The sequence below is a fragment of the Paraclostridium sp. AKS73 genome, from assembly GCF_025671395.1.
Lineage (GTDB): Bacteria > Bacillota > Clostridia > Peptostreptococcales > Peptostreptococcaceae > Paraclostridium > Paraclostridium benzoelyticum.
Genome location: NZ_JAIXHU010000011.1, coordinates 1 through 57,671 on the forward strand (window position 1 = coordinate 1; position 57,671 = coordinate 57,671).

General features: G+C 29.8%; 48 protein-coding genes, 7 pseudogenes and 2 other annotated features (1 of these 57 running past the window's edge). Of the genes and pseudogenes, 52 read left to right on the top strand and 3 right to left on the bottom strand.

Annotation, left to right across the window (positions count from 1 at the left end; translation table 11 throughout):
* Positions 1-137: 137 nt before the first annotated feature.
* The 7 genes and pseudogenes from LEQ07_RS08080 to thrS all read left to right on the top strand — a co-directional run bounded on the left by LEQ07_RS08080 (position 138) and on the right by thrS (position 8,417).
* Complete coding sequence (locus LEQ07_RS08080; protein WP_263330215.1) at positions 138-1,706, top strand: ABC transporter ATP-binding protein; 1,569 nt, start codon at positions 138-140, stop codon at positions 1,704-1,706.
* The gene (locus LEQ07_RS08085; protein ID WP_263330216.1) at positions 1,699-2,793 is read left to right on the top strand and encodes an ABC transporter permease; all 1,095 of its coding nucleotides are present in this window, start codon (positions 1,699-1,701) and stop codon (positions 2,791-2,793) included. Before LEQ07_RS08080 ends, LEQ07_RS08085 begins: the two co-directional genes overlap by 8 nt.
* Entirely contained in the window at positions 2,793-3,728 is a 936-nt protein-coding gene (locus LEQ07_RS08090) for an ABC transporter permease (protein ID WP_046822444.1), read from the top strand. The genes LEQ07_RS08085 and LEQ07_RS08090 overlap by 1 nt, the downstream gene beginning before the upstream one ends.
* A gap of 141 nt (positions 3,729-3,869) precedes the next feature.
* Positions 3,870-4,633: pseudogene (locus LEQ07_RS08095) on the top strand (DUF6873 family GME fold protein).
* Positions 4,634-4,638: 5 nt separating this feature from the next.
* A complete protein-coding gene (locus LEQ07_RS08100; RefSeq protein WP_263330218.1) occupies positions 4,639-5,457 on the top strand; it encodes a putative sporulation protein YtxC in 819 nt (272 codons plus the stop codon).
* 61 nt (positions 5,458-5,518) lie between these two features.
* Complete coding sequence (locus LEQ07_RS08105) at positions 5,519-6,121, top strand: DUF445 domain-containing protein (RefSeq protein ID WP_263330219.1); 603 nt, start codon at positions 5,519-5,521, stop codon at positions 6,119-6,121.
* 90 nt (positions 6,122-6,211) lie between these two features.
* Positions 6,212-6,442 (top strand) — a binding site (T-box leader).
* A 55-nt stretch (positions 6,443-6,497) separates the two neighbouring features.
* Positions 6,498-8,417, top strand: a complete 1,920-nt coding sequence (thrS, locus tag LEQ07_RS08110) for a threonine--tRNA ligase (protein ID WP_046824090.1) — start codon at positions 6,498-6,500, stop codon at positions 8,415-8,417.
* A 38-nt stretch (positions 8,418-8,455) separates the two neighbouring features.
* On the opposite strand, the pseudogene LEQ07_RS22455 reads toward thrS, so the two are convergent.
* Positions 8,456-9,851, bottom strand: a pseudogene (locus LEQ07_RS22455) (ATP-dependent metallopeptidase FtsH/Yme1/Tma family protein).
* 401 nt (positions 9,852-10,252) lie between these two features.
* Here LEQ07_RS22455 and infC point away from each other — a divergent pair.
* From infC to mprF, 13 genes and pseudogenes are all read left to right on the top strand, one after another.
* Complete coding sequence (gene infC, locus LEQ07_RS08130) at positions 10,253-10,717, top strand: translation initiation factor IF-3 (protein ID WP_442952408.1); 465 nt, start codon at positions 10,253-10,255, stop codon at positions 10,715-10,717.
* Between the two features lie 27 nt (positions 10,718-10,744).
* Entirely contained in the window at positions 10,745-10,942 is a 198-nt protein-coding gene (rpmI, locus tag LEQ07_RS08135; protein WP_021428430.1) for a 50S ribosomal protein L35, read from the top strand.
* Between the two features lie 58 nt (positions 10,943-11,000).
* Positions 11,001-11,357 carry a 50S ribosomal protein L20 gene (gene rplT, locus LEQ07_RS08140; protein ID WP_021428465.1) on the top strand — a complete coding sequence of 119 codons (357 nt, stop codon included), beginning with the start codon at positions 11,001-11,003 and terminating at the stop codon, positions 11,355-11,357.
* 309 nt (positions 11,358-11,666) lie between these two features.
* Entirely contained in the window at positions 11,667-13,043 is a 1,377-nt protein-coding gene (locus tag LEQ07_RS08145; protein ID WP_046823031.1) for a TrkH family potassium uptake protein, read from the top strand.
* Between the two features lie 20 nt (positions 13,044-13,063).
* A complete protein-coding gene (locus tag LEQ07_RS08150) occupies positions 13,064-13,735 on the top strand; it encodes a potassium channel family protein (RefSeq protein WP_046823032.1) in 672 nt (223 codons plus the stop codon).
* Between the two features lie 3 nt (positions 13,736-13,738).
* Positions 13,739-14,536: a TrmH family RNA methyltransferase gene (locus tag LEQ07_RS08155; RefSeq protein ID WP_046823033.1), complete on the top strand. Its 798-nt coding sequence runs from the start codon at positions 13,739-13,741 to the stop codon at positions 14,534-14,536.
* Positions 14,537-14,596: 60 nt separating this feature from the next.
* Positions 14,597-14,828, top strand: a binding site (T-box leader).
* A 55-nt stretch (positions 14,829-14,883) separates the two neighbouring features.
* Positions 14,884-15,902 (top strand): annotated as a pseudogene (gene pheS / locus LEQ07_RS08160) (phenylalanine--tRNA ligase subunit alpha).
* A gap of 15 nt (positions 15,903-15,917) precedes the next feature.
* A pseudogene (gene pheT, locus LEQ07_RS08165) lies at positions 15,918-18,307 on the top strand (phenylalanine--tRNA ligase subunit beta).
* 28 nt (positions 18,308-18,335) lie between these two features.
* The gene (locus LEQ07_RS08170; RefSeq protein ID WP_263330221.1) at positions 18,336-18,626 is read left to right on the top strand and encodes a cell division protein ZapA; all 291 of its coding nucleotides are present in this window, start codon (positions 18,336-18,338) and stop codon (positions 18,624-18,626) included.
* Positions 18,627-18,727: 101 nt separating this feature from the next.
* Positions 18,728-18,913 (top strand): hypothetical protein, encoded by a 186-nt coding sequence (locus LEQ07_RS08175; RefSeq protein ID WP_263330222.1) that lies wholly within the window; start codon positions 18,728-18,730, stop codon positions 18,911-18,913.
* Between the two features lie 73 nt (positions 18,914-18,986).
* Positions 18,987-21,385: pseudogene (locus LEQ07_RS08180) on the top strand (DUF3656 domain-containing U32 family peptidase).
* 301 nt (positions 21,386-21,686) lie between these two features.
* On the top strand, positions 21,687-22,256 hold the full coding sequence (locus LEQ07_RS08185; RefSeq protein ID WP_263330223.1) for a hypothetical protein: 570 nt from the start codon (positions 21,687-21,689) through the stop codon (positions 22,254-22,256).
* Positions 22,257-22,258: 2 nt separating this feature from the next.
* Positions 22,259-24,219, top strand: a pseudogene (gene mprF / locus LEQ07_RS08190) (bifunctional lysylphosphatidylglycerol flippase/synthetase MprF).
* Between the two features lie 35 nt (positions 24,220-24,254).
* On the opposite strand, the gene LEQ07_RS08195 reads toward mprF, so the two are convergent.
* A complete protein-coding gene (locus LEQ07_RS08195; protein ID WP_046821576.1) occupies positions 24,255-25,703 on the bottom strand; it encodes an aminoacyl-histidine dipeptidase in 1,449 nt (482 codons plus the stop codon).
* Positions 25,704-25,845: 142 nt separating this feature from the next.
* Between LEQ07_RS08195 and LEQ07_RS08200 the strand changes: the two genes are divergently transcribed.
* The 4 genes and pseudogenes from LEQ07_RS08200 to LEQ07_RS08215 all read left to right on the top strand — a co-directional run bounded on the left by LEQ07_RS08200 (position 25,846) and on the right by LEQ07_RS08215 (position 31,652).
* A complete protein-coding gene (locus LEQ07_RS08200; RefSeq protein WP_046821575.1) occupies positions 25,846-28,224 on the top strand; it encodes an endonuclease MutS2 in 2,379 nt (792 codons plus the stop codon).
* Between the two features lie 11 nt (positions 28,225-28,235).
* A pseudogene (locus LEQ07_RS08205) lies at positions 28,236-28,682 on the top strand (DUF523 domain-containing protein).
* A 70-nt stretch (positions 28,683-28,752) separates the two neighbouring features.
* Entirely contained in the window at positions 28,753-30,453 is a 1,701-nt protein-coding gene (gene argS, locus LEQ07_RS08210; RefSeq protein WP_046821573.1) for an arginine--tRNA ligase, read from the top strand.
* Positions 30,454-30,728: 275 nt separating this feature from the next.
* On the top strand, positions 30,729-31,652 hold the full coding sequence (locus LEQ07_RS08215; protein ID WP_263330224.1) for a hypothetical protein: 924 nt from the start codon (positions 30,729-30,731) through the stop codon (positions 31,650-31,652).
* Here LEQ07_RS08215 and LEQ07_RS08220 read toward each other — a convergent pair.
* Positions 31,649-31,849 (bottom strand): hypothetical protein, encoded by a 201-nt coding sequence (locus LEQ07_RS08220; protein ID WP_046824264.1) that lies wholly within the window; start codon positions 31,847-31,849, stop codon positions 31,649-31,651. The two genes, LEQ07_RS08215 and LEQ07_RS08220, sit on opposite strands and share 4 nt — an antisense overlap.
* A gap of 176 nt (positions 31,850-32,025) precedes the next feature.
* On the opposite strand from LEQ07_RS08220, the gene LEQ07_RS08225 reads away from it, so the two are divergent.
* The 28 genes from LEQ07_RS08225 to LEQ07_RS08350 all read left to right on the top strand — a co-directional run.
* Positions 32,026-32,487 carry a B12-binding domain-containing radical SAM protein gene (locus tag LEQ07_RS08225; protein ID WP_263330225.1) on the top strand — a complete coding sequence of 154 codons (462 nt, stop codon included), beginning with the start codon at positions 32,026-32,028 and terminating at the stop codon, positions 32,485-32,487.
* Positions 32,484-33,785: a B12-binding domain-containing radical SAM protein gene (locus LEQ07_RS08230; RefSeq protein ID WP_263330226.1), complete on the top strand. Its 1,302-nt coding sequence runs from the start codon at positions 32,484-32,486 to the stop codon at positions 33,783-33,785. Before LEQ07_RS08225 ends, LEQ07_RS08230 begins: the two co-directional genes overlap by 4 nt.
* Before the next feature lie 9 nt (positions 33,786-33,794).
* The gene (locus LEQ07_RS08235) at positions 33,795-34,940 is read left to right on the top strand and encodes a tetratricopeptide repeat protein (RefSeq protein ID WP_046824266.1); all 1,146 of its coding nucleotides are present in this window, start codon (positions 33,795-33,797) and stop codon (positions 34,938-34,940) included.
* Positions 34,941-35,108: 168 nt separating this feature from the next.
* Positions 35,109-35,681 (top strand): phosphate acyltransferase, encoded by a 573-nt coding sequence (locus LEQ07_RS22960; RefSeq protein WP_332843021.1) that lies wholly within the window; start codon positions 35,109-35,111, stop codon positions 35,679-35,681.
* Positions 35,666-36,019, top strand: a complete 354-nt coding sequence (locus LEQ07_RS22965; protein WP_332843022.1) for a phosphate acyltransferase — start codon at positions 35,666-35,668, stop codon at positions 36,017-36,019. Before LEQ07_RS22960 ends, LEQ07_RS22965 begins: the two co-directional genes overlap by 16 nt.
* 159 nt (positions 36,020-36,178) lie before the next feature.
* Positions 36,179-38,101 carry an anaerobic carbon-monoxide dehydrogenase catalytic subunit gene (cooS, locus tag LEQ07_RS08245; RefSeq protein ID WP_046824268.1) on the top strand — a complete coding sequence of 641 codons (1,923 nt, stop codon included), beginning with the start codon at positions 36,179-36,181 and terminating at the stop codon, positions 38,099-38,101.
* Between the two features lie 37 nt (positions 38,102-38,138).
* Positions 38,139-38,912, top strand: coding sequence for an ATP-binding protein (locus LEQ07_RS08250; RefSeq protein WP_021428422.1), 774 nt, complete (start codon positions 38,139-38,141; stop codon positions 38,910-38,912).
* A gap of 49 nt (positions 38,913-38,961) precedes the next feature.
* Positions 38,962-40,641, top strand: coding sequence for a formate--tetrahydrofolate ligase (locus tag LEQ07_RS08255; RefSeq protein WP_263330227.1), 1,680 nt, complete (start codon positions 38,962-38,964; stop codon positions 40,639-40,641).
* Positions 40,642-40,883: 242 nt separating this feature from the next.
* Positions 40,884-41,516 carry a cyclodeaminase/cyclohydrolase family protein gene (locus LEQ07_RS08260; protein WP_046824270.1) on the top strand — a complete coding sequence of 211 codons (633 nt, stop codon included), beginning with the start codon at positions 40,884-40,886 and terminating at the stop codon, positions 41,514-41,516.
* A 58-nt stretch (positions 41,517-41,574) separates the two neighbouring features.
* Complete coding sequence (locus tag LEQ07_RS08265; RefSeq protein WP_263330228.1) at positions 41,575-42,486, top strand: bifunctional 5,10-methylenetetrahydrofolate dehydrogenase/5,10-methenyltetrahydrofolate cyclohydrolase; 912 nt, start codon at positions 41,575-41,577, stop codon at positions 42,484-42,486.
* Positions 42,473-43,144 (top strand): methylenetetrahydrofolate reductase C-terminal domain-containing protein, encoded by a 672-nt coding sequence (locus tag LEQ07_RS08270; RefSeq protein ID WP_021428516.1) that lies wholly within the window; start codon positions 42,473-42,475, stop codon positions 43,142-43,144. Before LEQ07_RS08265 ends, LEQ07_RS08270 begins: the two co-directional genes overlap by 14 nt.
* Before the next feature lie 31 nt (positions 43,145-43,175).
* The gene (locus LEQ07_RS08275; protein ID WP_046824272.1) at positions 43,176-44,057 is read left to right on the top strand and encodes a methylenetetrahydrofolate reductase; all 882 of its coding nucleotides are present in this window, start codon (positions 43,176-43,178) and stop codon (positions 44,055-44,057) included.
* Positions 44,058-44,078: 21 nt separating this feature from the next.
* Positions 44,079-45,473: a dihydrolipoyl dehydrogenase gene (gene lpdA / locus LEQ07_RS08280; protein ID WP_263330229.1), complete on the top strand. Its 1,395-nt coding sequence runs from the start codon at positions 44,079-44,081 to the stop codon at positions 45,471-45,473.
* Positions 45,474-45,518: 45 nt separating this feature from the next.
* On the top strand, positions 45,519-46,289 hold the full coding sequence (locus LEQ07_RS08285) for an ATP-binding protein (protein ID WP_021431739.1): 771 nt from the start codon (positions 45,519-45,521) through the stop codon (positions 46,287-46,289).
* Positions 46,290-46,307: 18 nt separating this feature from the next.
* Complete coding sequence (gene acsD, locus LEQ07_RS08290) at positions 46,308-47,252, top strand: acetyl-CoA decarbonylase/synthase complex subunit delta (RefSeq protein WP_046824274.1); 945 nt, start codon at positions 46,308-46,310, stop codon at positions 47,250-47,252.
* Positions 47,253-47,280: 28 nt separating this feature from the next.
* Positions 47,281-48,651: an acetyl-CoA decarbonylase/synthase complex subunit gamma gene (gene acsC / locus LEQ07_RS08295; RefSeq protein WP_046824275.1), complete on the top strand. Its 1,371-nt coding sequence runs from the start codon at positions 47,281-47,283 to the stop codon at positions 48,649-48,651.
* A 37-nt stretch (positions 48,652-48,688) separates the two neighbouring features.
* A complete protein-coding gene (gene acsE / locus LEQ07_RS08300; RefSeq protein ID WP_021431742.1) occupies positions 48,689-49,501 on the top strand; it encodes a carbon monoxide dehydrogenase/acetyl-CoA synthase methytransferase subunit in 813 nt (270 codons plus the stop codon).
* A gap of 47 nt (positions 49,502-49,548) precedes the next feature.
* Positions 49,549-51,684 (top strand): acetyl-CoA decarbonylase/synthase complex subunit alpha/beta, encoded by a 2,136-nt coding sequence (gene acsB, locus LEQ07_RS08305; protein ID WP_046824276.1) that lies wholly within the window; start codon positions 49,549-49,551, stop codon positions 51,682-51,684.
* A 31-nt stretch (positions 51,685-51,715) separates the two neighbouring features.
* Positions 51,716-52,093, top strand: a complete 378-nt coding sequence (gene gcvH, locus LEQ07_RS08310) for a glycine cleavage system protein GcvH (protein ID WP_046824277.1) — start codon at positions 51,716-51,718, stop codon at positions 52,091-52,093.
* Positions 52,094-52,264: 171 nt separating this feature from the next.
* Complete coding sequence (locus LEQ07_RS20090) at positions 52,265-52,426, top strand: 2Fe-2S iron-sulfur cluster binding domain-containing protein (RefSeq protein ID WP_317852047.1); 162 nt, start codon at positions 52,265-52,267, stop codon at positions 52,424-52,426.
* An 88-nt stretch (positions 52,427-52,514) separates the two neighbouring features.
* Positions 52,515-54,191 carry a corrinoid activation/regeneration protein AcsV gene (gene acsV / locus LEQ07_RS08315; protein WP_317852048.1) on the top strand — a complete coding sequence of 559 codons (1,677 nt, stop codon included), beginning with the start codon at positions 52,515-52,517 and terminating at the stop codon, positions 54,189-54,191.
* A gap of 4 nt (positions 54,192-54,195) precedes the next feature.
* On the top strand, positions 54,196-54,777 hold the full coding sequence (locus tag LEQ07_RS08320) for a hypothetical protein (RefSeq protein ID WP_263330230.1): 582 nt from the start codon (positions 54,196-54,198) through the stop codon (positions 54,775-54,777).
* Between the two features lie 131 nt (positions 54,778-54,908).
* Positions 54,909-55,061, top strand: a complete 153-nt coding sequence (locus LEQ07_RS08325; RefSeq protein ID WP_263330231.1) for a hypothetical protein — start codon at positions 54,909-54,911, stop codon at positions 55,059-55,061.
* The gene (locus tag LEQ07_RS08330; RefSeq protein ID WP_046824280.1) at positions 55,058-56,035 is read left to right on the top strand and encodes a radical SAM protein; all 978 of its coding nucleotides are present in this window, start codon (positions 55,058-55,060) and stop codon (positions 56,033-56,035) included. The genes LEQ07_RS08325 and LEQ07_RS08330 overlap by 4 nt, the downstream gene beginning before the upstream one ends.
* Complete coding sequence (locus LEQ07_RS08335) at positions 56,017-56,832, top strand: lipoate--protein ligase family protein (RefSeq protein ID WP_263330232.1); 816 nt, start codon at positions 56,017-56,019, stop codon at positions 56,830-56,832. The genes LEQ07_RS08330 and LEQ07_RS08335 overlap by 19 nt, the downstream gene beginning before the upstream one ends.
* Positions 56,833-56,994: 162 nt before the next feature.
* The gene (locus LEQ07_RS08340; RefSeq protein WP_021428376.1) at positions 56,995-57,186 is read left to right on the top strand and encodes a CooT family nickel-binding protein; all 192 of its coding nucleotides are present in this window, start codon (positions 56,995-56,997) and stop codon (positions 57,184-57,186) included.
* 45 nt (positions 57,187-57,231) lie between these two features.
* Complete coding sequence (locus tag LEQ07_RS08345; RefSeq protein ID WP_021428408.1) at positions 57,232-57,648, top strand: DUF3842 family protein; 417 nt, start codon at positions 57,232-57,234, stop codon at positions 57,646-57,648.
* Between the two features lie 12 nt (positions 57,649-57,660).
* Positions 57,661-57,671, top strand: the 5' end (the start) of a protein-coding gene (locus LEQ07_RS08350) for a hypothetical protein (RefSeq protein WP_021431748.1). The gene runs 277 nt beyond the window's last position; the window shows 11 of its 288 coding nt (coding positions 1-11); its start codon is at positions 57,661-57,663; the stop codon falls past the right edge of the window.

Here is a 57,671-nt window from a genome sequence, read left to right on the forward strand (position 1 = left end):
TATAAAATTACAAATAACAAAAGTATGTATAATAAATAAAATATTACCTACTATTTGTTGAAATTAAATTGTTATAATACTTATTTTTTAGTATAATAAAATTGGCGATAAGTAAATAAGGAGGGTTATTATAAACTATGATTAATAGCAATGTAGACCACAGTCTAAAAGTTGTAGAAATGAAAAGTATAACTAAAAAGTTTGGGAATTTCACAGCTAATGATAACATAAATTTGACTGTACATAAAGGTGAGGTACATGCTTTATTAGGTGAAAATGGAGCAGGAAAGTCAACATTAATGAACATTCTTTATGGGCTATACCATCCGACTTCAGGGGAGATATTTATAAAAGGGGAAAACGTTAGAATGGAAAACCCTAATGTAGCGATATCTCATGGGATAGGTATGGTTCACCAACATTTCATGTTAGTACAGCCATTTACAGTTGCTCAGAATATAATACTAGGTACAGAACCTACAAAAGGTATGGGAGCAATAGATATGAAAAAAGCGATAGAAGATGTTAGTGATCTATCAAAAAAATATGGATTACATGTAGATCCTAATTCAAAAGTAGAAGATATAAGTGTTGGGATGCAACAAAGAGTTGAAATATTGAAAGCTTTATACAGAGGTGCAGATATACTAATATTAGATGAACCCACTGCAGTTTTAACTCCGCAAGAAATAAATGAGCTTATGAATATTATAAAGAACTTAACTAAGCAAGGAAAATCAGTAATAATAATAACTCATAAATTAAAAGAAATAAAGGCAGCAGCAGATTATTGTACTATCATAAGAAGAGGTAAAGATATAGGAACGGTAAAGGTATGTGATACAACAGAAGATGAATTGGCAGCTATGATGGTAGGTAGAGAAGTAAGCTTTAAAGTGGATAAAGAAGATTCTAAAGTAGGAGATATAATACTTGAAGTTAAAAATATAAGTGCTAAAGATAATAGAAAAGTACAAGTATTAAATGATTTATCTTTAGAGGTAAGAGCTGGAGAAATTTTAGGAATAGCAGGTGTAGATGGAAATGGTCAATCTGAACTTGTTGAAATATTAACTGGGTTGAAAAAAGCAGATTCAGGAAGTGTAAAGGTTAATGGATCTGAACTTATAAATGAAAAGCCAATTAATATATTTAAAAAAGGTATAAAAAATATACCCGAGGATAGACATAAAAGAGGACTTATATTAGATTTTACAGTTGCTGAAAATACAGTTTTACAAAGATATAAAGAAAAAAGATTCTCTAAAAATGGAGTTCTAAATAATAAAGAAATTGAAAAACATGCAAACGATATAATAAAAGAGTTTGATGTCAGACCTACTGATTTTACATTAAAGGCTAGATCTTTATCTGGAGGAAATCAACAAAAGGTCATAATTGGTAGAGAGGTTGACAACATAAGAGTAGACAGAGCTACTACAGGGCAACCTCAGGTATTAATAGCAACACAACCTACTAGAGGGCTAGATGTTGGAGCAATTGAATTTGTTCATAAAGCGATAGTTGAACAAAGAGATGCAGGCAATGCAGTTTTATTAGTATCTTTAGAACTTGATGAAGTTATGAATCTATCAGATAGAATAGCTGTAATTTATGAAGGAAAAATAGTTGGCATTGTGGATGCTAAGAATGCAGATGAAAATACTTTAGGATTTATGATGGCAGGAGGTGTAGATAATGAGTAATGATGTTAAGGCAAAAAAGAAAATTTCTTTTGCTAATAATATGATAGTATTTTCTATTATATCTATATTTTTAGGATTATTAGTAGGAGCGATAGCTTTAACTATAGCAGGATTTAATCCAATAGAAGCTTATTCAGTAATGATTGAAGGGATCATCGGTAAACCTAAGTATATAGCATGGACTATTATAAAGGCTACTCCATTAATTTTAACAGGTTTATCAATAGCCTTTGCGTTTAAAACAGGTTTATTCAATATAGGAGCAGAAGGCCAGTTTATTATAGGTGCATTAGCAGCAACTATAGTAGGATATACAGTTCATTTACCAGCAATAATACATATACCTCTTACTTTAGCTGTAGCTGCACTAGCAGGAGCCTGTTGGGGAGGATTTGCAGGATTTTTAAAATCTAAATTTGGAGTTAATGAAGTTATATCTACTATAATGTTAAACTGGATTGCGTTTTATCTAAATAATTATATGATAATGCAACCATGGCTAAGAGAAGGTAATAGTGAAGCATCTCATATGATAAATGAGAGTGCGAGTATAAGTATAGATTGGCTAACGGGACTAGTAGGTCCAGCGACAAAAGCTAACTGGGGTATAATAATAGCAATTATATTAGTCTTAATAATAGCTTTTATATTAGCTAAAACAACTTTAGGATACGAACTTAGAGGAGTTGGATACAATAAGTTCGGAGCTGAATATGGAGGAATAAACATAAATTCATCTATATTCAAATCTATGGCTATAGCAGGTATGCTTGCTGCATTAGCGGGAGCAGTTCAAGTTATGGGTGTAGCGCAAAATATAACGGTACTTGCAGCGCCAGAAGGGAATGGATTTGACGGGATAGCTGTTGCACTTATTGCTAACAGTAATCCTATAGGTGTAATTTTCTCAGGATTATTATTTGGAGCACTTAAATATGGTGGAACAAAAATGCAAACTATACAAGCTCCATCAGAAGTAATAAACATTGTTATAGGATCTATTGTTTATTTTATAGCATTAAGCAGTGTAATAAGAATGTTATTTATAAAATATAAGAATAAAAAGAAAAAAGGGGGACTTGAATAATGGAAGATTTAGCTTTAATTTTAAGTACTACTTTAATGTACTCTACGCCCCTTATATTTACAGCGTTAGGTGGAGTATTATCAGAAAATTCAGGTATAGTTAATATAGGATTAGAGGGTATGATGACTATAGGTGCTTTTGCGGGTGCAGCAGCAGGATATTTAGTAGGTAATCCGTGGATAGCGTTTTTGATAGGTGGATTAGCAGGTGGTTTATTTGCATTAATACATGCTATTGCAACTGTAAGTTTTAATGCAGATCATACTATATCAGGTGTTGCTATTAACCTACTTGCACCTGGAGTAGCACTATTCTCTTCTAAAATATTATTTGATGGAGCTACGATGACTCCGACTATAGCTATGGAAAATAAAATACCAAGACCTTTAAATGGTTTATTTGCAGAAGGTAGTATATTAAACACAGTTTTTAATACTTATGCAACAGTATTTATAGCATTTATACTTGTAGCTATAGTATGGTACGTTTTATATAAAACAAAGTTAGGGCTTAGAATAAGATCTGTTGGAGAACATCCAGGAGCTGCAGATACTTTAGGTATTAATGTAAATCGAGTTAGATATATTGCAGTAATTGCATCTGGTATATTAGCTGGTTTAGGAGGAGCATCTATGAGTTTAGCAATTGTTTCTTCATTTAGACCAACGTTAATTTCTGGGCAGGGATATATAGCTATGGCAGCTGTTATATTTGGTAAGTGGAAGCCACAAGGAGCTATGGCAGCTTGTTTATTATTTGGATTCTCAACTGCTTTATCAGTATTCTTTGGAAACCCAGAACTTCCATTTAGAATAAATGAAAATTTATTATCAATGATACCGTATGTAATAACGTTAGTCGTTTTAGTATTATTTATAAAATCTTCTAAAGCTCCGGCAGCATTAGGAAACCCATATAAAAAAGGTGAAAGATAAAAAAGATGATAGCATTGCTATCATCTTTTTTATGTCTAAAATAAATATAAAAAATTATTATTAGTCTATTAAAAATGAAAATAAGTATATAAAATATTAGTTGTATTATAAAAGTAAAATTGATATAGAAGGAACGGTGAAATGAAATTAGTACATAGTAAGCAATCTTTTGTAATTGATGGTGATTTATGTCTAGCATTGGTAGATAAAAGAATTACTTGCGATATAGAATTAGAATTAAAAAGAAGAAATATACAAATAATAAAAACTATAGAATGTAAAGAGTGTTACGATGCTATAAAATATCATCCAGATATATGCGTATGTAATTTAGGGGAAGGAAATATAGTTGTAGCACCAAATGTATATGATTTTTACTTAGAAACATTAACTCCATTAGGTTTTAATGTAATCAAAGGTAGTAGCTACATAGAAAACAAATATCCTAATAATATTCAATATAATGTAACCATAATGGGCAAATTTGCAATACATAATTTTGATTATACAGATAAAGAAATTTTAGAATATATAAATAAAAGAAATCTTGTGAAGATAAATGTAAAACAAGGATACTCTAAATGTTCAATTTGTATAGTTGATGAAAATTCAATTATAACTTCTGATAAGGGTATTTATAAATCTGTAAAGCAATATGGTATAGATTGTCTTCTTATAAGTCATGGAAATATAAAATTATTTCAATTGGATTATGGATTTATAGGTGGATGTACAGGATTTATAAGTAAAAATGACATAGCTTTTTTAGGAAATATAAAAAACATCCAGATTATGAGATTATAAAAAAATTTATAAAATCAAAAAATAAGGAAATAGTAAGTTTAAGTAAAGAACAATTATTAGATTTAGGTTCTATAATTCCTCTTATGACTAGAAAGGAGTGATGACTATGAACAACAAAGAGATTTATCTGAGCTTATTACCTAAATATAAATTAGCTGTAAATCAATTTGTAAAACAAACTAAGTTTAGAAATATTATAAATTACAATGAAGATGTTATAGAAATAAAAATAAGCGCGAAGGATAGAACTGATGAAACAGTATTAGAAATATCAAGAGAAATAACCGATATTTTAATGAAAGTAATAAAAGATGTTATATTAAAGGAATATATACAAAAATCATATGGAGATAAATATAAGCAGGAAATAGAAAAAATATATTTAAAATCATTAGAAGGATTTGAAAAAAAAGATTTGTTATTAAGAGAAATAATATTTTGTAGAATTAATGATTACATATTAAATAATGACCATATAGATGTGGATGGTTTTGTTAAATTTAGAATGAAAGAACTAATGGGATATATATCTAATATCTGTGAAGATGCACTTGAAGAACATTTAATAGAGAAAGATTATGATGAATTTATAAGTGTGTTAAGATATTTTATAAATGTACAAGAAAATAAAATTGATACACTAAAAGTATACATAAGAAAAGATAATTCGTTTATATTATATGATAAAAATGACAACATAATAGAAAATGAAAATGATGAAGAATTAATAAATATGTTTATAAAAGAAAATTTAAATTATGAAGATTTCTTGATTAGTACATTACTTTCTTTGTGTCCTAATCATATAATTATATACGATTCTTTACAAACTAACTCATCTAGAGAAATTATAGATACTATAAAAGCAATATTTGAAGAAAAGGTGGAAGAAAAAATAAATCTTAAAATTGAAAAAATGTATTGAAAAAAATCATTAAAGTATAAAATATATATTGTTTCTAATTAAAATGAGAAGGAGATTTGAGATGAACAATATATATATAATTTTGATGATGGCAATTATTGGAGGTATTATTGGATACGTAACTAACAAATTGGCTATAAAGCTTATATTTAGACCTATTAACCCTATAAAAATACCTATGACGAATTTTGAAGTAATAGGTCTTATACCGAAGAGAAGAAAAGAAATAGCTATAAAAATAGGAGAAGTTATACAAGATGAGTTTGTATCTTTAGATGATATATTAGAAAATTTAATAACAGAAGAAGATAAAGTAAAAGCTACTGAATATATAAAACTTAAAGTTAACTCTATAGTAGAGGAAAAAGCGACTCTTATACCGAGCTATATAAAATCTGTTATAAAAAATTATATAGAGGATATAATAGAAAAAGAAGTAAGTGCTTCTATTGACGAACTAGGAAGTGGAATTGTATCAAAAGCACATGAAAGAGTAAATATACAACAAATAGTAGAAGAGAAGGTTGATAGTTTAGATTTACTTGAATTAGAAAATATAATACTTAGCATAGCAAGTAATGAGTTAAAGCATATAGAATTATTGGGATTAATACTAGGTTTTGTTATAGGAATAATACAAGGTATAATAACAATATTTATATAAATTTTATGTAACAAAAAAATATTTTAAATTATATAATATTTAGAGTTGATATATATCAATTGATTTGATATAATTTGTATTAATATTAATATAGTTGCTATGAAAAGGAAGAGTAAAATAGAAACAATTTTCAGAGAGGATATATCATAGGCTGAAAGTATATCTAAAAATGACTATTTGAAAACTACCTTGGAGCAGAGTTTAGTAGCTTATAAGCGCTTATAAGTAAAAGTACTCGGTTGACAACCTTATAGTCATCAAGAGGGCAATGTTTATAACATGCCAACTTGGGTGGAACCGCGAATGTTACTCGTCCCATGATTTTCATGGGCCGAGTTTTTTTTATTTTATACAAAAAAAATAAGGAGGTAAGGTCATGATAAAAGTTACTTTAAAAGACGGATCTGTAAAGGAGTATGCTAAAGGTACTACAGTTATGGATATTGCTAAATCGATAAGTGAAGGATTAGCTAGAAGTATAGTAGCTGCATCTGTTAATGAAGAGGTTGTTGGGTTAGATTTCGAAGTTAATGAAGATTGCGAATTAAATTTATTTAAATTTGATGATGAAGAAGGAAAAGATGTGTTCAGACATACATCTGCTCACATGTTAGCTCAAGCTATAAAAAGATTATACCCTGAAGCTAAATTAGCTATAGGGCCAAGTATTGAGAATGGATTCTACTATGATATAGACTTAGAGTACAGATTAACTCCAGAGGATTTAGAAAAAATAGAAGCTGAAATGAAAAAAATAGCTAAAGAAGATTTAGCTATAGAGAGATTTGAATTAAGTAGAGAAGATGCTATAAAGTTAATGGAAGAACAAGGGGAAAGCTACAAGGTAGAACTTATATCAGAACTACCTGAGGGAGAAGTTATATCTTTATATAAGCAAGGAGATTTTACAGATTTATGTAGAGGACCACATTTACCTTCTACTAAAAAGGTTAAAGCTATAAAAATTCAAAACGTGACAGGGGCTTACTGGCGTGGAGATGAAAAAAATAAGATGCTACAAAGAATATATGGAACATCTTTTGAGAAGAACAAAGATTTAGAAGCGTATTTACATTTAGTAGAAGAAGCTAAGAAAAGAGACCATAGAAAATTAGGTAGAGAATTAGAATTATTCTTCATACCAGAAGAAGGACCAGGATTCCCATTATTCTTACCAAAAGGTATGGAACTTAAAAATGAATTATTAAAATTCTGGAGAGAATTACACAGAAAAGACGGATATGTAGAAATAGAAACTCCAATAATATTAAATCAAAAACTATGGGAAACTTCGGGACATTGGTATCACTATAAAGAAAACATGTATACTGTAGATATAGATGACATGCAATTTGCTATAAAACCAATGAACTGCCCAGGTGGTATGTTATACTACAACTTTAAGCAGCATTCATACAAAGATTTCCCTATGAGAGTGGCTGAGTTAGGAAGAGTTCATAGACATGAATTATCTGGAGCTTTAAATGGTCTTAAGAGAGTTAGAGCATTTACTCAAGATGATGCACATATATTCATGTTACCGGAACAAATAAAGGATGAAATAAAAGGTGTTGTTTCATTAATAGATAAGGTGTATTCTGCATTTGGATTTGAATATCACTTAGAATTATCAACTAGACCAGAAGATTCAATGGGAACAGACGAAGAGTGGGAAGCGGCTGAAAATGGATTAAGAGAAGCTCTAGAAGAATTAAATCTACCTTATGTAATAAATGAAGGAGATGGAGCATTCTATGGTCCTAAGATAGACTTCCACTTAAAAGACTGTTTAGGAAGAACTTGGCAATGTGGAACTATACAATTAGATATGCAATTACCACAAAGATTTGATATCAGCTATATAGGTGAAGATGGGGAAAAACATAGACCTGTTATGATCCATAGAGTTGCATTAGGGAGTATAGAAAGATTTATAGGTATATTAATAGAACACTATGCTGGTAAATTCCCAACTTGGATATCTCCAGTTCAAGCTAAAATATTACTAGTATCTGATAGATTTAAAGAGTATGCAGAAGAAGTTAGAAATGCATTATTTGATAAAGGTATAAGAGTAGAGCTTGATGATAGAGCTGAAAAAATAGGATATAAAATAAGAGAAGCTCAACTTCAAAAGGTTCCTTATATGTTAGTAGTTGGGGAAAAAGAAGTTAATGAAAAGAAAGTTTCTGTAAGATCAAGAGACAATGGAGAAATGGGTGCAATGGATGTAGAAGCATTTATTGCAAATGTATTAAAAGAAGTAGAAGAAAGAACTAACGTAATTCAAGCATAATAAATAATAAAAAAGTTAGCCTTAAAGGCTAACTTTTTTTATACACATTCTTTTCTTATTATATTTTTTAACTCTTCGTGAGTCATAGTTTCTTTGTCAAATAGATGCTGAGAAACTAAATGAAGGTCATTTAAACTTGAGTTTAGAAGATTAAGAGTTTCTTCATAACAAGAATCTATTATACTAGTAGTTTCTTCTTGGATTTGTTTTGATAAAAAGCTTTTTTGATTTTGATCTATAGTCATAGCACCAAGATTACTCATACCATAATCACAAACCATTTGAGTTGCTATATCAGTTACTTTTTTCAAGTCATCCTTAGCTCCTGTAGATTTATGACCGAATATTATTTCTTCAGCAGCTTTACCTGCAAGTAAGATTTTAATTTTTCCTAAAAGTTCATCTTTAGTATAAATATATCTATCTTCATCTGGAAGTTGAAGTACATATCCTAGTGCTTGGCCTCTAGGTATTATAGATATTTTTGTATAGGGTTTATACCTAATGTATTACTAACTAAAGCATGACCAGCTTCGTGGTAAGACACTATACGTTTTTCTTTTTCAATAAGTTTTGAATTTTTTGATTCAAGTCCAGCGATAACTCTTTCAATAGCTTTGTCAAAATGAATACTATTGATATTTTCGCTGCTTTCTCTTACTGCAAATATAGCAGCTTCATTTGCTATATTTGCTAAGTGAGCACCATTGAATCCGTGAGTTTTTTTAGCTAATAAGTTTAAGTCTACAGAGTTATCAATTGGTTTGTTTTTAGTATGAACTTTTAGTATTTCTAGTCTAGTGTGATAATTAGGTTCTCCTATATGGACATGTCTGTCAAATCTACCTGGTCTAAGTAGTGCATCGTCTAATAGATCTAATCTGTTAGTTGAACCTACAATAAGTATATTAGAATCTTTATTAAATCCATCCATCTCAACAAGAAGTTGGTTTAATGTTTGATCCTTTTCATTATTGCTTTCTAGATGTCTTTTAGCTCCTATTGCGTCAATTTCATCTATAAATATTATACTAGGGGCTTCTTTTCTAGCCTTTTCAAACAATGTTCTAACTCTTTTTGCCCCTACGCCAACATATTTTTCAACGAATTCAGATCCTGTTACATTGAAAATGATGCGTTTGTTTCACCAGCCATAGCTGATGCAAGTAATGTCTTACCTGTACCAGGAGGTCCATAGAATAAAACCCCCTTAGGAATCTTAGCACCCATTTTTTGATACTTTGTTGGGTTTTTCATGAAATCAACTATTTCAAATAGTTCTTCTTTAACCTCTTCTAATCCAGCTACATCGTTGAATGTTGTTTTAGGCTTAGTTGAATCAGAGTTATCATTAGAAGTTTCTTTTTCCATTTTTGTCTGATTAAACGCAGGCGCAGGGTTGTTGATTTTTAAAAAATTATTTAACATTTTCATAGTCAAACACCTCAGTTATAAAAATTGTTGTTGTTACATATATTTGCCGATTTTCAAATTAATATTATTAAATTTTTATATTTTTGAAATTAAAAATATTTAATTCATTAAAAGTATGTCCATAAATCAAATAAATTAATTATAAAAAATAAAAAAATAATTGACACTTATTTAAACTGATGGTATAGTATATAGAGTAATAAAAAACAAGAAGAAGTCCGCTTCTCACCTTACAACAATAAAGTTAGTAAGGTAAATATAAGTTAAGATTTAAGTGTTTTATTAATTGTAGTAACTTATATGGCGGATGATGATATCATTCGCCTTTTTTAATATAAAATTGGAGGTGTCCTACTATTAGTAAGGAATTAGCAATCAATGATCAGATAAGAGATAAGGAAATAAGAGTTCTTTCAGAAACTGGTGAACAACTTGGAATAATGTCTTCTAGAGATGCACAATTAATGGCAAACGAGAAGAATTTAGATTTAGTAAAAATATCACCTAATGCGAACCCACCAGTATGCAAGTTAATGGATTATGGTAAATATAAATATGAGCAATCTAGAAAAGAAAAAGAATCTAAGAAAAAGCAAAAGGTTGTAATTGTAAAAGAAGTTAGATTAAGACCAGGTATAGAGGAAAATGACCTAAATACAAAAGCTAACCAAGCTATGAAATTCCTTAAAAAAGGAGACAAAGTTAAGGTTGAACTTAGATTTAGAGGTAGAGAACTAGGGCATAAGGATTTAGGAAAAAAAGTAATGCTTAAGTTTATAGACCTAGTAAAAGAGTTTGGAGAACCAACAAAAGCCCCTGCATTTGAGGGTAATAATATGGTTGTAATGATAGATCCAAAAAAATAGATATACATTTGAGAGGAGGATATTAATATGCCTAAAATGAAAACTCATAGAGGAGCAGCTAAGAGATTCAAAAAGACTGCTAGTGGAAAATTAAAGAGAGGTAAAGCTTTCAGAAGACATATACTAACTAAGAAAGATGCTAAGACTAAAATGCAATTAAGAAAGTCTGGAGTAGTTAGTGAAGGTGATGCTAGAAGAATAGCACAATTATTACCATACTTATAAGATCGAATACAAATAGATAAAAATTATTTAGAACAGAGAAACGAAGGAGGTTACGACGATGGCAAGAGTTAAAAAAGCTATGAACGCTCGTAAGAAGCATAAGAAAGTATTAAAACTTGCAAAAGGTTACAGAGGATCAAGAAGTAAATTATACAGACCAGCTAACGAGTTTGTAATGAAAGCATTAAAGCATGCTTATGTTGGTAGAAAATTAAAGAAGAGAGATTTCAGAAAACTTTGGATACAAAGAATAAATGCAGCTACTAGAGCTAACGGAATGTCTTATTCAAGATTTATGAACGGATTAAAATTAGCAGGTGTTGAAGTTAACAGAAAAATGTTATCTGAAATGGCTATAAATGATCCTCAAGGATTTGCTAAATTAGTAGAAGTTGCTAAATCAAAATTAGCTTAATTATACAAAACTCTGGGTTAAGACTCAGAGTTTTTTTATGTATTTAAATATAATATTGAATGTGAAACTGCTGACGATTAATAAAATTTGCGCATAAAAAAGGTGAAATTTTTATCAAATGAAAAAATTACATATGTTAAATTTGTGTAAATATATAATAAATATTTTTAAAATTACAAATTTCCATTTAGGTATAGATATATTTAAAAACTAAGTATATAATGTATTTTATTATTGTTATAAGCGCAATAATATAATTAAACACAAGAAAGGTTTAATTTATAATACATACAGGAGGAGATAAAGTAGGTGAAAGAGTTTATTTTAAAGATTAAAAAGCCGATTAATAAATTAAATCCACCTCAAATAATGGTAATTGGTTTTGCTACTGTTATATTAATAGGAGCGATACTACTTACACTTCCTATTGCTACAAACACAGGAGAATCTACTCCGTTTGTAGACGCTTTATTTACGTCTACATCTGCGGTATGTGTAACTGGTTTAGTAGTAGTAGATACAGCTACACATTGGAACTTATTTGGACAAATTGTAATAATTGTATTGATTCAAGTCGGTGGTTTAGGATTTATGACAATAACAACTTTATTTGCATTGATAACGAAAAAAAGGATAAATTTAAAGGAAAGACTTCTTATACAAGAGGCACTGAATCAAATTGACTTATCTGGATTAGTTAAACTAACTAGATATGTATTATTGATGACGTTTGTAATAGAGGGATTTGGAGCGTTAATATTATCAACTGTATTTATACCTGAATTTGGATTAATTAAAGGAATATGGTTTAGTATTTTTCATGCTATTTCAGCATTCTGTAATGCGGGATTCGACCTTATGGGTAATATAAGTGGGCCATTTACTTCAATTACAAAATATGTAAATAATATAACTATAACTCTTACAATTTCAGCACTTATAGTTCTTGGAGGTATAGGATTCCCTGTAATTTTAGATGTAGTAAAGAAGAAAAAACTATCTAGGCTAAATATACATTCAAAAGTAGTATTAATAACTACGGGAACATTAATAATTACTGGGATGGTATTTATATTATTTATAGAATATTCAAACCCCAAAACACTAGGAGATCTTTCATTAAAGGGTAAATTATTAGGATCATTATTTCAATCAATTACACCTAGAACTGCTGGATTTAATACTATAGACTTGGCATCTATGCACCAAGGAAGTTTATTTATAATGATAATTTTAATGTTCATAGGAGCATCACCTTGTTCTACCGGTGGAGGTATTAAAACCGCAACTATTGCAACTATTATACTTTCTGTAAAAAGTTTTATATTTGAAAGAGAAGATATAGAAGTATTTGAAAGAAGAGTAGGTGTTAATGCAGTAAGGAAGGCATTAGGGATATTTTTTATCGGATTATCAGTAGTTGTAATAGGTATTTTAATAATAAATTTAACTCAAGATTCATTTGATTTAATTGAATCTGGATTCGAGGTTGTATCTGCATTTGCAACAGTAGGCTCAAGTATAGGTGGAACACCTAATTTAAATATATTTGGTAAAATAATAATAATGATTTATATGTTTATGGGAAGAGTAGGATTTTTAACTATATTTATAGCTTTAGTATCTAAAAATTCTGCTAAGAAACAAGTTATAAGATTTCCAGAAGGTAAAATTATAGTAGGATAGAAAGTTAGGAGAGAGCAGGTATGAAACAATATATAGTTATAGGTTGTGGAAGATTTGGATCATCAGTGGCAACTACAATGCATTTACTAGGACATCAAGTAATGGCAATAGATAAAAATGATGATTCAGTACAGGCTATATCTGAGAAGGTTACACATGCAGCTATTGTAGATGTTACTGATGAACAAGCGCTTAGAGCTTTAGGCATGGGAAATTTTGATGTAGCAATAATTGCTATAGGTTCTGACATAAGAGCGTCTATAATGGCTACATTAATAGCTAAAGAAATGGGTGTAGAGCAAATTGTATGCAAGGCGAAAGATGAGCTCCAAGCTAAAGTTTTATATAAAATAGGTGCTGACAGAGTTGTATTCCCCGAAAGAGATATGGGAGTTAGAGTGGCACATAATTTAGTTTCAAATAATATATTAGACCATATAGAGTTAGATCCAGACTATTCTATAGTTGAAATTGTTACGCCTAAAGAATGGGAAGGTAAGACATTAATAGAATTAGATTTAAGAGCTAAATATGAAATAACAGTATTAGCTATAAAGTGTGATAAAACTATAAATGTTACACCATCTCCAGAAGAAAAAATAAATGCAGGAAGTATATTAGTTGTTATAGGTCAAAATAGCAAAATAAGTACAATAACAGCAGATAATGACTTTTCATTTAGGAGAAAATAAAAAATGATAGTATCGATAAGTAGTAAGGATAATGAAAAAGTTAAATTAACTAAATCTCTTTTAAAAAGTAAAAATAGGTTAAAAGAGTCTAAATTTTTAATAGAAGGATTTAGAATTTTAACTCAAGCTATAGATTGTAATGCGGATTTACAATATGTATTTATAAATGAAAATTTTGAAACAAAAGAGGAACATGTTGAATTCTTAAAAGTTTTAGAAAGTAAAAATATAAAAGTATATAAAACTACAAATAAGATATTTAATGAGTTTATAGATACAGAAAGCACTCAAGGTATAGTTGGAGTTGTTGGTATACAAAAAAATAATATTCAAGATATTTTAGATGACAATTGCAGATTTGTATTGATTTTAGATAGAATACAAGACCCAGGTAATATGGGTACTATAATAAGAACAGCAGATGCAGCAGGTGTAGATGCTATAATAAACTTAAAAGGTTGTGTAGATATATATAATAGCAAAGTTACGAGATCTACAATGGGATCAATATTTGATATGAAAATAATAAATATGACTCAAGATGAAGTATTAAAAGAATTAAAAGATAGGAAATTTGATATTGTATCAAGTTATTTAAATACAAATAACTTTTATGATGGAGTAGAATATAACTATAAAACAGCTCTTGTTATTGGGAATGAAGCTAATGGTGTTAATGATGAACTTATAGAAAAATCAGACACACTAGTTAAAATACCTATATACGGCAAAGCTGAATCTTTAAATGCAGCGATAAGCTCAGCTATACTTATGTATGAAATCAAAAAATATATGATATAATAGAGTTGTATTGAAAATTCACACTATATATGATATAATTTACAATCAAAGTTTAATATTTAAAATACTATGAAAGAGAAAAGTATTTTAATAGTCATTAGTGCAGAGATAAGTACCTAGGCTGAAAGTACTTTCTAAGTTATTAAAAGAAGTTCCCTCTGGAGTATCATAGCTGAAGTTTAAGTAGGTTATGACGTTTAAAACACGTTACGTTTTTCGAGTGGTTTGAATTATTTTTAATAAATCAAGCTACTAGGGTGGTACCGCGAAACAAAAGCCTTTCGTCCCTAGATAGGGATGAAGGGCTTTTTTTGATGTATAAAAATTAAAGTGAAAGGGTGAATATAGTGCAAGAAAAACTACTTAATTTACAACAAGAAGCATTAAGTGAAATAAAAGACATGCAAGATATAGAGCAAGTAGAGTCTTTAAGAGTTAAGTACTTAGGAAAAAAGGTGAAATAACATCTATATTAAAAGAAATGGGTAAATTATCAGCTGAAGAAAGACCTGTAATAGGAAAGGTTGCTAACGAAGTTAGAGAAGCTATAGATACCTCTATAAGTACTAAAAAAGATGAGTTAAAAAATATTGAAAAGCAAAGAAAATTAGCTGAAGAAGTTTTAGATGTAACTATGCCAGCTAAAGAATTTAAAGTAGGGAAAAAACATCCTATATCTCAAATTATAGATGAAGTAAGTGAAATATTTATAGGTATGGGATTCTCTATAGCAGAAGGACCAGAAGTTGAAACAGTTGGAAATAACTTTGATGCATTAAATGCACCAAAAGATCACCCATCTAGAGATATGAGTGATACATTTTATATAAATGATGAGTTATTACTTAGAACTCAAACATCTCCAGTTCAAGTTAGAACAATGAAAAATGAAGAGTTACCAATAAAAATAATATCTCCAGGTAGATGTTTTAGATTTGATGCTCCAGATGCAACACACTCACCGATGTTCCATCAAATAGAAGGTCTTGTAGTTGGAAAAGACGTTACTATGGCTCAATTAAAAGGAACATTAGATATGTTTGTTAAGAAGTTATTTGGAGAACACACTAAAACTAAATTCAGACCACATAACTTCCCATTCACAGAGCCAAGTGCAGAAGTAGATGTTACTTGCTTTAAGTGTCAAGGTGCAGGATGCCAGATGTGTAAAGGTGAAGGTTGGATAGAAATATTAGGAGCTGGTATGGTACATCCAAATGTATTAAGAAACTGTGGAATAGACCCTGAAGTTTATAGTGGATTTGCTTTTGGTATGGGACTTGATAGAATAACAATGCTTAAGTATGAAATAGATGACATAAGATTATTATTTGAAAATGATATGAGATTTTTAAATCAATTTTAATTAGGAGGATTTGATATGTTAGTACCTTTAAAATGGCTTAGAGACTACGTTGATATAGATAGAGAAACTCAAGAATTCGCTGATATGATGACTATGACTGGTTCAAAGGTTGAAAAAGTAGAGTTCTTCGGAAAAGAAACTAATGGAGTTGAAGTATGTAAAATACTTGAAATAGAACAACATCCAGATGCAGATAGATTAAAGGTTACAAAAGTTGAAGTGGCTGATGGTCAAATACTTCAAATAGTAACTAATGCTACAAATATAAATGTTGGAGATTATGTTCCAGTTGCAAGAATAGGAGCTGTTCTACCAGGTGATTTTAAAATAAAAAAGGTAAATTAAGAGGGGTTCTTTCAGAGGGAATGTTCTGTGGAGCAGAAGAATTAACTATACCTTCTCAATATGTAGAAGAACATAAAAAAGATGGAATATATATACTAGATCATCAAGATTCATTTGAACTAGGTATGGATGTAAGAGAAGCATTAGGAATAAACGATGCTTTAATAGAATTTGAAATAACATCAAATAGACCTGACTGTAGATCAATAATAGGAATAGCTAGAGAAGCTGCAGTAACTTTAGGGAAAGAATTAAAATACCCACAAATAACTGTAAATGGATCTAACGAAGAGATGAAGTTTGAAATAGATGTTCAGACAGAACTATGTAAAAGATACTGTGGTAAGGTTATTAAAGATGTTAAAGTAGGGCCTTCTCCATATTGGATGCAAAGAAGACTTATAGAGGCAGGTATGAGACCTATAAACAATATAGTAGATATAACTAATTATGTTATGTTAGAACTTGGTCAACCACTTCATGCATTTGACTTAGAAGATATAAAATATAATAAGATGATAGTAAAACTTGCACAAGAAGGTGAGAAATTTACTACATTAGATGGTGTCCAAAGAACATTAACATCAGATATGTTAGTTATAGGAAACCAAGATAAGACTTTAGATTTAGCTGGTATCATGGGAGGAGAAAACTCTGAAGTAAAAGATAACACTACATCTATATTCCTTGAAGGAGCAAGTTTTGCAAAGGAAAATATAAGAGCAACATCTAAAAAATTAGGATTAAGAACAGAAGCTTCATCAAGATTTGAAAAAGGAATAGATGTAAATCTAACAGAAGCTGCTGTAAATAGAGCTTGTCAATTAATAGAAGAATTAGGTTGCGGTACAGTTCTTAATGGTATGCTTGATTATTACCCTAAAAAGGAAGAAGTACAAAAAATAACTGCTAACCCAGAAAGAATAAATAAACTATTAGGTGTTAATGTACCTATGGATCAATTTATAAATATACTTGAAAGATTAGAGTTTAAGTGTAATTTAATTTCATCTGATAAGTTAGAATTAGAAGTACCAAGTTTTAGATTAGATATATGTGAAGATGCTGATATATTAGAAGAGGTTGCAAGAATTTATGGATATGAAAATATACCATCTGCAACTTTAGAAGGTAATGCTACAGCAGGAGTAAAAACAAATAAACAAAAATTTATGGATAATGTAAAATCTAATTCTATAGCTGTTGGATTAAATGAAATTTTAACATATTCATTTGTAAGTCCAAGAGGAGTAGATAAGCTAAACTTAGCTGAAGATGATGAGAGAAGAGAATTTGTTAAAATTATAAATCCTTTAGGTGAAGAAACTTCTGTTATGAGAACTACTTTAATACCTAATATGTTAGATGTAATATCAACAAACTTATCTCATAAAGTTGAAGAAGTTTATGCTTTTGAATGTGGAAATACATTTAGACCACAAGAAGGATTACCTGTAGAAACTAAGAAATTATCTATAGGAATGTACGGAAAAGAAGTAGATTTCTTCTCTATAAAAGGTGCAGTAGAAACTATATTAAACAATGTTGGATTTGATGGATACGAAGTTGAACCAGAAACTAAAAATTTAACATTCCACCCTGGAAGATGTGCTAAATTAGTGTATAATAATATATGTATAGGGACATTCGGAGAGCTACATCCAGATGTACTAGAAAACTATGATTTAAATCAAAGAGTATATGTTGCAGAGATAGATATTGACTTAGTATTTGAGAACTTAAATAATTCTAAAGTTTATAATCCATTACCTAAATATCCAGCAACTACTAGAGATATAGCTTTATTAGTTAAGGATGAAGTGTTTGTAAAACAAATAGAAGATATAATAAAAGCTAATGGATCAGATATATTAGAAAGCTATCAATTATTTGATGTTTACAAGGGAGCTCAAATAGAAGAAGGGCACAAATCTATAGCATACTCAATAACTTACAGAAGTAAAGATAAAACTTTAACTGATGAAGACGTAGCAAAAGTTCATGATAAGATAGTAAGTGAGCTAAGTGAAAAACTAAATGCGAATTTAAGATCAAATTAATTAAGAAACAAATGTAGGGGGGGTTAGGATGAACAAAGTTACAGTAAAGATACATGGATCGGAATATCCTATGGTATCTGAAAAATCTAAAGATTATATGATAAAAATAGCTCATTATGTGGATGAGGAAATGAGCAGAATAGCAGAAGCTAATTCAATGCTTAGTACATCTCAAGTGGCTATATTATCAGCATTAACTATTACTGATTTGCTATTTGAATGTTCAGAAGAAAATGATAAGCTAACTAAAGAGAATAAAGAATTAGTTAAAAAAGCAGAAAAACCTAACCAAGAAGTTCAACTAGAGATGAAAAAATAAAGTTAGAACTTGATAATAAAGTTGAAGAGCTTGGTAAAAAACAAGATGAAATAGATTCTCTAAAGACAGAACTAAAAAATAAAGCCAATGACTTAGAGGAAATGAATCCTCTTAAAGAAGAGATCGAGGAACTTAAAAAGAATTTAGATGAAGCTAATGAGAAAACTGAGATAGCTGAAAAGCTAGCTTCAGATTTTCAAAACAAATTATATGATTTACAGTTGAAGAACATAGAGTTAGAACAAGAGCTAAATTATATAAAAGCATCTGGAAAACTTTTAAAATAATAGAATACTTTTAGAAACCTTCAGGAAAAATAACCTGAAGGTTTTAGTTTTTAATGACAATAAGGAGGTAGTTATGAATACAGAATTACTAGCACCTGTAGGTAGTTTTGATGCGTTAAAAGCAGCTGTGCAAAATGGAGCAAATGCAGTTTATTTAGGTGGAAAAGAATTTAGTGCTAGAGCCTCAGCGAATAACTTTGATAGAGAAGAATTAAAAGAAGCTGTAAAGTATGCGCATATAAGAAATGTAAAAGTATTTGTAACGGCAAATACACTTATAAAACAATATGAAATAGATGATTTTCTTAATTATATAAAATATTTATATGATATAGATGTTGATGCAGTTATACTTCAAGATATAGGAATGGCTAAACTAATAAAAAGTTTATTACCAGACTTTGAATTGCATGCAAGTACACAAATGGTTGCTCATTCACTAGAAGATACATTATACTTACAAAACATTGGATTTGATAGAGTTGTATTAGCTAGAGAACTTAATATAGATGAAATTGAACATATATGTAAAAATACTGATGTTGATATTGAGATATTTGTACACGGAGCATTATGTGTATGCTATTCAGGGCAGTGTTTAATGAGCAGTATGATAGGAAATAGATCTGGAAACAGAGGTAGATGCGCGCAACCATGTAGACAAAAGTATGAATTAATAGATATAAATTCAGGTAAAGTGATAGATACAGAAGGCGATTATTTATTAAGCCCTAGGGATTTAAATACAATAGAGGAAATAGATAGAGTCATAGAAGCTGGAGTACACTCTTTAAAGATTGAAGGAAGAATGAAACGTCCAGAATACGTAGCAACTGTAATAAGTAGTTATAGAAAACTATAGATACATATATAGAAAAAAATAAAGTAAATGTATCAAATGAAACTATGAATAATTTATATACTATATTTAATAGAAAGTTCACAAAAGGATATTTATTAGGAGAAGTTGGAGAAGATGTTATGAACTCAAATCGACCTAATAATGTAGGGCTTTATATTGGAAAAGTAATTGATTACAACAGAAAAGCTAAGCGCTTAAAAATTAAGCTAGAGAATACACTTAAAAAAGGTGATGGAATTAACTTAGGTGGAGGAACTATAGGAAGAATTATTAAGCAAAACAATATAATAAGCGATATAGGAGAAACTGGAGAACTTATAGAATTAGATTTTATAGGAGAAGCTAAAAAAGGACAAATAGTATATAAAACATCAGATAGTGATTTATTAAACACTATTAAGAAGTCATTTGAAGAAGATGTTGAAACTATAAAAATTCCTATAGATGCTACTATTGAATTGAAACTTGGACAGCCTCCAAAGCTTAGCTTAAAAGATGGATATAAAAATGAAATAACTGTTACAAATGAAAAGCTTGTAGAGAAAGCCATGAAGGTTGCATTGAGTGAGGAAAAGATAGTTTCTCAAATAAAAAAACTAGGAAATACAACATATGTGCTGAGAAATATAGATGTTGATATAGATGAAGACATAAGTTTACCGATAAGTGTATTAAATCAACTGAGAAGAGATGCTATAGATAAATTAAGTAATGAAAGAGTAATTATAAAAAGTAGAAACTTCAAAGATAAGTGCATTAAATTTTCACCAAAAGTTATAAAAGAGGATAAAGATATAAAATTAAGAGTTAAAGTTAAAAATATAGAACAATTAAAAACTGTAGTATTACATGATATAGATGCCGTATACTATGAAGATATAAATACATTAGAAGAAGCTAAAACTATTTGCAATAGAAATATAAAGCTTATATATTCTCCTCCTAGAATACTTAGAAATAAAGATTATAGTATTTTAAATAAATTTGATAAAAACTCTATACAAGCTGGTAATTTAGGTTGCATAAACTTATATAAGGGAAAAGAGATATATATAGATAGCTACTTAAATTCTTTTAATAGTGAAACTATAAATCACTATAAATCAGAAGGAGCAAATACGATTTGTTTATCTCAAGAATTAAATTTAACTGAAATAAAAGATATGTTAAAATATACTAATAGCGAGATAGAAAGTATAGTTTATGGATATACACCTCTTATGATTAGTGAATACTGTCCAATGGGAGTTTTAGTTCGAAATTGTAAAAAGGATAAAAGAAGTTCTGTTTGCAACAAAAGTTTATATGCTCTAAAAGATGATAAAGATAATATGTATAGATTATCTCAGGATATTTTCTGTAGAACTAGCATATACAATTCTAAGCCACTGTGTGTACTAGAAGATTTAAGTGAATTAAATAAATCAGGTATAAATGTATTTAGAATAGATTTAACATTTGAATCAAATGAAGAAATAAATTCTATAATTAAAGCTTTTGTAGAGTGCATAGAAAATGATTTTAAGATGGGTATGAAATGTAAAAAGTTATATAAAGAGCTTGAAGATACTGGATTAACCTCCGGTCATTACTATAAAGGTGTTGAATAATAAAAAAGGATAATATGTATACTAATATTACATATTATCCTTTTTTATGCAACTAATCACGTAAGAGAGTTTTTATGTGAAAATGCATAAAATGAAGTCACAAAATGTACACAAATATTGAAATTTGGAGAGTTTTTTGTTAAATTATGTAGATTAGGGTATAATTTACAATTGTGTAAGTATATTTTCTAAATTTAATTTATACAATTATTTAAATAAAATATAATATAATTTATTGGATTTATATAAATATGTACAAGTTTATTACTAGTTATGTACAACTAAGGGAGGGATTTGATAAATGAATAAGCACAAATTATTTAAATGGATAAAAATAGTTTTTGCATTGGCAATTTTCATTGTAGTAATTAAAGAATTTAAAAATGTATTTGAATCCTTTAATATGGATGTATTTAAAAGATATGCAGATAAGTTAACAGTATCAAACATGTTAATAATAGCTTTATTAGGAATAATATCGTATTTACCATTAAGTTTATATGATTTTATACTTAAAAAAAGAGTTGGAATAAAATTAAACAACTTTAAATTATATAAATATTCATGGATAGCAAGTTCTATTGCCAGTATAGCTGGATTTGGAGGAAGTACAGCAATAGCTCTAAAAACTAATTTTTATAAAGATCATGTTAAAGATACAAAGTTATTAGTAAAAGAAATATCCAAGATAGTTGCTTTAAACCTTACTGGGTTTTCTATGGTTTGTTTTGTTTATGTAATAACAAACTTTGGACAAATAAAACTAAATCAATTTGTAAGTATAATGACAGTATTAATAAGTACTTATTTCCCTATATTATCAATATATTTAATATTTAAATTTTTAAAATCAACGGCAGATCAAAAATAGATATAAAGGATGCAGCTATAATAATGATTATATCTGCTTTAGAATGGATTACTACAATATTTTTAATATATAGTACTATAAGAATTTTAGGAGAACCAGTTTCTGCTGCAAAATTCCTACCAATATTTGTTGTTGCAATTGTTGCGGCAATTGTGAGTATGGCTCCAGGAGGAATAGGATCATTTGATATAACAATGATACTTGGATTAGAAATGCTAAATGTGCCCTCAGAAAAAGTATTATTGGCCATGTTTTTATATCGTGTTTCATATTATATAATTCCTTTAATTATAGGACTTTTATTATATGCTCAAGATTATTTTAAAAATTTAAATGATGACATAAAAGATATAATAATGACAACTTTATCAAAAATCGCACATATAGGACTAGTATTGCTTGTATTATTATCAGGTGTCAGTTTACTAATAACTGAAGCAACTCCTGATTTGGCTCGGAAAATCTTTATAGTAAATAAAGTATCTAGTTTTTCGATAGTTCATATACCACAAAGAATATCTATAGTTATAGGATTCTTATTAATTGCAATGTCTAGAGTGATGATCTATAAATCTAAAGGAATTTATAAGCTAACACTGACATTAATAATTGGTGCAGTTGTAATTACTCTGATAAGGGATCCTTGGTATTATAGAAGTGCTTACCTAGCAATAGTTGCAATCTTATTATGGGTTGGTAAAAAACAATTTTATAGAGAAAGCTTCGTAATGAGATGGGGAGTATTTATACAAGATATAATCTTGCTATTATCATTCCAAGGTTTATACATTTACACAGTTTATGCAAATTTAAATGGGAAAATAGGAAAATTGCCTATTGCAAACTACAAGATACAATCTATAAAACATTATGGATTATCTTTACTAGGATTAAGTATAAGCGGACTTATAATTGCTATATTTTTATTATGGATGATTTACAAAATAAATAAAGACAATGACTTTCCTCGCAAACATATAGATGAATGTGAAGAAGATGTTAAAAATATAATTGGAAAATTTGGAGGATCTCCATTAATACACTATATTTATTTAAAAGATAAATTTGTGTATATAAATGAAAGTAAAGATGTTTTACTTCAATATCAAATATCAGCTGATAAGATAGTAATACTTGGAAATCCTGTAGGAAATAAAGAAAAAGTGCTTGAAACTATTGAGAACTTTTATAATCTAGCTGATTTATATGGATATTCACCAGTATTCTGTGCTATAGATAAAACTATGATGCCTGACTTACATGAAACTGGTTATGAGTTTATGAAATTAGGAGAAGATGGACTAGTGGACTTAAAAAACTTTACACTAGAAGGTAGAAAAATGAAAAGTGTAAGAAATGCACTTTCTAGAGTAGAAAAAGAAGCTTATACATTTGAAATTATACATCCACCATTTTCAGATGAGATGTTTAATCAATTAAAAGAAGTTTCAGATGAATGGTTAGGTGGAAGACAAGAGAAAGGATTCTATATAGGGTTCTTTGATAAAGACTATTTAAATAAGCAACCTATAGCTATAGTTAGAAATAGTGAATATGAGATAAAAGGCTTTAGCAATATAATGCCTATGTATGATAACAATAAAACATTATCTATAGACTTAATGCGTTTTTCACATGAAACATGTAATGGAATAATGGATTTCATATTTGTAAATTTATTTAAATGGGGAAAAGAGCAAGGTTATGAAAGGTTTAACATGGGGATGGCTCCTTTATCTAATGTAGGTAGATCAAAATATTCATTTTTATCAGAAAAATAGCAGCACAAATATATTCTCATGGTCAAAACTTTTATTCATTTAAAGGATTAAAAAGATTTAAAGAAAAATATTGTGATATATGGGAAAGCAAGTATATGGCATATAGAAAGAAAACTTCGTTGCTTACAACTGCATTACAAATAATAATTGTGGCTGAAAAACCAATAGATAAATTAAAATAAAAAACTCCTCTAATTTAGAGGAGTTTTTTATTTTACTACTTCATAGATTTTAATATTGCTACTAAGTAGTTCCATGTATTTTCAGTTGAAGATATGCTTAAGTGTTCATTTGGAGTATGTACATCGTACATATTAGGTCCAAATGATATAGCTTCAGCATGAGGTATCTTATCAAGTAATAAACCACACTCAAGACCAGCATGTAAAGCCATTATTATAGGGTCTTTACCTGTAAGATTTTTAAATGCTTCAACACATATTTTTTCTAATTGTGAACCTTTAGTATATTCCCAAGCTGGATAGTCACTAATTAATTGAAGACTTCCACCAAACTCAGATATTAAAAGATCCATTCTATTTGTTATATCTTCTTTAAGTGATTTAACAGAACTTCTAACAGCACACTCAAATGTAACTGAAGAATCTGTAGTTCTAACAACACCTAAGTTAGTAGAACTTTCAACTAGATTTTCTATATCCATACTCATAGTTTGAATAGCATTTGGTATTAAGTTAAGCATTTTTATAACTCTATTTTTAGAAGTAGAGTCAAGTATTGATTCAGGTGTATTAGTTTCAGAACATACTATTTCAAGCCCTGGATCAGAAGTGCTTAATTCATGTTTAAATGTATTAGTTATATCTTTTACGTGAGTTAAAAACTCATCTATTTGATCGTTATTAACCATTATTACACAATCAGCTTCACGAGGGATAGCGTTATTTTTAGAACCGCCTTCAACCTTTGCAATATCAAAATCAACATGTAAAGAATTTAAAAGTCTTCCTAATAACTTATTAGCATTTCCTCTTTGTTTTATTATATCCATACCTGAATGTCCACCAAGTAATCCTTTTATTTCTAATAAATAAGCTTTTCTAGGAGTTTCTGGTTTTACAAATTTAACTGGTAAAGTTGATAAAGCAGTTACTCCACCTGCACAACTTACTAATAGATAACCCTCTTCTTCTGAGTCTAAGTTTAATATGTATTTTCCTTTTACTAAACTACCATCTAATGCCATTGCACCAGTCATACCAGCTTCTTCATCAACAGTTACAAGAACCTCTAAAGCTGGGTGAGCTATATCATTAGAAGCAAGTATAGCAAGTCCCATAGCAACGGCTATACCGTTATCAGCACCTAAAGTTGTATCAGTTGCATATATATAATCTCCATCTATTCTTAATTTGATTGGGTCTTTCATAAAATCGTGATTAGTACTTTTGTTCTTCTCACAAACCATATCCATATGACCTTGAAGTACTACGCCAGGCGCATTTTCATATCCAGGAGTTGCTGGCTTTCTTATTATTATATTTAGACTCTCATCTTGAATAGTTTCTAACCCTAAGCTTTCACCAAAATTACGTAAGTAGTCACTTATAGCTTTCTCATTTTTTGATCCTCTTGGTATTTGAGATATCTCTTCAAAATACTTAAAAACTAAACTAGGTTGTAAATCTTTTAAAACACTGTTCATAAAAAACATCTCCTTGCTAAAAATTAAATTAAATTATATATATCACAAAATAGATTTGATTATGTATAATATATAAATAGTATAGTACAAAATTACATAAAATACACTTAAAATTTACATAAAAATTTCTTAAGGAGGAAGCATGAATAAAAAATCGTTGAAAATTTTAGAGTTTGATAAAATAACATCATTATTAAAAGAAAAAGCTTCGTCTTCTTTAGGGTTAAAATACATCAATGAATTAGTACCTAGTTCAGACTATGAAGAAGTCAAATATATGCTAGAAGAAACTAGCGAAGCTCAGTCTATACTTATAAAAAGAGGTGGAATAAACTTACAAGGCCTACATGATGTAGAAGACAAAGTCAAAAGGGCAAAAGTTGGAGCGTCTATAGATCCAGGAAGTTTATTAATGGTAGCAGATACTCTAAGAGTAGCTAGACTGTTAAACAATAACTTGTCTTCAAGTGAAGAAGAGGATTTTAATTATCCAATAATACAAGCATTATCAAGTGGACTATATACTTATAGAGAAGTAGAAGATAAGATATACAATGCTATAGTTAGTGAAGTTGAAATTTCAGATAGCGCTTCAAGTGAATTAAGATCTTTAAGAAGAAAAATAATACAAAAAAATCAATCTATACGTTCTAAATTAAATGGAATAATCAGTTCATCGACTTATCAAAAATACTTACAAGATGCAATTATATCAATAAGAGGAGATAGATTTGTAGTACCTGTTAAGGCTGAATATAGAAGTCAAGTATCAGGTATAGTTCACGATCAATCGTCATCAGGAGCAACTTTATTTATAGAGCCTATGAGCATAGTTGAGATGAATAATGAACTTAGACAATTTAGATTAAAAGAAAAAGAAGAGATAGAAAGAATACTAAGTGAATTATCAGCTATGGTTGGAGAGATAAGTGATGATATATTAAGTAATCAAGAAATTCTAGGAAAGATAGATTTCGCATTTGCAAAAGGTAAATTATCATTAGCATTAAAAGGTATAGAACCAAAGCTAAATAAAGAAAATTATATAAATATAAAAAATGGAAGACATCCTTTATTAGATAGAAAAAGCGTGGTAGGAAACGACATAAGACTAGGTGAGGAGTTCCATACATTAGTTATAACAGGGCCTAATACAGGAGGTAAAACTGTTACTATTAAAACTGTAGGTCTATTTGCACTTATGGTACAAAGTGGGTTACATATACCTGCAGATTATGGAACAAGTATGTGCGTTTATGACAATGTATTTGCAGATATAGGAGATGAGCAAAGTATAGAACAAAGTTTATCTACATTTTCATCGCACATGACTAATATAGTATCTATACTAAATGAAGTAACTGAAAATTCATTAGTAATATTTGATGAGTTAGGAGCGGGAACAGACCCTGTAGAAGGTGCAGGACTTGCAATAGCAATACTTGAAGATGTAAATATGGCAGGAGCTAAATGTATAGCGACTACTCACTACAGTGAAATAAAACACTATGCACTTACTAAAGAGGGTGTAGAAAATGCAGCAGTAGAATTTGACCTAGAAAACTTAAGACCAACATATAGATTGTTTATTGGAGTTCCAGGAAAATCTAATGCATTTGCAATATCTAAAAGATTAGGGTTAAGTGATTATGTAATAGATAGAGCTAAAGAGTTTATAGATACAGATACTATAGCTGTTGAAGATGTAATTCATAGCTTAGAAAAATCAAGAGTAGAAGCTGTTGAAGAAAGAGAAGAAGCTTCTAGATTAAGAAAAGAAATTCAAGAGTTAAAAGAAGAATATGAATCTAAGTTAGATAAAATAGCAGCTCAAAGAGAGCGATTATTAGAAGAAGCTAGGCAAGAAGCCTTTAGAATTACGAGACAAGCGAAAGAAGAGACAGAGGCTGTTATAAAAGAGCTTAGAAGATTAGAACAAGAAAGCATGTCTAAAGATAAAAATAGAAAAATAGAAGAATTAAGAAAAGAAATTTCAAACTCTATGGGTGCATTACAACCAAGTGTAAAAAATATGATAGTTCCAAAAACATCATCAAAAGAAATAAAAGAATTAAAGCCTGGAGATGAAGTAAAGGTAATAACTTTAAATCAACAAGGATCTGTAGTTACAGCAGATAATAATAAAAAAGAAGCTGTAGTTCAAATAGGAATAATGAAAATGAACTTGCCATTTAAATCTTTAGAAAAAGCTAAAAAAGATCCAAAGTCTACAGTTACAAAGGCTACTAGAAATGTTATAAAATCTAAATCTGGAAGAGTTAAAAATGATGTGGATTTAAGAGGTATGACTTTAGAAGAAGCTAGAGAAGAGGTAGATAAATACCTTGATGATGCATGTTTAGCAGGGCTTGAAAAAGTAACAGTTATACATGGGATAGGAACAGGAGTATTAAAAAGTGGAATAACTGAAATGTTAAAAAAACATAAACATGTAAAATCTCAAAGACCAGGTCAATATGGCGAAGGTGGTATGGGAGTTACAATAGTAACTTTAAAATAAGGAGATAAAAAATGATATTAGTATCAGCGTGTTTATTAGGAATAAACTGTAAATATGATGGCGATAATAACAACCATGAAATAGTTAAGAAATATTTAAAGGGCAAACAATTTGTTTTAGTTTGCCCTGAACAATTAGGTGGGTTAAGTACACCAAGAATTCCATGTGAAATTGAAAATGGAAATGGATTTGATGTTTTATCAGGTAAATGTAAAGTTAAAAATAAAGATGGAATAGACACAACAGAAAATTTTATAAAGGGTGCTAAAGAAGCTTTAAAAATAGCACAATTATATAATTGTAAAAAGCGATTTTAAAGGAAGGAAGTCCGTCTTGTGGAAGTAATAAAATATATGATGGAACATTTACAGGAAAAAATTAATGGTCAAGGTGTTACAGCTGCAATCCTAAAAAATCAAGAAATACACATTATCAATGAGAAAGACTTGGAAAAGTAGACAGATACTTGAAAAAAAGTATAATTTGTTTTATCATAAAGTGTTATAAGAATAAGGAAGGAGTACTGATATGCAAGATTTTAAAATAGAAGTGGCCAAATCGTTAAAAGAAAAAATAGAAGATTTATCTTTAGAAGAAATAGTTGGGTTAATAGAAACACCACCTAATAGTGAGATGGGAGATTATGCTTTTCCATGCTTTAGATTAGCAAAGGTATTTAGAAAAGCTCCAAATATGATAGCTGCAGACTTAGCTGAAAGCATAGAAGCAAAAGATGCTATATCAAAAGTTGAGCCAGCTGGAGGATATGTTAACTTTTTCGTTAATAAATCTCAATTAGCTAAAAATGTTATTAATGATGTATTAACTCAAGGAAAAAAATATGGTCATAGTGAATTAGGAAAAGATAAGACAGTAGTTATAGACTTCTCATCTCCTAACATAGCTAAGCCTTTCCACATAGGACATATAAGAACAACAGTTATAGGAAATGCTTTATATAAAATATATGATTCTCAAGGATACAATACAGTAAGAGTAAACCACCTTGGAGACTATGGAACTCAATTTGGTAAGCTTATAGTAGCTTTCAAAAAATGGGGAAATAAGGAAGTTGTTGAATCTAATCCAATACCAGAACTATTAAAACTATACATACAATTCCATGATGAGGCTGAAAAGCATCCAGAAATGGAAGATGAAGCTAGAGCTTGGTTTACAAGATTAGAAAATGGAGATAAAGAAGCTACAGATTTATGGCAATGGTTTAGAGATGAAAGTTTAAAAGAATTCTCAAGGGTATATGACTTATTAGATATAGAATTTGATTCATATGCAGGAGAGAGTTTCTATTCAGATAAAATGGATAGAGTAATAGATATAATAAAAGATAAAGGACTATTAGAAGAATCTGAGGGAACAAATATAGTAAACCTAGAAGAATATAATATGACTCCAGCTCTTATAACTAAAAAAGATGGGTCAACATTATATATGACTAGAGACTTAGCCGCAGCACTTTACAGAAAAGAAACTTATGATTTTGAAAAGTGTATATACGTAGTTGGATCTCAACAAAGTTTACACTTCCAACAATTATTTAAAGTTTTAGAGTTAATAGGATTTGAATGGGCTAAAGATATGGTTCACGTTCCATTTGGAATGGTAGCATTAGAAGAAGGTACAATGTCAACTAGAAAAGGAAGAGTTGTATTTTTAGAGTCTGTATTAAGACAAGCTATAGAAAAAACAAAGGAAACTATGTTAGCTAAAAATCCAAATGCTGAAAATGTAGATGAAATAGCTAAACAAGTTGGAGTTGGAGCTGTAGTATTCCAAGAATTATCCAATAGTAGAATAAAAGACTATACGTTCTCATGGGAAAGAACTTTAAGTTTTGAAGGTGAGACAGGTCCATATGTACAATATACTCATGCTAGATGCTGTTCTGTTTTAAGAAAAGCTAATATGGATGTAACTGCAGATGTGGACTATAGCGTATTAAGTGATGCTGATAGTTCGGAAGTTTTAAAATTAATAGCATCATTTAATAATAGTATATTAGCATCAATGAGAAAAAATGAACCACATATAGTAACAAGATTTGTATTAGATTTAGCACAAGCATTTAATAAGTTCTATCATGATAGTCCTATATTAGTAGATGATGTAGAAGTTAAAAAAGCTAGAGTAGCATTGGTTGCAGCTACTAAACAAACTATAGAAAATGCCCTTGCTATATTAGGGATGGGTGCACCTGAAAGAATGTAGCAAATACGTGTTTGTCGAAAAATAATACTTTACATCTAAATTTGGGGTATTGTATAATTAAATTAAGAAATGGCTCTGAAATATGAGTTAATTAGAATTAAAAGATATATATGGAAGTAGAGTATATAAACACTATTCTACTCCCCCCCTACATTTACGGCAGCTAATAGCTGCCTATTTTTTTTAAAAATCAAAGCTATTATATTATAAAAGTATATCAAGTTAATTAATTGATAAAACTATAAGATAGTTTGTAGGTTAGGAAGGTAGTATCTATGAAAGAAGAGTTATTAAAAAAAGCATATATAAATGCATTTAGCATTGAGGATAAATATATAAAAAATATGATTATCTTGAATACTAAGTCTTTAATTGATGATTTAGCTCAGAGATATGTAAAAATAGATAAAAATAGATTGAGAGATGAATTACTTTATTATAGATTTTATGGCGAAAGGCTAGATGATATAAACATAGTAAACATTTTGTTACCAGTTATAATATCCAATACAAACATGAAAAAAAGTGAAGAAGAAGTTGTAAAAGTTATAAAATATTATGTATTGTATAATAAGAAAAATGAATATATGAATGATTTTTTAATTTCTAGTTTAATTTACAATACACTAATTCACTCTATTATAGAAAATAAAGATATAGAGTATGAAGAATTGATGCAAAAAATTAAATCAACAATAATTGAATTTACACATGATATGGAAAAAGCGGAAGTTATTAAATTTGAAATGAAAAGAATACAAGTAATTCAAAGTATAGATAGATATATAGATTTAAAGATAAAAGACTATGAAGATAGTGACATAATAAATAACCTATTAAATGTAATATATGATGTATACATAAATGATAGAGATACTCAAATACAAGGAATAAAAAGCATAAAAAAATCTATATTATCTATTTTAGGATTTGACATGAATGAGAACATAGATAACATAGATTTTATAAACTCTATGGCAGAATATATTATTAAACTTAGAAAATATAAAATAAATAAAAAAGAATATAATATAAAATCTGACCCGAGATATTTAATAAATTTAGAAATTGGAGATATAAAATCAGATCCAATATTAAATAATATTAAAGTTATATATAGAAACTTTTCCAATAATGTTTTAAATATAGGGGTAGTTTCTAAAACGGGTGATTATAATTTTAAATTCAAAAGAGCTTAGTCATTAGTTTCTAAATAATTAACAAAAACTTGTTCATCAGTATTTGTTAAAAAGCAAAGTTCTTTTATAAGACTATTTCTAAGGTCGATGAAATCTTCTAAATTAGTATTTTCATAAGTATATTCTAATGCTTTTATAACAAGCAATAAATCTCTTTTAGATAGTGCATCAATGGATACTTTGTCAAACAATTTCATACAATACTTCCTTTCATATATAATTTAGTGATTTAAGAAATTTATAATATGATATAATTCTACAATAATATAAAAAACCTTCTTTTTATACATAATGTTAGAAAAAATAGTACATGTAATATTTTAACAAAAAATAGGTAATTATAGCTAATAAAATTAAAAAAGAGGTGATTTAGTTGAAAATACTTTTAACAACATTAAATTCAAAATTTATACATACAAATTTAGCGATAAGATATTTAAACCAAATGGTTAAAGATATTGAAGATATAGATGTAGATATAAGAGAATATACAATAAATAACGAATTAGATTTCATACTAAAAGATATATATTCTAATAATTATGATGTAATATTATTCTCAACTTATATATGGAATGTAAATGATATAGTAAAAATATGTAATAACCTAAAAAAGGTGAATAAAAGCGTTAAAATTGCATTAGGTGGACCTGAAGTAACTTATGATAGCGAAGAGTCTATGAAAAAATATGATTTTGTAGATTACATACTTTATGGAGAAGGAGAACTTGTATTTAGAGACTTTGTAAAATCTCTAAAAGGAGAGATTGATATAAAGGATGTAGATGGTCTTGTTTATAGGAATAATGGAGAGGTAGTAAAAACAAACCTATGAAAGACATAGAAAACTTAGACATAATACCTAGTCCTTATGTAGATTTAAATAAAGCAGAATATGAAAATAGAATAGTGTATTATGAAACATCTAGAGGATGTCCTTTTAACTGTCAATATTGCTTATCTTCTACATTACAAGGGCTTAGATATTTTAGCATAGATAGAGTAAAAAGCGATTTAAAGGCACTTATAGATGCTAAAGTATCTCAAATAAAATTTATAGATAGAACTTTCAATGCAAATAAAAAATTTGCAATGGAAATAATGAAGTTTTTAATGGAAAATGACAATGATTACACAACATATCATTTTGAAGTTACGGCACATTTATTAACTGAAGATATGCTAGAGTTTTTAAAAGGATGTAAAGAAGGTTTATTTCAATTTGAGATTGGAGTACAAACTACAAATGAGAAAGTATTAGAAGCTGTAGGAAGAAGAGATGACTTTAGCAAGCTTTCTTATGTAGTTCAAAAAATAGCTTCATACAGAAATATACATCAACATTTAGATTTAATAGCTGGATTACCATATGAAGATTACAATAGTTTTGAGAACTCATTCAATGATGTTTTTAACCTAGGTATAGAACACCTGCAATTAGGGTTTTTAAAGATGATAAAAGGAACGGGAATAAGAAATAATGCAGATGAGCATGAATTTAGATACAAGGATTATCCACCTTATGAGGTTTTATATAACAAATATATAAAATATAATGAAATTTTAAAATTAAAGGACATAGAAGAAATATTAGAAAGATATTTTAATTCAAAGAACTTTGTTCTTTCAATGAGATATATAATTCATAATTACTACAAAGAAAGTCCATTTAAGTTCTTTGAAGATTTTGCAACTTACTTTGATAAAAATGGATACTTTAATATGTCTCAAGGTAAAAATCAATTATATAAAATATTATTAGATTTTTACACTGAAAAAATCAATAAGAATACAGAACTATTTACTGAAATTATAAAATATGACTATATATCTTTAGGAAAGACATCTAATGTACCAGGATTCATGAGTAAGATAGAAGTTGAAGATTTTAAAAATAGATGCCATTTATTTTTACAAAACGAAGAAAATATATTAAAATATATACCTAGATTTGAAAATACTCCTGCTAAGCAAATAATAAAGCATGTACACTTTGAGCCTTTTAAGTTTGATATATTAAAACTAAAAGAAAATATAAATGCTGATTTAGAGAAAAAAGAGAGTATTGTGTTATTTGTTTATGATGATAAAAAGGTGTTTGAGAAATCTAAATCATACACAGTAGAAATATAGGAGGTCAATATGAAGTTTAGAGTTGAAAAATATATATTAAAAAAAGCTGAGGAATTAGCATTTTTAAAAATCAAAAATGGAGCAGACTTTAATTTAAAAGGATATACATTTCCTCAAGGTGGTTTAGATGTTCCCATAAAAAATGATGTATTAGTTAAAGGAATAAAAACTAACACAGCTCAAGATGGATTAAGTTCTATGTCTATTGCCGATGCAATGATATACATAATGGGAATTGATAGCAACTTTAAATATAATGATGAATATAAAAAGTTTCTTAAAGCTATTGAAGAAAATTTAGATCTAGATTTAAAAGCATATATGGGCTATATGTCTAGAAAGTATTTTGAAGTTGGAGATTATACAGATTCTCTAATATATCTAAAGTGTAGTGCAACTTTATACCCAGAAGATATCAATTCACTGTATCACTATGCAATAGTATGTCAAGAGTTAGCTAAAAACCATCAAAAAAATGGTGATGAAAAGCCTATGGAAGCATTCTTATTAGATGCAATAGAAGCTTTAGAGAAAGTTAGAGATTTAGATGAATCATTTGCACTTGCTCATTACCATTTAGGGTATCATTATTACAACCAAAATCAATATATAAAAACTAAGGTTACTTGGGAAGAAGCTATAAAATTAGGATTGCCTGAAGACTTTATGGCTGAGATACAAGAAATATTAGGGAAAATGGATTTTAAAGTTCGATATGAAGAAGGATATAATTTAGTATTCCAAGGTAAAAATGAAGAAGCTTTAGAAAAATTATTACCATTAGCTGATGAGCATGGTGATTGGTGGAATTTATTATTTATGATAGGGTTAGCTTATAGAAATATGAATGATATAGGACAAGCTAAAAAGTATTTTGAAAAAATACTTATAATAAGGCCAAACCAAGTAGATACTTTAGTTGAATTAGGTCTTTGTGAAGCGTCTAGTTATAATATGAAAGGTGCTATAGAGTACTTTGAAAAAGCGGCTAAATTAAAGAAAGAGGATCCAGAAATACTTTGTAATCTAGGGATGGCATACTTAAATGATGGAGACTTAGATAATGCTACTTACTACATAGAAAGAGCATATGAAATAGATTCACAAGATGAAGTTACTCTTGCTTGTTTAAGAGAGTTAAATAAATTTAGATAATATAAATAAAAAAAGCTATAAAGAATAAATCTTTATAGCTTTTTTTTATTTATATTATATTATTAAAAGGAGTAAATAAAGCGATGTCAAATAGATTAAATGTAGCTTTAAAAATTTATACACATATTTATAAGAGGGCAAAAGTAAAGATATAAGGGAGGAGTCACAATGATCAACAACTTAGAAGACATAATAAAGGAGTTAAAGGTAAATAAAAAGGTTAAATTGGCAGTAGCAGCAGCCCAAGATGAAGAAGTTTTACATGCTGTTTTAGATGCAATGAATATGAATATAATAGATCCGATTTTAATAGGAAATTTAGAAAAGATAAAGTTAATAGCTAAAGATCTAAGTTTAAATTTGGAAAAAACTCAAATGATTGAGGCTGAAAGCTACGAAGAATGTGCAGAAATTGCAGTTAAATTAGTAAGTAGCAAAAAGGCAGATTTTTTAATGAAAGGATTATTGGATACATCTATACTGTTAAAACAAGTTTTAAACAAAGAGTATGGATTAAGAACTGATAGTTTATTAAGTCATGTAATGATATATGAAGTTCCAAACTATCACAAATTATTGATACTAACTGACGGAGGTATGAATATAAGTCCTAATTATGAACAAAAAGAAAAAATTGTTTTAAATGCAATAAAAGCTTGCAAATCGCTTAATATTGATAATATAAAAATTGCAGCATTAGCTGCAAAAGAAAAAGTAAATGAAAAATGCAAGCAACTATAGATGCTAAGAAATTGCAAGATGAAAGTGAAGCTGGAATATTTGGATCAAATGTTATACTGGAAGGACCTTTAGCATTTGACTTAGCTGTATCGCAAGAAGCATCTAAAGTAAAAGGTTTTGAAAGCAAAGTTTCAGGAGATGTAGATGTAATTTTAGTACCTACAATAGAAGTTGGAAATGGAATAGGAAAATCTTTAACATATTTCGCAAATGCGAAATCTGCAGGAGTTATAATGGGAGCTAAAAGCCCAATTGTACTTGTTTCAAGGGCTGACAGTCATGAATCAAAACTATACTCTATAGCATATGGGGCATTAATAGCTATGAAAGCTAGATAATATACAAAAACTGTTAAAAAATTACCTAAATTATAGTGAAAGTATATTATATAATTGCTATAATTTAGGTAATTAATAAATATAAAATGCGGCAATGAATGTAGCTTATACAAAATAAAATACTTCTCTTAATTAAATTTATAAAAAGGGGATAGATATATGAGTGAAAAAATATGGTCAATTGATTTGAATACTCAGCTTATGTTGGAGAAGGCTAAAAAAGATGGTGTAGAAACAGCGTTTGATAGAAAGGCTGCTATGAAAGCTGCCTGTGGATTTGGATTACAAGGAAATTGTTGTAGAATATGTGCAATGGGACCTTGTAGAATAACTCCAAAAACACCAAGAGGTATATGTGGAGCAGATGCAGACACTATAGTTGGAAGAAACTTTGCAAGAATGGTAGCTGGAGGGGCAGCAGCTCACTCTGACCATGCAAGAGATATAGCACACACAATGGCACTTGCTAGCCCAGATGGAAATTATAAAATAAGAGATGAAAAAAAACTATTAGATTTAGCAACAGAATGGGGAGTTGCTACAGAAGATAGAGATATATATGATATAGCTCATGAGGTAGCAGATGTAGCTTTAATGGAATTTGGGAAACCTCATGGAACATTAAGGTTCTTAGAAAGAGCACCTAAACAAAGACAAGAAGTTTGGGAAAAATATAAAATTAAACCAAGAGCTATAGATAGAGAGATTGTAACAATAATGCACTCTACTCATATAGGCTGTACATCAGACTTAGATAGTTTAATACATATGAGTATGAGAACATCTTTAGCAGATGGTTGGGGTGGATCTATGATAGGAACACGTTTTAGTGATATCTTATTTGGAACACCTATACCAAGAGAAACAGAAGCAAACTTAGGAGTATTAGAAAATAATAAAGTAAATATAATATTACATGGTCATGAACCTTCACTATCAGAGATGGTAGTATTAGCTGCAGAAGATCCAGAAATGATAGCTTTAGCAAAAGAGGTTGGAGCTGAAGGCATTAACTTAGCAGGAATGTGCTGTACAGCTAATGAGGTTACTATGAGACATGGAGTTAAGATGGCTGGAAACTTCCATCAACAAGAATTGGCAATTTTAACTGGAGCAGTTGAAGCTGTTATAGTAGACGTTCAATGTATATTCCCAGCACTAGCATCATTATCAGATTGCTATCACACTAAATTCATAACAACATCACCAAAAGCAAAAATCACAGGAGCAACTCACATAGAATTCAACGAAGAAGAAGCATTAGAATCAGCAAAAGGTATAGTAAAAGAAGCTATATTAAACTATAAAAATAGAAAAGCAGAAAAAGTATTTATACCAGAGGGGAAATCGTTCGCAACGGTTGGATATAGTATAGAAGCTATATTATCTCAATTAGATAGAGTTGTGAACTCACAAATAGATGAACCAGGAACTATAAAACCATTAGTAGACTGTCTAAAATCTGGAGTTTTAAGAGGGGCAGTTGGTATAGTAGGATGTAATAACCCTAAAACAGTAGGTGATGAAGGTCACATAACTGTAATGAAGGAATTAATAAAAAATGACATAATAGTAGTTGCAACAGGATGTGCAGCTCAAGCAGCAGCTAAACATGGTTTATTAAGTAAAGATGCTAGAAAATTAGCAGGTAAAGGATTAGCTACAGTTTGTGAATTAGCAGATATACCACCAGTTCTTCACATGGGTTCATGTGTAGATATAAGTCGTATATTAGAAGTTGTAGCAGCTTGTGCTAGCTATTTAGATTTAGATATGAATGATCTTCCAGTAGCTGGGGTTGCACCAGAGTGGATGTCAGAAAAAGCTGTTGCAATAGCTTCATACGTTGTATCTTCAGGAATAGATACATTCTTAGGTGTTATGCCTCCTGTTGGTGGTTCTGCTAATATGGTAGAAAAATTAACTAATACAATTACTGAGCATGTAGGAGCTAAATTTGCAGTACATGAAAATCCACAAGAGTTAGCAAGTGCAATAGTAAACAATATAGAATCTAAACGCCCTCATTTTGAAGAGGTAGTATACGAGAAAAATAATAAAAAAGTTACAGCAGAAGCTTAAAAAATAAAAAATAAACTAATGACAGAGGGAGAGAGATATGAAAATAGCAATAACAGGTAAAGGTGGAGTAGGAAAAACAACTTTTTCTTCAATGTTATCAAGAACATTTGCTGATGAAGGATATAGAGTTGTAGCAGTTGATGCAGATCCAGATGCAAACTTAGGTTTAGCATTAGGTTTTCCAACTGAAATTTCAGAATCGATAACTCCTATTTCAGAAATGAAAAAATTAGTTTCTGAAAGAACAGGAGCTGAAGCTCAAAGCTTTGGAAAAATGTTTAAAATGAATCCTAAAGTAGATGATATTCCAGACTTATACTGTAAGGAATACAACAATGTAAGGTTACTTACTTTAGGAACTGTTGATTCTGGAGGATCGGGATGTGTATGTCCAGAACATGTTTTATTAAAAAGATTATGTTCTCATTTGATACTACAAAATAAAGATGTAGTAATAATGGATATGGAAGCGGGCATAGAACATTTAGGAAGAGGAACAGCACAAGGAGTGGATGCCTTTATAGTTGTTGTTGAACCAGGAGAAAGAAGTTTACAAACTTATAGAAAAGTAAAAAAACTAGGTAACGATATAGGTGTAAAAAAAGTTTTTGTAGTAGGGAATAAAATTAGAAATAAGTCAGATGAAGACTTTGTGACTAGTAATTTACAGGATGGCGAATTGCTAGGCTTTATTTACTACAATCAAGATGTTATAGACTCTGATAGAGCAAGCAAATCTCCATACGATGTTAGCTTAGATACTAAAGATCAAATCGTCAAAATAAAAAATAGATTAATGACGAATTCTTAAGATATTAGTATAATAAATATAATGAAGTAAAGTGAGAGGAGATTTAGTTATGGGATTTAAGTCAGATATAGAAATTGCTCAAGAGGCAAAACCTCAAGATATAAGGGAAATAGCTAAAAAATTAGGTTTAACTGATGATGAAGTAGAGCTTTATGGAAAATATAAGGCAAAGGTTGATTATAACTTATTAAAGAAAGATAGCAAAAGTACAAAATCTAAGTTAATATTAACTACTGCTATAAACCCTACTCCAGCTGGAGAAGGAAAAACTACAACTACTATAGGAGTAGCAGATGCATTTGCTAAATTAGATAAAAATGTTTTAGTTGCTTTAAGAGAGCCGTCTTTAGGTCCGGTATTTGGAGTTAAAGGTGGAGCTGCTGGGGGTGGGTATGCTCAAGTTATACCTATGGAAGATATAAATCTACACTTTACTGGAGATTTCCATGCGATAGGAGCTGCAAATAACTTATTAGCAGCTATGTTAGATAACCATATACATCAAGGGAATGCTCTAGGCATAGATCCAAGAAGAATAACTTGGAGAAGATGTGTTGATATGAACGACAGACAGTTAAGAAATATAACTGATGGACTAGGTGGAAAAGCACATGGTGTTCCTAGAGAAGATGGATTTGATATAACTGTTGCATCTGAAATAATGGCAGCATTTTGTTTAGCAAATGACATAATAGATTTAAAAGAAAGATTAGGAAATATTATAGTTGGATACACATACAATAATGAACCAGTAACAGCTAGACAATTAAATGCAAATGGTGCAATGGCAGCATTACTAAAAGATGCATTAAAACCAAATTTAGTTCAAACATTAGAAGGAACTCCTTCATTTGTTCATGGTGGTCCATTTGCAAATATAGCTCATGGATGTAACTCTGTAATAGCAACTAAGATGGCTATGCATTTTGCAGATTATGTTGTAACAGAGGCTGGATTTGGGGCTGATTTAGGTGCTGAAAAATTCTTAGATATAAAATGTAGAATGGCAGACTTAAAACCAGATGCAGTTATAATAGTTGCTACAGTTAGAGCATTGAAATACAATGGCGGTGTAGCAAAAGATAAATTAAATGAAGAAAACTTAGAAGCTTTAGAAGCAGGTTTACCAAACTTATTAAAACATGTTGAGAATATAACAAAAGTATATGGTCTTCCTGCAGTTGTAGCTATAAATAGATTCCCACTTGATACTGAAGCAGAGCTTAAATTAGTAGAAGATAAGTGTAAAGAGTTAGGTGTTAATGTTGCGCTTTCTGAAGTTTGGGCAAAAGGTGGAGAAGGCGGAATTGCAGTAGCTAAAGAAGTTTTAAGATTATTAGATGAAGAAGAAAATAACTTTAAATTCTGTTATGAAGATGATTTGTCTATAAAAGAAAAAATAGAAGCAATAGCTACTAAAATATATGGAGCTGATGGAGTAGATTTTGCTCCAGCAGCAGAAAAAGAGATAGCAAATTTAGAAAAGCTAGGTTTTAGTAAATTACCAATATGCATGGCTAAAACTCAATATTCTTTAACAGATGATCAAACAAAATTAGGAAGACCTACTGGATTTAGAATAACAGTTAGACAATTAACAGTATCTGCAGGTGCTGGATTTATAGTTGCTCTTACTGGTGAAATAATGAAAATGCCAGGACTTCCAAAAGTTCCAGCAGCAGAAAGAATAGATGTTGATGAAAATGGAGTAATATCAGGATTATTCTAGATGGATAGGTGTAGTAAATATAGTTGATTTTTATACAAAAAAACTATATTTACTACTTCCCTACTATATGAAATATTTTTGATTAACTTAAAATTTATGAAGGGGCTTGTAGGAAATATAGTTAATTCCTACTAATAAAGCACTGAAAAGATATGCTTTAAAGTGTTACGGCAGAAACTATATTTCCTATTTAGCTACCTAGTATAATTTTTTAATAAATTAATTTTTATAGGGAGATAAGTATGAAGATAGCACAAAAAAGTTGTATAGAGTTTGTAGATGTACTAGCTTCAAAATCAGCAGTTCCAGGTGGAGGTGGAGCAGCAGCTTTAACTGGGTCTATAGGGATTGCATTAGGTAGTATGGTATGTAATTTAACTATAGGAAAGAAAAAATATGCTGAATATGAAGAAAGTGTAAAATGTATATTAGAAAAAGCTAGAATTTTAGAAAAAGAATTACTAGATATGATAGATGAAGATGCAGAGTGTTTTCTTCCTTTATCAAAAGCTTACGGGTTACCTAGTTCTACAGAAGAAGAGAAAAAGGTAAAAAATGACACTATGGAAAGTGCCCTTAAGACAGCATGTGAAGTACCAATAAAGATAGTAAAGGTATGTTATGAAGCTATAAAACTACACGAAGATTTGGTAGACAAAGGATCAAGGCTAGCAATAAGTGATGTTGGTGTTGGAGTACAATGTCTAAGAGCTGCAATTCTTAGTGGACAATTAAATGTTTTTATAAATATAAATTCTATAAAAGATGGACAATATGTTGAGACTGTAAGAAATGAAGTCAATCAACTTGTTGAAGATGGAGTTAGAATTTGTGATGAAGTTTATAAAAAGGTTGAATTAGCTTTAAACAAATAAACTTTATGTATTTTTAATTTGAAATTTTATGAAATAAGATATAGGGGGCAACAAAAAGATGAACGAAACTAATTTAAAATCACAAATAATAAAAGGTAAGCCTGTGGCAGATAAGATAAGTGAAGATTTAAAAAAAGAAGTTAAAAGCTTAAATGAAATGGGTATAAACCCTAAGTTAGCAATAGTTAGAGTAGGTGAAAGACCTGATGATCTAGCCTATGAAAGAGGAGCACTTAAAAGATGCCAAAACATAGGAATTGAAACGGAAGTAGTAGAGTTAGAGGAGAATATAAGCCAAGAGGAATTTATAAAGGCTGTGCATAAATTAAATGAAGATGATAAAGTTAATGGGATTTTAACATTTAGACCACTTCCAGATCATTTAAGTGAAGATGAAATAAAATATGAGATAAGTCCTAAAAAAGATATAGACTGTTTTAATCCTATAAACACAGCTAAAATAGTAGAAAATGATAAAACTGGATATCCACCATGTACACCAACGGCAGTTATAGAAATATTAAAACACTACGGTATAAGCTTAACTGGTGCAAATATTGTTGTTTTAGGAAGATCTATGGTAGTTGGAAAGCCACTATCAATGCTTTTATTAAATGAAAATGCAACTGTTAATATATGTCATTCTAAAACTAGAAATTTACCAGAAATAGCATCTCAAGCTGATATATTAGTAGCAGCAGTCGGAAAAGCTAAAATGGTTAAAAAGAACTATGTAAAAGATGGAGCAATAGTAATAGATGTAGGTGTAAATGTAGACGATCAAGGTAATTTATGTGGAGATGTTGATATGGAAGATGTATTAGATAAAGTTTCTATGATAACACCAGTACCAGGAGGAGTAGGAGCTGTAACAACTTCTATATTAGCTACTAATATCATTAAAGCTTGCAAGTTACAAAACAAAAATAAATGGGGGTTTTCAAGGGGGAATAGAGATGATAATTTCTGAAAATAAGCCATTTGAAGAGATTTTAGGTTATGTCAAAGATGCTAAAAAACTAGTTTTAGTAGGATGTAATCTATGTGCATCTACTTGTAAAAGTGGTGGAGAAACAGAAATTTTAAAGATGAAAGACTTATTAGAGGCTGAAGGAAAAGAAGTTTTAGGATATAAAGTATTAGACCCTGCATGTAATCTTTTAAAATCAAAGAAAGACTTGAAAGAGTTGAAATCTGAGATAAAAGAAGCTGATGCTATATTGTCCTTAGCTTGTGGAGATGGAACTCAAACAGTGGTTAAAAATATAAAAGATAAACCAGTATATCCAGCAAATGACACTTTATTTATAGGTGAAGTTAAAAGAGTTGGAGAGTTTGAGGAAGCATGTAAAGCATGTGGCTCTTGTGAACTTGCATGGACTGGAGGAATATGTCCGGTTACTATGTGTGCTAAAGGATTATTAAATGGAGCTTGCGGTGGAGCACGAGATGGAAAATGTGAAGTGAATCCTGAAAATGATTGTGCTTGGGTTCTTATATACAATAGATTAAAAGCAATAAATCAACTGGATAACCTATTAGAGGTAAAAGAGCCAAAAGATTATTCAAAAGCGTGTAATCCACGTAGCTTAAGTTTAAAGAAAAAAGAAGCTATGGCAAATGCTTAAATAGTTTTAAAAGGTTGAAGGGGGATAAACAATGAGCTTATTAAGAGAAGCTTTAGAAAGCGGTAAGTTTGCAATAACTGCTGAGATGGCTCCTCCAAAGGGAATAGACTTATCACGCTTAGTAGAGTGTGCAAAAGCTGTTAAAGGAAGAGTACATGCTGTTAATGTAACAGATTTTCAATCTGCAGTAATGAGAACAACTTCACTTACTACATGTAAATTGTTGAAAGATGAAGGATTAGAACCAGTTCTACAAGTAACTGGAAGAGATAGAAATAGAATTGCAATTCAAGGAGAATTATTATCAGCTGGTGTGTTTGGAATAGAAAACATGCTAGCATTAACAGGCGACCACACCATAGTAGGAGATCATCCTCAAGCTAAACCTGTATTTGACTTAGATTGTGTTGGTATTTTACAAACAGCACAGAAACTTTCGGAAGGGACAGATATGGTAGGCAATCAATTAAAAGGATCACCAGAATTTTATTTGGGAGCATCCGTGACACCTCGATACACACCTATTGAAATACAATTATTAAAAATGAAAAAGAAAATAAATGCAGGAGCTAAGTTTTTTCAAACTCAAGCTGTATATGATATAGATACAATGAGAGAATTTAAAGAGCATACAAAGGAAATGAATACTAAGATTTTGGCAGGTATAATTCCATTAAAATCTCCAGGAATGGCTAAGTTTATGAATGAGAATGTTCCAGGAATATATGTTCCAGAGGAGCTTATAGATAGATTAAGATCAGTAGGAAAAGAAAACTGGGCAAGTGAAGGAATAAAAATAGCAGGAGAATTAATTCAACAATTAAGAGATGAAGATTTATGTGATGGAGTGCATATAATGGCAATTGGATCAGAAGAAAATGTTCCAGCAATTTTAGATGCAGCAAAATTATAAATTTCATAGGGGGATTGAGAAATGAAAGTAGCGGTAATCGGAGGAGGACCAGGTGGTTATGTAGCTGCTATAAAAGCTGCTATGCTTGGGGCTGAAGTTACAGTTATAGAAAAAAGAAAAGTTGGAGGAACTTGCTTAAACGTAGGATGTATACCGACAAAAGCATTATTAGCATCATCATCATTAATATCATCTATAAAAGAAGCTAAAGGTTTTGGAATACATATAAATGGAGAAGTAGAAGCCAATTTTGATGACATAATGAATAGAAAAAATAAAGTAGTAAGTCAATTAATTAGCGGAATAGAATTTTTATTTGAAAAAAGAGGAATTAAATTAGTTAATGGATTTGGTAAATTAGTAGGTACAAATAAAGTAGAAGTTAATAAAGAAGATGGAAGTAAAGAATTAGTAGAGGCTGACAAAATAATACTTGCAAATGGATCTCAGCCAGTTATACTACCGATGTTTCCTTATGATGGAGATAATATTATAACTAGTGATGAAGCATTAAATCTAAAGCATGCTCCTAAGTCATTGTTAATCGTTGGTGGAGGAGTTATAGGATGTGAATTTGGTCAATTTTTTAGAACTTTAGGAACGGAAGTAACTATTGTAGAAATGTTTGATCAATTACTTCCACTTGAGGATAAAGATGTTGCTAAACAGTTGCAAAGGCAATTTAAAAAAGATAAAATTAAGGTGATGACAGGGGTTAAGATCGGAAAATGTGAAATAGTTGACAATGAGGTCGTAGCAACTCTGTCTAATGGGAAAGAAGTTAAAGCTGAAAAAGCCTTACTATCGATAGGAAGAAAACCTTATCTTGATAATTCGGGAATAGAAGATATAGGAATACAACTAGATAGAGGCAAGGTTATAGTGAATGAAAATTTAGAAACTAACGTTAAAGGTATATATGCAATTGGTGATATAATAAACACACCATTTTTAGCGCATGTAGCATCAAAGGAAGGATTAGTAGCAGCACAAAATGCTGTTTGTGGCAATTCAAAGACTGTAAATTATGCAGCAGTTCCAAGATGTGTATATACTGAACCAGAAGTTGCAGGAGCAGGTAAAACTGAAAAAGAGCTTCAAGAAAATGGTATAGAGTATAATACAGGACAATTCGATTTTAGAGCACTAGGAAAAGCTCAGGCAATAGGACATTTCCAAGGTTTCATTAAAATATTAGCAGATAAAAATGACAAAATAATAGGAGCGTCTATAGTAGGACCTCATGCAACTGATTTATTAACAGAACTATCTTTAGCAGTTCACTTAGGATTAACAGTTGAGGAAGTAGGGGATGTTATACATGCACATCCTACATTATCAGAAGGAATAATGGAAGCACTTCATGATGTTCATGGTGAATGTGTGCATGCAGCTCCTAAATTAGCAAAAGCATAAATAGAATAAATAAGTTCTATTTAGACAAACAAAGGGGGAAATCTTATGGGATTTAATATTGCAGTGGCAGGAAAAGGTGGAACTGGAAAGACGAGTCTCACAGGCCTTCTAATAAACTGCTTAGTAAAAGAAAATAAGGGGCCAATATTAGTAGTTGATGCAGATGCAAATGCTAATATAAATGAAGTACTAGGATTAGATATAGATGTAACATTAGGTCAAATAAGAGAAGAAATAAACCAAAGAGAAAAACAAGGTAATGCATTTCCAGGAGGTATGACTAAAGCTCAATACTTACAATATAGACTGAATACTTCTGTAGCAGAAGGGCCGGGATATGATTTGATAGTTATGGGAAGGTCTGAAGGAGAAGGGTGCTACTGTTATGTAAATGGAATTTTAAGAGAGCAAACAGATAAACTTTCAGATAGCTATGATTACCTAGTTATAGATAACGAAGCTGGTATGGAACATTTAAGTAGAAAAACTACTAAACATATAGATAAATTACTTTTAGTTAGTGACTGTTCAAGACGTAGTATCCAAGCAGTTGCAAGAATAAGAGATTTAGCTAGAGAGTTAAACTTAAATGTAGGAGATATGCAGTTAGTAGTAAATAAAGTTCCAAATGGAATTTTAAATGATGGTGTAAAAGAGGAAATAGAGAAGCATAAATTAGATCTTTTAGGTGTTGTACCTTTAGATGATATGATATATGAATATGATTCTTCAGGTATACCTTTAATAAATTTACCTGAAGATGCTAAGTCAAAAATCGCTATTAAAGATATTATATCTAAATTAGAATTAAATTAGACTAAGGGGGAAAAAAATATGGCATTTAAGATGTCTGTTCAAAAATACTCTGGGAAAATATCAGAGGTTGAAATAGGTTCAGGGGAAAGAGCTATAAAAATAGGAGGAGAAAACATACTTCCTTTTTATAACTTTGATGGAGATCAAGCAAATACACAAAAAATTGGTGTAGAAATGCTAGATGTATATCCAGAAAACTGGACTAGTGAAATTAAAAACTTATATGAAGATGTAGCTAATGATAGTGTTAAATGGGCTAAGTATATAGAAGAAAAAATAGAACCTGATTTTATATGTTTAAGATTAGAGGGTGCAGATCCTAATGGATTAGACAAAACTCCTGAAGAATGTGCAGAAGTTGCTAAAAAAGTTTTAGAAAATGTATCATTGCCAATAGTAATAGCAGGATGTGGAAATCATGAAAAAGATGCAAAGGTATTTGAAAAAGTGGCTCAAGCTATAGATGGATATAATTGCTTATTTATGTCAGCTACAGAAGAAAACTATAAAGGAGTAGGGGCTGCAGCTGGAATGGCTTATGGTCATAAAGTAGGAGCCGAATCTTCAGTTGATATAAACTTAGCTAAACAATTAAATGTTTTACTAACTCAATTAGGGGTTAAGCAAGAAAATATAGTTATGAACGTTGGATGTTCAGCAGCTGGATATGGATATGAATACGTTGCATCTACAATGGATAGAATTAGACTTGCAGCACTTGGTCAAAATGATAAAACATTACAAATGCCAATAATAACACCGGTTTGCTTTGAAAGTTGGAATGTAAAAGAGTCTGTTGCAAGTATAGAAGATGAACCAGCATGGGGTTGTCCGGAAGAAAGAGGAATATCTATGGAAATTTCAACAGCATCAAGTGCTTTAGCTGGAGGATCAAATGCAGTAGTGCTTCGTCATCCAAAATCTGTAGAAACTATAAAAACTTTAATTAGCGAATTAGCATAATAAGTTAAAAGGTTAGGGGGAGAATAATATGGCTTTAAAAGCTTTAGATATATTTAAATTAACACCAAAGAAAAATTGTAAGGATTGTGGTTTTCCAACTTGTATGGCGTTTTGTATGAAAGTTGCATCAGGGGCGTGTGAAATAGGAAAATGCCCTCATATGGCTCAGGAAGCTTTAGATAAATTATCAGAAGCTACTGCTCCACTTATGAAAAGTTTAAAAATTGGAGTAGGAGAAGCACAATATGATTTAGGTGGAGAAACTGTATTATTTAGACATGAAAAAACTTTTTTAAATAAAAATAGATTTGCAGTAGAATTTTGTGACTGCATGACAGAAGATGAAATAAATTCTAAATTAGAAAATATAAAAGCTGTAAACTACATAAGAATAGGTGAAGAAATGAAAGTAGAGATAGCGGCTTTAAGATATACTTCAAATAAAGAATCATATTTAAATTTAATAAATAAAGTTAAACAAAGTAATTTAACTTTAGCATACATGATAATATGTGAAGATGCTCAAGTAGCTAAGGAAGCTCTAGAATTATTAAAAGGCGAAAATCCAGTAGTTTATGGAGCAAATAAAGATAACTACAAAGAGATAGTTGAATTAGTTAAAAATGATAAGTTAGTATTAGGTGTAAATGCATCTAATTTAGAAGAATTATACTCTACAACAGAAGCTATACAAGCTTTAGGATATAAAGAACTTTTATTAGATGCAACTGGAGAAACAATGAAAGACACATTTACAAATGTAGTTCAAATAAGAAGAATATCTTTAAAAGAACAAGATAGAACATTTGGATACCCATCATTAGTATTTGCAAATAAATTAGCTAAAAATGATCCTAATATGGAAGTTGCTATATCTTCAATATTCACAGTTAAATATGGATCTATAATAGTATTAGATGATATAAATTATGCAAAAGCTTTACCTTTATTTGCACTTAGACAAAATATATACACAGATCCACAAAGACCAATGAGAGTAGAAACTAAATTATATCCTATAAACAATCCAGATGAAAATTCACCAGTTTTAGTTACAGTTGACTTTGCACTAACTTACTTCATAATCGCGGGAGAGATAGAAAGATCTAAAGTACCTGTATGGTTAGCAATACCAGATGCAGGAGGATATTCAGTTTTAACTGCATGGGCGGCAGGTAAGTTTGGAGGAAGTTCTATAGCTAACTTTATAAAAGAAATCGGAGTAGCAGAAAAAACTAAGAATAGAGATTTAATAATACCAGGTAAAGTAGCAGTATTAAAAGGAGATATAGAAGATAATTTACCAGGATGGAATGTAGTAATTGGAACAGAGGAATCAATGGAATTACCAAAATTCTTAAGAGAATATAAAGCCAATAAAGAAACTGCTATGGCTTAAATTCAATAAACTATATTTAATAGGGGGAACAAATCACATGGAAAAATTTATGATAATAGGAGAAAGAATACACTGTATATCGCCATCAATAAGAAAAGCTTTAGAAGAGAGAGACCCAGCTCCAATACTAAAAAGAGCTAAAGAACAATTAGACGCTGGAGCTCATTACATAGATTTCAACATAGGGCCAGCTGAAAGAGATGGAGCAGATATAATGACTTGGGGTGTTCAACTACTTCAATCAGAATTTAACAATGTACCATTAGCCTTAGATACTGCAAATAGAAACGCTATAGAAGCCGGACTTAAAGTTTATAACAGAGATAATGGTAAACCTATAATAAACTCAGCTGATGCGGGGGGAAGAATAGAGTTAATAGATTTAGCAGGGGAATACCAAGCTAAAGTTATAGCTTTATGTGCTAAAGAAGGTATCCCTAGAGATAATGATGAGCGTATGGCATACTGCCAAGAATTATTAGAAAGAGGATTAATGGCAGGATTAGAACCAGAAGATATGTTATTTGATCCACTATGCTTAGTTATAAAAGGAATGCAAGATAAACAAATGGAAGTTTTAGAAGCTATAAAAATGATGACTGAAATGGGACTTTTAACAACTGGAGGATTATCAAATGTTTCAAATGGATGTCCTAAACATGTAAGACCTATATTAGATAGTGCATTCGCAGCTATGGCTATGGCAAATGGATTTAGCTCTGCTATAGTAAACCCATGTGATGAAGAATTAATGAGAACTATAAAATCTTGTGACATAATAAGAAATTCTAGTCTTTATGCAGACTCATATTTAGAATTAAATGAAGGTGGATTTGCATATAACGTATAGTAAGTATTTATTTTATATATAGTATAGATATAAAAGGGGGAAATAGAGTGAAAAATTTGTACAGTACTGTTTTTAATGGATCCGAGCAGGCATTAGAAGCTGCAAAAGGATTGCTTAATGAAGCTATAGAAAAACATGGTAAAGACCATAAAGTTGAATTCCCAGATACGGCATATTCGCTTCCTTGCATATATGCTGCAACAGGAAAGAAAATTAATAATTTAGGAGATTTAGAATCTGCACTAGAAATTATTGAAAGTTTAATAAATAAAACTCATTTATTAGAACATGTATTTAATTCAGGATTAGCAACAGCTTTAGCAGCAGAAGTAATAGAAGCTATAAAATACTCAATGAGTGATGCTCCATATAGTGAACCATGTGCAGGGCATATAACAGACCCTATAATAAGATCTCTTGGAGTGCCATTAGTTACAGGAGATATACCAGGGGTTGCGGTTGTACTTGGAGAATGTCCAGATGCAGAAACTGCAGCTAAGATAATAAAAGACTATCAATCTAAAGGATTATTGACATTCTTAGTTGGTAAAGTTATAGATCAGGCTATTGAGGCTGGAGTGAAAATGGGTCTAGAGCTTAGAGTCATACCTCTAGGATATGATGTAACAAGTGTAATACATGTTGTGTCAGTTGCCATAAGAGCAGCACTAATATTTGGAGGATTAGTTCCTGGAGATTTAACTGGATTACTAGAATATACAGCTAAGAGAGTTCCAGCATTTGTAAATGCATTTGGACCATTGACTGATTTAGTTGTGTCTTGTGGAGCAGGAGCAATAGCTTTAGGGTTCCCAGTTATAACAGATCAAGATGTGTTAGAAGTTCCAATGAACTTATTAACTCAAAAAGATTACGATAAGTTTGTAGCAACATCTCTAGAAGCTAGAGGAATAAAAATAAAAATAACTGAAATACCAATACCAGTTTCTTTTGCAGCAGCATTTGAAGGTGAAAGAATAAGAAAAAATGATATGCTTGCTGAATTTGGTGGAAACAGAACAGAAGCTTGGGAGTTAGTTAGAAAGAAAGAGCTATCTGAAGTTGAAGATCACAAGATAGAAATTATAGGTAGTGATATAGATCAAGTTGAAGCTGTAAATGGAGTTGTAAGGTTGCCTCTTGCAGTTATAGTTGATATAGCTGGTAAGAATATGCAAGAAGACTTTGAACCAGTTTTAGAAAGAAGATTACACTACTTCTTAAACTATATAGAAGGTGTAATGCATGTTGGGCAAAGAGATATAACTTGGGTAAGAATCTCTAAAGATGCTGTTGAAAAAGGATTCAGACTAAACCATATAGGAGAAGTTATATATGCTAAGATGCTAGATGAATTTGAATCAGTAGTTGATAAGTGCCAAGTTACTTTAATAACAGATGCAGAAGAAGTAGCTAAATTAAAATCAGAGTATGCAACTCCTAGATATACTGCTAGAGATGAAAGATTAGCTTCTTTAGTAGATGAAAGTGTTGATGAATTCTATACTTGTAATTTATGTCAGTCATTTGCACCTGCACATGTTTGTGTTGTAACACCTGAAAGACTAGGTCTTTGTGGAGCTGTTAGTTGGCTAGATGCAAAAGCAACAAAAGAACTTGATAAAACAGGACCATGCCAACCTATAATAAAAGGTGAATGCTTAGATGACTTGAAAGGTGTATGGCAATCAGTAAATGATGAAGTAAATGCTATATCTCAAGGTGCGGTTGAAAGTGTTACATTGTACTCTATATTAGAAGATCCAATGACTTCATGTGGATGTTTTGAATGTATATGCGGTATAATGCCAGAAGCTAACGGATTTGTTATAGTAAATAGAGAATTTGCAGGGATGACTCCTGTTGGTATGACATTTGGAGAACTTGCTTCAATGACAGGTGGAGGAGTTCAAACTCCAGGATTTATGGGTCACGGAAGACAATTTATATCTTCTAAGAAATTTGCTTATGCAGAAGGTGGACCATCTAGAATAGTATGGATGCCTAAAGAATTGAAAGAATATGTTGCAGATAAGTTAAATGCTGCAATGATGGAATTACATGGAATAGAAAACTTCACAGATATGATTTGTGATGAAACTATATCTACAGATTCTGAAGGAGTATTAGAATACCTAGAAGAAAAAGGTCATCCGGCTTTAAGCATGGAATGTGTGATGTAATATTATCTTATAAAATTTGAGGAGTGAAACAATGAAAGTTATACCAAGTTTAAAATACTGCAAAGAGCATACATGGGTAAAAATAGATGGAGAGTATGCTTATATAGGAATAACAGATTATGCTCAAGATCAATTAGGTGAAATATTATTTGTTGAGATGCCTGAAGTAGAGGATGAATTAACTAAAGGTAGTGACTTTGGAGTTGTAGAATCATCAAAAGTTGCTTCTGATTTAATAGCTCCTATATCTGGAGAAGTTGTACAAATAAATGAAGATTTAGAAGATGAGCCAGAAGCTATAAATGAAGATGCTTATGATGCATGGATAATAAAAATAAAGATGTCAGATCCAGAAGAGTTAGATAGTTTAATAAACTCTGATGGGTATGAAGCTAGTATAGAGGAATAACAAGAAGCTGTTTCAAGTGAAATTGTAAAATCAATTGATCTTGGAACAGCTTTTTTGATTTCAAAATTTGATAAAAATAAAACAAAAATCAAGGTAATATGATTGTTTACATAGAATATATATTTAGGGGATAACTTTGTAACTTAGTGACTTTAAATAAGGGGGATTAGCATGGTTAAAGTAAAAATATTGTCTCATAAAAAAGAGATTGAATGTAACAAAGAGGATAATTTACTAGATGTTCTTAGAGAAAATGATATATTTATCGATGCTCCTTGCAATGGAAGTATGGTATGTGGAAAGTGTAAAGTAAAACTAAAAATGGTAAAGTAGATTCTAAAATGAATATACACATAAATGAAGAAGAAAAAAGCAAGGATATATTCTTTCGTGTGCAAGTAAGGTTATTGAAGATATAGAAATTGAAGTTCCTTCAAAACTTTCAACATCTATGAATGAAATGAAAATTGAAGGTAGTGATAATAATAAAGATAAAAAAATATTTGATAAATCAATCAACATATTAAAAATCAATTCATTAGATTTCAATAAAAAAATATTTAAAAAATATATAGAGATAGATGAGCCAAATTTAGATGATAATATAAGTGATATAGATAGAATTCAAAGACATATTAGAAATAATTTTGGATATGAAAATATAGAGTTTAGTTTGAATTTACTTAGGAAAATCCCTTTAGTAATTAGAGATAATAATTTTAAGGTAACTATAACTTATGAACTGAAAAATAACATTGTTTATTTGATTGATATTAATAATGGAAATACAGAAGATGAATTTTATGGGATAGCTGTTGATATAGGAACTACATCAGTTGTAGTTTGTTTAGTTAATTTAAAAAATAATGAGATTATGGGAAAAGAGTCATCAGGAAATGCCCAAATTAAATATGGGGCAGATGTAATAAATAGGATAATATTCTCAACTAAAAAGGATGGAATTAAACTTCTACAACATGCAATAGTAGAAGAAACTATAAACCCACTAATAGAAAAGTTGTGTAATAAAAATAAAATTGATAAAGAGTATATAAGTTATTTTGTAGTTGCAGGTAATACGACAATGAGTAGCTTATTTTTAGGAGTACATGCGGATTTTTTAAGACAAGAACCTTATATACCTCCATTTGTAAAATCTCCAAATTTAAGTGCTCATGATATAGGATTAAATATAAATAAAGATGCTACTGTATATCTAGCACCATCTGTAGCTAGTTATGTTGGTGGAGATATAACAGCAGGGGTATTATCTGCTGGAATATGGGCTAGTGAAGAAAATGTATTGTTTATAGACTTAGGAACTAATGGAGAGATTGTGTTTGGAAATAAAGACTATATGATGACTTGTGCATGCTCAGCAGGGCCCGCATTTGAAGGTGGAGGAATAAGTTGTGGTATGAGAGCTTCAAATGGAGCTATAGAGAAAGTAGATATAGATAAAAATACTTTAAATCCTAAATTAAAAATTATTGGAGATTGCAATCCAGTTGGAGTTTGTGGTTCAGGAATAATAGATATTATATGTAAAATGATGATAAGCGGAATTGTTGATAGAAGAGGTAAGATTAATAAAGAATTAAAAAATAAACGTATAAGATTTAATGAACATGATATAGGAGAGTATGTGCTTGCATTTAAGGAAGAGTACAATATAGAAAATGATATATCGGTAAATGAAGTAGATATAGATAATTTTATAAGAGCAAAAGGAGCTATATATTCAGGGGCATCTATACTTATAGAAAGCTTGGGCATGGATTTTAGTGTAATAGATAAAGTTTTAATTGCAGGAGGTATTGGAAATAGCTTAGATATAGAAAATTCTATTATGATAGGTTTATTACCAGATATAGATAGAGATAAATTTGACTATATAGGTAATAGCTCTCTTATAGGTTCTTACTTAACATTAATAAGTAATGATGCGAAAGATAAGTTAGAAGAAATAGGAGATCAATTAACATATGTAGAATTAAGCGTATATCCTACATATATGGATGAATTTATATCTGCTTGTTTTTTACCTCATACAAATATAGAACAATTTCCTTCAGTTAAAAATATATTAGGAGAATAAATCTATGAATTTAAATCGAAAAATTAATTTATCATATGATACAAAAGTTAAAAACTTTGGAAATGATATTGAGTTTGCATATCCAACCCAAACCTTAGCAGTGAGTATAACAGATACAAACTGTAGTCTAGGATGTGCTCATTGCAATGGTCATTATTTAAAAAACATGACACCTATAGCTGAATATGAAAAAGATATAAAAAAGAGAAATATAACTAGTATATTATTAAGTGGTGGATGCAGCCAAGATGGAGATGTTCCTATAGATAGTCATATAGAAACTATAAAAAATTTAAAACAAAAGGGCTATAAATTAAATTCACATATAGGACTTATGAATAAAGAAAATATAGATTTGGTCTGCAATTTTTTAGATTATGTATCATTTGACCTTGTATTTGATGAGGATACTATAAAAGAAGTATATAAAATTAATAAAAGCAGAGAAGAATACATAGCTACATATGAATATATAAAAAGATACACAAAGGTAGCTCCACATATATGCATAGGACTAAAGGGTGGAAAGGTAAAAGGAGAATATGAGATTATAGACTATCTTGAAAAAACCAGCCAGATCAATTAACTTTTATAGTTTTAATACCTACAAAAAATACTGAGTATGAAAATGTAGAGCCACCTAATTTAGATGAAGTTATAGATGTATTATGTGAAGCGAGAATAAGGCTTCCAAAAACTAAAATAAATTTAGGCTGTATGAGGCCCAGGGGCAAATATAGAAGTGATTTAGATAAATTAGCAATAGAATGTGGAATAAATAAAATTGTATTACCGTCAAGATCATGTAAAAACTTAGCACTTGAAATGAAGTTAGATATTAAAGAGAGTAAGGAGTGTTGCATATTATGATTAGATTGTCTATTGGAACTGCAATAGAACTTGGTATAAAAAGAGGACAAAGCGACATACCTCCTACTACTGCTTATATAATGATAGGAAATCAGTGTAATAATCGATGTTCATTTTGTTCACAATCCATTGAAAGTAATAGTAGAAAAGATAAACTGTCTAGAGTTTTATGGCCAGAATATACAAAAGAAGAAATTTTAGATGCTTTTAAAAGCTATGAAGGAGAAAATATAAAAAGAATATGCTTACAATCAATGGATAGTGAAGAATCTCTTAATGAAGTAAGAAAATTTGTTAAATATGTCAATTCTAATTTAAATATACCTATATCTTTATCAGCCAAGTTAGAAGATATGGATGAAATTGAAAAATTCTTTGATCTAGGAGTTGAAAAAATAGGTATAGCTATAGATGCTGCAAATAAGGAATTATATGAGAAGATAAAAGGAACTAATTTTGATAAAAAAATAGATTTTATAAAAGAAGCAGGACTTATATATCCAAATAGAATTAGTACGCATATAATCGTAGGATTAGGAGAAATCCACAAAGATATATATGATTTATATAAAACTCTGAAAGGTTATAATATAACAATTAGTTTATTTGCATTTACACCTGTAAAGGGAACTAAAATGGAAGATGTAAGCCAACCTAGTATAGAGAGTTATAGAAGAGTTCAACTTATGACGTATATGATGGATAAAGGGTATAATGGAGATTACTTTAAATTTGGATTAGATGGGTACCTAGAAGAAATAGAGATAGATGAATATATAAAGATGGATATATTAAAAGGAAAGCCATTTGAAATAAAAGGATGTAAGAATTGCAATAGACCATATTATAATGAGAGACCAGGACATACAATATATAATTATTCAAGAAAGTTAAGCAAAGAAGAAATTAAACTAGCAATTAAAGAAATTAACTTAGATATAGGGGAAGCAAAATTATGCAAAAGTGGAGAGTAATAAAAAACAAAACTTATGATGGCTCAATGAATATGGCTATAGACGAAGCTATTACTATTTCGTATAAAGAAGGAAGATGTAAGCCTACACTAAGGTTTTATTCTTGGAATCCTAGTTGTTTAACTATAGGATATTTTCAAAAGTTTGAAAGTGAAGTAGATATAAAAAAATGCAAAGAGTTAAAAATAGACTGTGTAAGAAGAGTTACAGGTGGAAGAGCCGTATTACATCAAAATGAGTTAACTTATTCTATAATTGTAGGAGAAGACAATGAACTGATGGATAAGAGTATAAATAGTTCATATAAGTTCATAAGTGAAGGAATTGCAAATGGATTAAAACTTGAAGGTATAGAGGTTGATGATTTAAGTAAGGGAGAAAAAATTAGTAGAGAGAAGCTTTCAGCTGCGTGTTTTAATGCACATGCTTCATATGAAATAACTATAAATGATAAAAAAGTTGTAGGAAGTGCACAGCATAGAAATGATGGAGTTATATTACAACACGGGTCTATTGTATTGAATTTCAATATAGATGATTTGTATGAAATTATAAAAACCAAATCTCCGGAAATAAAAGAAAGAGCAAAGAAGTTTACGTTAAGTAAGGCAAGTGGTATTGAGAATGAAATAGGAAGAAAAATAGATATAAACAGCCTCGAAAAATCCATTGTAAGAGGAATGGCAAAGACTTTTAACGTTGAGTTTGAAGAGGAAGAGCTAACAGATTATGAACTAGATTTAGCCAAGTGTTTATATAGTAAATATTCTTCAGATGAGTACACAAATAAAAGATAATTTATATAAGTAAAGGAATTGACTTCAACCAAAATTTGGTGTTATACTCAAAATATACAAAGTTATTTGAAATCATGAAGATTTCTTTAAGGGTTTTGAAATACCTTGGAGGGATCTTTTTTTGATTGAGTATAAAATTAATATACTAAGGGGGATTATGTTATGTGTGAATCAGCAGCTTATGTTTTAAAAAACAACAATCTTGAAAGAGTAATGGATAATGTGGTTAGTGTAGACCCATACGAAGGAAAAGTATATTTAACAGATTTACTAGGAGAGCAAAAAATAATCGATGGGGAAATAAAAGAAATAAGACTTATGGATCATAAAATAATAATCAAAGAATCAGTATAAAACAAATTTTAATTTACATAAAAATGTAATTGAGGGGAAGAAAATATGATAATAGCAGTTATAGATGGAATGGGAGGCGGAATAGGAGCTCAAGTTGTATCAGCTCTTAGAGATGAACTTCCATCGTACATAGAAATATACGCACTAGGGACAAACTCAATAGCAACAAGTTCAATGATGAAAGCACACGCTAATAAAGGTGCTACAGGAGAGAATGCTATAATAGTTTCAACAAAAAAAGCTAGTATAGTAGTTGCGCCAGTATCTGCAGTTATACCAAATGCAATGATGGGTGAAGTAACCGCTAGAATTAGTGAAGCAATCTCAGATAGTGAAGCTTTAAAAATATTACTTCCTATAATGCCAGAAGATGTAGAAATGGTGGGATTAGAAGGAAAACCATTATCACTGTTGATAAAGGATGCAGTAAAAGTGATAAAAAAAGAATTTAATATAAAATAAGGGGGATTATAAATGCTATTTAA

Excerpts from the sequence above, each read along its gene's own strand:
- LEQ07_RS08080 (WP_263330215.1), top strand. The coding sequence starts at position 138 with ATGATTAATAGCAATGTAGACCACAGTCTAAAAGTTGTAGAAATGAAA.
- LEQ07_RS08085 (WP_263330216.1), top strand. The coding sequence starts at position 1,699 with ATGAGTAATGATGTTAAGGCAAAAAAGAAAATTTCTTTTGCTAATAAT.
- LEQ07_RS08090 (WP_046822444.1), top strand. The coding sequence starts at position 2,793 with ATGGAAGATTTAGCTTTAATTTTAAGTACTACTTTAATGTACTCTACG.
- LEQ07_RS08100 (WP_263330218.1), top strand. The coding sequence starts at position 4,639 with ATGAACAACAAAGAGATTTATCTGAGCTTATTACCTAAATATAAATTA.
- LEQ07_RS08105 (WP_263330219.1), top strand. The coding sequence starts at position 5,519 with ATGAACAATATATATATAATTTTGATGATGGCAATTATTGGAGGTATT.
- thrS (WP_046824090.1), top strand. The coding sequence starts at position 6,498 with ATGATAAAAGTTACTTTAAAAGACGGATCTGTAAAGGAGTATGCTAAA.
- rpmI (WP_021428430.1), top strand. The coding sequence starts at position 10,745 with ATGCCTAAAATGAAAACTCATAGAGGAGCAGCTAAGAGATTCAAAAAG.
- rplT (WP_021428465.1), top strand. The coding sequence starts at position 11,001 with ATGGCAAGAGTTAAAAAAGCTATGAACGCTCGTAAGAAGCATAAGAAA.
- LEQ07_RS08150 (WP_046823032.1), top strand. The coding sequence starts at position 13,064 with ATGAAACAATATATAGTTATAGGTTGTGGAAGATTTGGATCATCAGTG.
- LEQ07_RS08155 (WP_046823033.1), top strand. The coding sequence starts at position 13,739 with ATGATAGTATCGATAAGTAGTAAGGATAATGAAAAAGTTAAATTAACT.
- LEQ07_RS08170 (WP_263330221.1), top strand. The coding sequence starts at position 18,336 with ATGAACAAAGTTACAGTAAAGATACATGGATCGGAATATCCTATGGTA.
- LEQ07_RS08175 (WP_263330222.1), top strand. The coding sequence starts at position 18,728 with ATGAATCCTCTTAAAGAAGAGATCGAGGAACTTAAAAAGAATTTAGAT.
- LEQ07_RS08185 (WP_263330223.1), top strand. The coding sequence starts at position 21,687 with ATGAATAAGCACAAATTATTTAAATGGATAAAAATAGTTTTTGCATTG.
- LEQ07_RS08195 (WP_046821576.1), bottom strand. The coding sequence starts at position 25,703 with ATGAACAGTGTTTTAAAAGATTTACAACCTAGTTTAGTTTTTAAGTAT.
- LEQ07_RS08200 (WP_046821575.1), top strand. The coding sequence starts at position 25,846 with ATGAATAAAAAATCGTTGAAAATTTTAGAGTTTGATAAAATAACATCA.
- argS (WP_046821573.1), top strand. The coding sequence starts at position 28,753 with ATGCAAGATTTTAAAATAGAAGTGGCCAAATCGTTAAAAGAAAAAATA.
- LEQ07_RS08215 (WP_263330224.1), top strand. The coding sequence starts at position 30,729 with ATGAAAGAAGAGTTATTAAAAAAAGCATATATAAATGCATTTAGCATT.
- LEQ07_RS08220 (WP_046824264.1), bottom strand. The coding sequence starts at position 31,849 with ATGAAATTGTTTGACAAAGTATCCATTGATGCACTATCTAAAAGAGAT.
- LEQ07_RS08230 (WP_263330226.1), top strand. The coding sequence starts at position 32,484 with ATGAAAGACATAGAAAACTTAGACATAATACCTAGTCCTTATGTAGAT.
- LEQ07_RS08235 (WP_046824266.1), top strand. The coding sequence starts at position 33,795 with ATGAAGTTTAGAGTTGAAAAATATATATTAAAAAAAGCTGAGGAATTA.
- LEQ07_RS22960 (WP_332843021.1), top strand. The coding sequence starts at position 35,109 with ATGATCAACAACTTAGAAGACATAATAAAGGAGTTAAAGGTAAATAAA.
- LEQ07_RS22965 (WP_332843022.1), top strand. The coding sequence starts at position 35,666 with ATGCAAGCAACTATAGATGCTAAGAAATTGCAAGATGAAAGTGAAGCT.
- cooS (WP_046824268.1), top strand. The coding sequence starts at position 36,179 with ATGAGTGAAAAAATATGGTCAATTGATTTGAATACTCAGCTTATGTTG.
- LEQ07_RS08250 (WP_021428422.1), top strand. The coding sequence starts at position 38,139 with ATGAAAATAGCAATAACAGGTAAAGGTGGAGTAGGAAAAACAACTTTT.
- LEQ07_RS08255 (WP_263330227.1), top strand. The coding sequence starts at position 38,962 with ATGGGATTTAAGTCAGATATAGAAATTGCTCAAGAGGCAAAACCTCAA.
- LEQ07_RS08260 (WP_046824270.1), top strand. The coding sequence starts at position 40,884 with ATGAAGATAGCACAAAAAAGTTGTATAGAGTTTGTAGATGTACTAGCT.
- LEQ07_RS08265 (WP_263330228.1), top strand. The coding sequence starts at position 41,575 with ATGAACGAAACTAATTTAAAATCACAAATAATAAAAGGTAAGCCTGTG.
- LEQ07_RS08270 (WP_021428516.1), top strand. The coding sequence starts at position 42,473 with ATGATAATTTCTGAAAATAAGCCATTTGAAGAGATTTTAGGTTATGTC.
- LEQ07_RS08275 (WP_046824272.1), top strand. The coding sequence starts at position 43,176 with ATGAGCTTATTAAGAGAAGCTTTAGAAAGCGGTAAGTTTGCAATAACT.
- lpdA (WP_263330229.1), top strand. The coding sequence starts at position 44,079 with ATGAAAGTAGCGGTAATCGGAGGAGGACCAGGTGGTTATGTAGCTGCT.
- LEQ07_RS08285 (WP_021431739.1), top strand. The coding sequence starts at position 45,519 with ATGGGATTTAATATTGCAGTGGCAGGAAAAGGTGGAACTGGAAAGACG.
- acsD (WP_046824274.1), top strand. The coding sequence starts at position 46,308 with ATGGCATTTAAGATGTCTGTTCAAAAATACTCTGGGAAAATATCAGAG.
- acsC (WP_046824275.1), top strand. The coding sequence starts at position 47,281 with ATGGCTTTAAAAGCTTTAGATATATTTAAATTAACACCAAAGAAAAAT.
- acsE (WP_021431742.1), top strand. The coding sequence starts at position 48,689 with ATGGAAAAATTTATGATAATAGGAGAAAGAATACACTGTATATCGCCA.
- gcvH (WP_046824277.1), top strand. The coding sequence starts at position 51,716 with ATGAAAGTTATACCAAGTTTAAAATACTGCAAAGAGCATACATGGGTA.
- LEQ07_RS20090 (WP_317852047.1), top strand. The coding sequence starts at position 52,265 with ATGGTTAAAGTAAAAATATTGTCTCATAAAAAAGAGATTGAATGTAAC.
- LEQ07_RS08320 (WP_263330230.1), top strand. The coding sequence starts at position 54,196 with ATGAATTTAAATCGAAAAATTAATTTATCATATGATACAAAAGTTAAA.
- LEQ07_RS08325 (WP_263330231.1), top strand. The coding sequence starts at position 54,909 with ATGAGGCCCAGGGGCAAATATAGAAGTGATTTAGATAAATTAGCAATA.
- LEQ07_RS08330 (WP_046824280.1), top strand. The coding sequence starts at position 55,058 with ATGATTAGATTGTCTATTGGAACTGCAATAGAACTTGGTATAAAAAGA.
- LEQ07_RS08335 (WP_263330232.1), top strand. The coding sequence starts at position 56,017 with ATGCAAAAGTGGAGAGTAATAAAAAACAAAACTTATGATGGCTCAATG.
- LEQ07_RS08340 (WP_021428376.1), top strand. The coding sequence starts at position 56,995 with ATGTGTGAATCAGCAGCTTATGTTTTAAAAAACAACAATCTTGAAAGA.
- LEQ07_RS08345 (WP_021428408.1), top strand. The coding sequence starts at position 57,232 with ATGATAATAGCAGTTATAGATGGAATGGGAGGCGGAATAGGAGCTCAA.